The organism is Martinezella miluonensis (assembly GCF_900094545.1).
In the GTDB taxonomy this organism is placed as follows: Bacteria; Pseudomonadota; Alphaproteobacteria; order Rhizobiales; family Rhizobiaceae; genus Rhizobium; species Rhizobium miluonense.
The window spans coordinates 55696-102709 of record NZ_FMAH01000024.1; the positions used below are offsets into that span (position 1 = coordinate 55696).

A 47014-nucleotide genomic window follows, 5' to 3' on the forward strand; every position below is an offset into this window, starting at 1 on the left:
AATGCCAGCGATTACCGGGCGTGATTAGACGGTAAGTTCCCTGGATTGCCGAAAGGCCGTCGATCTCAACCCAGTCAACGAATTTCGTTCGAACGGAGATGCCGTCATGCGACCCGAAACGCGGACAAATCCGCTTCCCTTCAAACATGGCGTTTGCGATTGCCACGTTCACGTGTTTGACGACCCGGAGACGTTTCCGTTCGAAAATACCCCGGCCTACGCGCCGCCATTTTCGCCGGCGAGCAGCCTTGTGGCGGAAGCCACTCGAGTGGGCGTGTCGCATGTCGTCCTCGTCCAGCCGACCCCCTATGGGCGAAATCTTGATCTGTTGAGGGCAACGCTTAAGAAACTGGGTGCGCAGGCCAGAGGCATCGGCGTGGCCGACGCATCGATCGGTGCCGATGGTTTTACGGCTCTCAAAGGGGAGGGCATCGCCGGGCTGCGGTTCGTCGAAAACTTGCTGCCTGACGGCAGCCGCATGCCTGGGACCGTGCCGCTCGACACTCTGTTCCAGAAACTCGCGCCCGATTTGGCGGAGGCTGGTATGCATGCGGAGATCTGGGCGCCATTATCGACGACGCTCGAACGGTGGCCGGAACTGGAAAAGACGCGGGTTCCGATCGTGCTCGACCATATGGGCGGCTTTGATCCGCAACTCGGACTAGAGCACCCACATTTCCAGCGCCTCCTCGCATTGGTGCGGGACGATGCCGTCTGGGTCAAGCTCGCCGTCTGCCGGCGCGCGATCGGTGTCGGTTACGATGCCATCAGGCCCTTCCACGATGCCTTGGTGGAGGCCAACAGCCACCGCCTGTTGTGGGCAACCGATTTTCCTTTCGTGCGGTTTCCCGGAACACCACCGACGATCCCCTATCTGCTGGATCTCTTCAAAATGTGGGTTTCGGATAGCGTCTTGATAGAGCGAATTCTCTCTGGTAACCCGACCAAACGATACGGTTTTCAACCGTCCTTGCGCGATCAATGATCTGGTGGTGCTTCATGAAGCCTGCAACTGCGCTTCGATGGCCGCGACATTCTCGCGCAACGCTTCGATAATGGCTTTCCGGTTTTGATTTCCGCGCAAGGCGGACCTGAAGTAAGTGACGCCGAATGTCGCAAGGACCCGCTCGCCTGAGCGGATCGGAAATGCGATCGTGCCGGAGCTTTTCGGCTCAAGCTCGGGGTTTCGTTCCGCAAACCCCTTCGCTCTCGTGCGAGTGACCATTCTTTCGAACGTACCCTCGCTCATCTGATTGTTTTCCGGGTCCTGGGAGGCCCGCATGACATCCCGCAAAATTCGCTGTTCCTCGGGCGGGCAAAAGCAGACATAGGCTCGGCCCAGCGCACGGCCGCCCAAACTCAGGCGTCGCCCGAGCGACGCATGAAAGGGCGAAATCGGACTGTCGGGGATCGTGCTGTAGTTGATGACGACCGCATCGATATCCAACGTGCATATCGCGCAAGGCCACAATATCTCCTTCGTCAGCTTATCGGCGAAGGACCGCGCCACCTCGATGACTTTCGGAGCGCCATGAAATCCGGAACTCAGGTTGGCGATTGCCGAAGTGACATGGTAGCCGCGTGTTTTCTCATCTTGATTGACATATCCGGCGGCGATCAGCGTCTGCAGAAACCGCACGACCGTCGGCTTCGGAATGCCGGTACGCGAATGTATTTCCCTCACCGTCACGAGGCCACCCTGGTTCACGGCGGCAAGGACCGCAAGAGCCTTGGTCACCGCTTGAACAGGCGCGAATGTCATCAGAAACCTCCAACAGCCGAAAACACCGGGCCGCACCGGACGCAAACCAGGCGGGATCGGTCTCCCACTTCCGATTAGATCGTTATGCCAATCCCGCGCAAGAGCAGTGTCTGCAGGTCCGCAGTTCGTTTCATCCAATGAAACGGGCTGATTATGGTGTTGTTCGCAGACGTTGAATGCCCTACCCATCGACCACGATAGCGCATGAGATCAGTCTCGGCTGCGCAGAGCGGGTCGAAAGTCCCACACACATCATTTTTCGGTAGGCCAGGCGGACCGCTCCAGATGCAATCATCGCAGCAACATGTCGTCGAGATCACCGGTCAAAGCCTGAGCATCGAACAGGCTGTTTCCGTGTCCCGGCGTGGCGCCAAAGTGGCCCTAAGCTCCGATGCCATCGAACGCATGTCGCGCGGCCGCCGCATATTGGAAGAGGCGATCAGCCGCGGCGAGCGGATCTATGGCGCGACCACAAGCGTGGGTCCGAAGACCACGGCCAGCATCAGCCAGGCAAACACTGCCGAATTCAGCCGGCGTCTGCTGCGGACGCACAATGCCGGACATGGACCGGTCGCCGGCAAGGATGTGACGCGCGCTACCGTTCTGCACCTTCTCAATTCGCTGGCAAGCGGCACCACCGGCGCACGGCCGGTCCTGGCGGAACGGCTGGTGGATGCCCTGAATGCGGATCGACCGATCGCTATGCATCTCTGGGGCTCTATGGGACAGAGCGACATGTCTGCTATGGCCGATGTCGCATTGGCGCTGTTCGATGATATCGAGCTCGAGGCCGGCGAAGCCCTTGCCCTCTTGAATTCCAGCGCCATGTCGACGGCCGTCGCGGTTCTGTCCTTCGTCGATCTTCATCGCCTGCTGCAGTTTTCGACGCTGGTCGGCGCGCTCAGCATGGAAGGCTACGCCGCCAATCCTTCAATCGTTTCCGATATCGCGCTCCAGTCCCGGCCCTTTAGCGGCCTCCACCGGCATGGCGTGGCGATCCAAAAATATATCGAGGGTAGTTATATCCTTTCGCAAGGCGGTCCGAGAAATCTGCAGGACCCGCTCTGCTTTCGCTCCATGGCGCTGATCCATGGTGCGGCTGAGGACGGTCTTTCCTTTTCGAGACAACAAATCGAGCGTGAGCTGAACGCAAGCCAGGGCAACCCTGTAATATCGCTGGAGCATGGCGGTCTCGCTGCGGTAGCGAACTTCGATATGGTCACGCTCTGCATGGCGCTCGACGTGATGCGGCTTGCTTTCGCGCCGGTCGTCACCAGCTCGACCGAGCGGCTTGCGAAACTCGTCGATACGACGTGGTCCGGCCTTGCGATCGGCCTGATCGAAGAGGACGGCATTGGCGCCCCGGGCTTCAATGGCGTTGCGCTGTTCCACAAGTCGATCACATCGGAAGCGCGGCTACTGACTGCTCCCCTGGCCGGCGAGTTGGCAAGCTCGAGCCATTCCAACGGGGTCATGGATCGAGCATCGCTTGCCGCGCTCGGCGGCCGGCGCGGTCTGGAACTAGCCGATATAGGCAAGTCGATCGTTGCCATGGAGTTGATGGTCGCGGCGCAGGCCGCGGAACTTCGAGCAAGAAAGCCACTCGGCAAAGTCACCAGTCAATTATTCGCCTTTGCACGGCAAGCAATAGCCTTCGCTGCCGCAGGGGAAAGGCCGCCCAATGTGCAGCCTCTGCTGGAGCAGCTCGAACGCAACCGGGACGCTGTCGACAGCATGATTGCATCACAAAACTAGGCGGATACATCCGTGCGACCGGAGGGAGCGCACGCTCAGCAAGGTTGCGCGGGAAACGATCCGGAACGAACAAAATGAGGAGGAACTTATGTTGAAAATAGGCAGCTCCATACTGGCCGTCATGATCAGCGCCACGAGCGCTTTGGTGGCCGTTGGCCAGGCACGGTCGGAGGAAAAGTCGCTAACTTTCGTCTCCTATCAGGGCACCCTGCAGGATTCGCAGATCAAGGCCTGGCAGCAGCCCTATACGGCCAGCCAGAATGTCCAGTTCGAAAACGATTCACCGCCCGACGGCGCCAAGCTGAAGGCGATGGTCGAGGCTGGAGCCGCCTCCTGGGACGTTGTTGACCAGGGAGCCGCCTTCGCCGAGCAGAATTGCGGCAAGCTCCTTGAAAAGCTGGATTTTTCCAAGATTGACACCTCGCAGTTTCCCGAGGGTTCCGTCAGCGATTGCGGCATGCCTGTCTATTTCTTCGCCCTGACCTTCGTATACAATACCGAGAAATATAAGGATCATCCGCCGACGAAACTTGCGGATTTCTTTGATCTCAAGAATTTCCCGGGAACGCGCGTTTTGCCGCCGGATATCAGCCTCGGCACGCTGGAATACGCCCTCATGGCGGATGGCGTCGACGCCAAGAGCCTCTATCCGATCGATGTCGATCGTGCCCTCAAGAAGCTCGATACGATCAAATCATCGATCATTTTCACCAAGACGAACGGCGCGCTTCAGCAGGCGCTCGTCGATGGTCAGGCCGACATGGGCTTTGCCGTGACCGGGCGCGTGATCGCATCGGCCAAGGCCGGCGCTCCGATCGCTCCGGTTTGGGACAAGACGATCCTCGGCTGGGACGCGCTGATGATCCCGAAGGGCACGGCAAACCTGACGACGGCGATGGATTTCGTTCAGTTCGTCTCCCATCCCGATCAGAACAAGCGTTTTGCCGAGCTTGCGGGCGTCATCGCCGCAACGAACAAGGCGGCGCCGGACTATTCAGACCTGAACAAGACGTTCAATCCGCGCCTGCATGATGAGACCGGAAACAAGGTCCTGCTTTCCAACGTGAAATGGTGGGCGGCAAACCTCAATACCGTCATCGCCAAGGTTACTCCCTGGATGTCTCGATAGGCCCAATGATGGAAGCAGTTATCAACAACCGCGCCTCCGAAGGGCGGAAAACCAAAACGGCGCCAATCAACATCGCGGTCTGGCTGCTGCTTCCATCGACCGTTCTATTGCTCGGCACCTTTCTCTATCCACTGCTTTCCATCGCGATGCGAAGTTTCACCGATCCCGAGTTCGGATTGCAGAATTACGCATCGCTTCTGACCGATGACATCTCGATCGTCATTATTCTGCGTACTCTCCGTATCGCTGCGATCGTCGCAGTCGTGACGCTGATCATAGGTTTCCCCTATGCCTATACGCTGACGCTCGTCACGCCACGGATGCGCGCCGTGCTCATGACGATAGCCCTTTTGCCGTTCTGGACCTCGGCTATTGCTCGAAGCTTCGCCTGGACATTGCTGATGCAGCGCGGCGGCTTAATCGAAACGGCCTTCTCCTGGATCGGCTTGCCGGGTGTGGTGCTGGTGCGCACGTCGACCGGCGTGACGATCGCGATGGCGCAAGTCCTGTTGCCCTACATGATCCTGCCGCTCTACAGCAATATGCGCGGGATCGACCAGCGCCTGCTGGACGCGGCAGCTTCCATGGGGTCCCCGAGATGGCGAGCCTTTCTGGAAATCTATCTGCCGCTTTCGTTACCCGGCATGCTGGCTGGCCTGTCTCTCGTTTTTGTCATCTCTCTCGGTTTCTACGTCACCCCGGCAATCCTCGGCTCGCCGCAGGAGGCACTCGTTTCGCAACTGATCGCTACACGCGTCGACACATTGCTCGATTTTGGTGGGGCCGGTGCGCTTGCCGTCATCGTTCTGCTGGTCGCCGCGGCCTTGATGGCGCTGATCGGCAGGCTGAATGCTCGCCTCGATCTGCAATCCAATATGGCTGGAAAATGAGGTGAGCGCGATGTCCTTTTTCTCGACGCGCCGTGAAGGCGGACCTGGCGCCCTTTTGCGGCTAATGACCCTGCTGACGGCGATCCTGATTGTTCTGCCCACTTTCGTCGTGATCCCGGCAAGCTTCACCGCCGGAGAGACATTTCAATTCCCGCCACGGGAATGGTCCTTGCGTTGGTATGAGAATTTTTTCACGTCGCGTATGTGGCTTTCGTCTCTGCTGCAGTCGCTGCAGATTGCGTCGCTCACCGCCGTCCTTGCCACCGTTCTCGGTATCAGCACGGCCATTGGGCTCACCCGCATTCCGCGCAGGACGGGCGCGGTGTTGAGGCTCTTCTTCTCGCTCCCGCTGACCGTTCCGAGCGTGGTGATCGGAATCGCGGTGTATGCCGTATTCCTCAAATGGCATCTTGCCGGCACCTTGTCCGGCCTCGTTCTCGCGCATACGGCGCTTGCCATCCCCTTTGTGATTACGACCGTCGCCGCCAGCCTCACGGGCTATGACAACACGCTCGATCTCGCCTCATCGAGCCTGGGTGCCGGTGGCATCACGACGCTTTTGCGGATCAAGATTCCGCTGCTTGCGCCCGGCGTTATCTCAGGGTTCCTTTTCGCCTTCGTCAGTTCGTTTGACGAGTTCGTCGTCGCGCTCTTTCTGCAGACGCCAAAACTCAGGACGCTGCCGGTCCAGATGTACAACTCGATCGTTCTGGACATGGATCCCACCATATCGGCGGCCTCCAGTGTCATTGTTGTCGCCACAACGATCGTCTTCCTGCTCGTCTCGCTCAGAGCCGGCAACAAGATTTAGAAAACGCGGTTCCGCAAGAATGATGAAAAAGCACTCGATCAAAATCTCGAACGCAACCCGCTACTATCCGGGCGCCACACGGCCGGCAATCGACGATATTTCGCTGGATATCGCACCGGGCGAATTCATGACGTTTCTCGGTCCGAGTGGTTCCGGCAAGACAACCCTGCTGTCCATCATCGCCGGCTTTGTCACGCTCAACACCGGCTCGGTGGAAATCGACGGCAAGGATATCACCAATCTCAAACCGCATAAGCGCGACCTCGGCGTGGTCTTCCAGCAATATGCGCTTTTCCCGCACATGACAGTGCTCCAGAACATCGCCTATCCGCTTCGGCAAAGAGGCATCCCGAAGGCGGAGATCGAAGCGAAGGTGAGGCATGTTCTCGACCTCGTGCAGCTCGGCGATTTCGCGCATCGATTGCCCCGGCAGCTTTCGGGCGGCCAGCAGCAGCGCGTCGCGCTCGCCCGCGCCGTCGTCTACGAACCCAGGGCGCTGCTGCTCGACGAGCCGCTCGGAGCGCTCGACAAGCGCCTGCGTGACCGGCTGCAGCTCGAGATCGCCCGCATGCATCGCGAGCTCGGAATGACATTCGTTTTCGTGACGCATGATCAGGAGGAAGCCCTAACGCTGTCTGATCGTATCGCCGTTTTTAACAGCGGGAAGATCGTGCAGGTCGGAACGCCGACGGAACTGTACCGCAACCCGAATTCGCTGTTCGTTGCAAAGTTCCTTGGAGAGTCCAACATCATGGAAGGATCAAGTCGGGGAACAAATATCGTTGTTCGTCCTGAGCATGTTCATCTGAAGATGCCGGCCAATAAGTGCTGCGAAGATGAGGTTTCGAAGGCCGCAAGAATAACCGATGTCGCCTTCGCTGGCGCCCACCTCAAGGTGGGACTGGCGTTCTCTGACGGCGTCACCGGTTCATCCTTGATCACGGCTGGCAACCCATTGCATTTCCAGCGTGGCGAAGAAGTCCTCGCTGTGTGGAACAAGGCAAACCAGCACATCGTTGCGAACGAAGACCTCACCGCCGATTCCACTGATAGCCTTCGAAATCATCTTAGTGAAGTTCGGTAGGTCTATGCTGTCGCTTGACCCTTAATATGAGAACGCGGCAGTTTTGGCTCGTTTTAGCAGTTAATTTGAGAATTCCGCGACGACGACAGGAGTTCGTTGGTGTGGAGAGCCAGTGTTACCGGCAATTGCTGTAGGGACGTGCCTCGGAGCGTTGGCTTGGATCACGTCATGGCGACGATCGCAATAAGCCGTATAGGTCGACCTCAGTCCCAAGCTGGAGCAAGGCCGGGAGGATTTACAATTCGGCTTCCGGGTGTCGCTAATTTTGCGATCTCGCTCATTTCAGCGCTGGTGAGTTCGAAATCAAATACTTCCACGTTGTCGCGGATTCGATCTGCCCTCGACGACCTGGATAGGGCCACGACGCCTTGCTGTACAAGCCACCGCAGGACGATTTGCGATATGGAGCGCCCATGAGATTCAGCAATTCGCATGAGCGTCGGGTCATGAAAGACCCGCCCGACGGCCATTGCGCAATAGGCGATGATGGTCATGCCGACGCCTCTGGTTGCGGTCATCAGAAGGTCTTGATCAAGAAAAGGATGAAATTCGAACTGGTTTGCCACAAGCGGCCGGTCAGACAGTGTGACGGCCTGTGCTATCAGGGAGCGATTGAAGTTGCTGACGCCGATGTGCCGGGCTTTTCCCTGCTTCACCGTTTCGTTCAGCAGTCCGATCTGATCGGCCAGGGGAGTGGCGGCGTTCGGCCAATGCAACAAAAGCAAGTCGACATAGTCGGTGTTCAGCTTTTTCAGGCTTTCATCGACCGATTGGGCGAAGTTGTCGTTGGAATAGTTTGCGACCCAGACTTTGGTGGTAACGAAGACATCAGCGCGCCGCAAACCGGAGCGAAGGATCCCTTCTCCCACCTCCGTCTCGTTGCCATAGATCTGAGCGGTGTCTACGTGGCGGAAACCGGCGCGGAGCGCTTCACTGATGAGCTGGACAAGCGCCGTTCCGCGCATGCCATAGGTGCCGAAGCCTAGCGCCGGAATCTTGGCTTCGTTTGCGATAACATATTGCATTTGATAGCCCTCCCTCGGGGATTGATACAAATTGGCCGCAACCCCCGGGGTGGATAGGGTCGCGGCCTCTTTGCTTCGATTGCGTGGCTTAAGCGTTGAGCACCAGTTGAGGATCTGTCGCGGGAGCGGCTCCGCGCAGACGGCGATTGTCGAGGCTAAAGGCACCCGCTCCGAAGTAGGTAATCTGCAGAAGGCCGCCGGCCATCATGACGTTCTTCAGGAAGTGGATCATCTGGTTCTGGTCGGCGAAGTTGCTGTGGAAGAACACGGCTGTCGCCAATGCGAACAAGGACATGACGGCGGCAACGGGCTTGACCCGATAACCCAAGACCAGGAGCAGGCCGCCACCGAGCTCGACCGCGATCGAGCAAGCATAGGCGAGGGGCGGTATCGGCAGGCCGACCGCCTGGATCAAGGCAATCGTCGGTCCGTATGCGGCAATCTTGCCGAGGCCGCTCATCATGAAGGGAAGGCCGATCATAAGGCGACCGAGCAAGGGAAGAACGCGTGTATTGTCCATGATATATCTCCTTGATTTCGATATTGGGTGGAAGGTTCCGATAGGTTGGCGTGGCTTGTTTTCAGGCTGCATCGACGAGGATGAACTCCGCGTCTTCGGTGGCTTCAATCGTCAGATTGTTCTCGGCAATGGCTGCGATGCCATCGCCCGTCGCGACTCGCTGGCCGTTCACTGTGACGGCGCCTCGCGATGGGGCAAGATATGCATTGCGGGACGGATGGATCCGATATTCGACGACCTGTCCCGAAAGAAGCGTTGCAGCGAGGACCCGGGCGTCGGCGCCGATCGACAGTGCCTCGCCATCACCCACGATCCCGCTTGCCAGAGTGACGAGGCGGCCGGCGCGTTCGCGCTTCGGGAAACGCTTGGTACCCCAGCGCGGGGTGCCCCCGGGTCGGCGTGGGCGCAGCCAGATTTGAAAAAGCTTGAGCGGTTCGTCGCCGTCGTTGCGCTCGGCATGCGTTATTCCGGTTCCAGCGCTCATCACTTGGACGTCGCCGGCTTCCGTGCGCCCGACATTGCCCACGCTATCCTCATGGGTGACGGCACCTTCGCGAACATAGGTGATGATTTCCATGTCCGAATGCGGGTGCCGCCCGAACCCCTTGCCGGGAGCGATTTCATCGTCGTTCCAGACGATCAGGGCGCCAAGCGAATGATTGGCCGGATTGCCGTTGTGCGACACGATGAAATGGTGCCGGGCTTTCAGCCAGCCGCGGTCGCCGCCATCCAATGTGTGGCTCGGTCTGAGTTGCAGCATTTTCGTCTCCTGAAACTATGTGGTCCGTGTGGCCACCGCTTATGGAGCTAACATGCCGCGTTTCGCTGATGCTGATAATCTACCTATTTCATAACGTCTCGTTCCATCAGTGGAACGAAGAAGGCGTCAATCGACCGCTTCCTTCAACACATCGCAAACAAAGTCCACGACGGCACGCACGCCGGGAAGCATTCCGCGACGCGATGTAAAGATGATGTGCAAAATACCGTCTGTCCCCGACCAGTGCGGCAGCACGCGCGTGAGACGACCGGCGGTAAGTTCAGTTTCGCAATTGGCAGCGGGAAGAAGAGCAACGCCGATGCCCGCGCACGCGGCGGCGAGGAGCAGTTCGAAGCCTCCTGTCGCAAGCTTGGGTTCGAAGCTGACGATGTTCGAAGAACCGTCGTCGCCAGCAAGAAGGTTCCAGGTGCAGACGCCGGCGTGTTCCTGCTGGCTCAGCAGCGGTATACGCGCCAAGTCAGCGAGACTTTCCAACGGACCGTGTTGCCGGATGAAATGAGGGGAGGCGACGAGTATGCGCCGGCTCATGCCGATCTTCCTCACCTGCAGATCGGCATCCGTGTCCAGACGCTCGCGGACACGAATGGCAACATCCACCCCTTCATGCACGAGGTCGATGCGACGGTCGCTTACGGTGATCAGCATGCGCAGCTTGGGATGCTTGGCAAGGAAGGCCGGAAGCCGAGCGGCAATGAGATGCTGAAGGCCAAGCGGACAGCTCACCCGGACGAGACCACGCGGTTCCGAATGCGTGCGCAGGGCCGTCTCCTCGATGGCCTCGCTCTCGATGACGGCTGCCCGCGCATGCTCATATACTTGGCGCCCCACTTCGGTCAGGACCAAATGTCGCGTACTGCGCTCCAGCAGCCGCACGCCAAGATGATCCTCCAAGATCGTAATGCGTCTGCTCAGCCTTGATTTCGGCAGTCGGAGACTTCGTGCCGCGGCCGAGAATCCACCATTGTCGACCACGGCGGCGAAGAAACGAAGGTCGTTCAAGTCAAGCATCGATCACCGCGCTAGCTGCCGGCCAGGAGACGGCTTTCGATCCAGTCGACCATCAGCTTTCGCTGCTCGAAATACCAACGGCCATCCGCTTTTACGAAGCGATCAAGATATCGGATTGAAGCGACCATCAGGCTGCGATTGATACCATCGACCTTGACATGATGTGCGAGGCAATAGGTAACCCCTGTAGCCGAAACCGGCGTCCATGCCACGGTGCTCTGGCCGTTGAAGTGTGTCGTCGCTTCATATGCGTTCAGGGCCTCGAATACGGGCCGCAAGCCGTCGCGGCCGCGAATTTCCTGTGTCGGAGCAGAGTTTCGGCTGTCCATGAAAACGAGAAACTCGGTATCCGGCGTGAAGAGAGACATCTGGCCTTCGGCGTCCCGCCGATCGGCGCAATGGGCGTAGGCGTCGACAAGTTCGCGAATTGCAAGTCGATCGCCAATTTCCTGCTGGGTCATGTCGTCATGGTTGGATCGTTGCACGGGATGGGTCATAGGCTGGTCCTCCGCTTGGTGGTCGCTCCGGATTACCATATAGGATGTGATCTACGGTTTCTGGAAGTCTTCTTAGACATTGCTGTGCGCGACGAACCACGGAAATAGCTCGAGCGCGTTGCCCGCAAGGACTGCGCGGCCCTTCGGGCTGGCACGCTCCGAGCTCGTCTCAACTTGATGGCGGCGTGTGACCACGCACTATGTATGAGCTGCCGCTTTCGAAGTTGCGGCTCTCCAGAAAGTGCGCCGGCCGCCAATCCAGATAACCGGTGCGATCGGATCGCAGCTTCCGGCCAGCTTCTACGGTGTGACAGACATTTCCGCGGCACCTGATCTGGAGGCGTCGGAAGTGGCTATCGGTATTTCCTGGAGGCGCTCGATGAACCACCGTCCGGCAGGACCAGGAGGTGATTTCGTTTGCCAAACCGCAGACATCGGCACATTCAGACCACCGGGCGGTATATCTTCGATGGTGAGCGCCATAAGACGTCCTTCTTCCAGATCCTTACGCACTGCATGCAGCGGCATGCCACCCCATCCCAGGCCATTGAGGATGAACTGATGTTTTGCAAACAAATCGGCAAGACGCCATGTGGCCGGCGACATCACGCCGACTTCCCGACCAGCCGATAGATCCGATCTGTCGGTAAGCACGATTTGAGTGTGTTTACCGAGCACCTCCTTTGGAATCTTCCCCTTGTATGAGGCGAGTGGATGCTCGAGCGCCGCCACCATTAGAAACGAAACATTGGACAAGCGTTCGCTGGTCAGCGTGGCAGGGATGACAGGCAGAGAGCCGACGATGCCGACGCTGCACTTTCCATCCAGCACCGGTTGAATAGCGGCGCCGAGCGCCTCGACATAGATGCGCAGCGCAACACCCGGATATTGCCGCCGAAACTCCTGGGCAGCCTGGGTTATCGCATCGATGGGATAAAAGACGTCGACCACGACGGAGAGCTCGGGCTCCAGGCCCGCCGACATGCCTTTCGCTCGCGCTTTCATATTATCGACGCTGGCGACAATACCACGAGCGTCCGCCAGCAATACAACGCCCTCCGGCGTGAGCTTTGGATAGCGACCGGATCGATCAAAAAGGACGACGCCGATCTGAGCCTCGAGGTTGCCGACCAATTCACTGACGACGGATTGCGCCCGTCGAACCTTGCGCGCGGCAGCTGAGAAGCTGCCCTCGTCGACGGCAGCGATGAAGCTTCGCAGTTGATCCAGAGAGACGCCGTCCAACATCGTAAGTCACCCGATCTATCGGAATATCAGATGGATAATTCCGGAATATAACGGCTATTCAAGGATAAGCCAAGGGTGAATGATGATGACATCATGTTTGACCATCTCAAGAAACTTCTGTCACGCCAAATATCAACACCATCCGCGCAGTCCTCGGAGGGCGCCCTCATGACGATCTTACATATCGATTCCAGCATTCTTGGCGGGTATTCCGTCAGTCGTTCATTGTCCGCCGAAATTGCTGCAAAGCAGCAGGCGCTTCATCCAGGTACGAAAGTTATCTATCGCGATCTGGTCGCCGATGCGGCCCTGCATCTTTCCGACCGCCACATGGCGGTCTTCCAAGGGAGCGCCGTTACCGATCCGGCACTGGGCGCCGATCTTGCGACCGGAAGCGCCTACATAGACGATTTCTTCGCAGCCGATATCATTGTCATCGGCGTACCGATGTATAATTTCTCGATCCCCTCGCAGCTCAAGGGCTGGATCGATCGCGTCGTCGTTGCCGGCCGGACGTTCCGGTACGGTGCGAATGGCCCCGAAAGTCTGCTTCCCAAGGGCAAGAAGGTCTTCATCGCCTCGTCTCGCGGCGGGGTCTACACGGACGGCGGCCCGGCGTCAGCTCTTGAACATCACGAAACCTACCTGCGAGGCGTGCTGGCTTTCATCGGCCTTACGGACGTTACCGTCATTCGCGCCGAGGGCCTGAACCTCGGGGATGAAACCAAAGCAGCTTCGATCACCAAGGCGAAAGCCGAGATTGCCGCCCTAGTTGCCTGACCGAGACGCAATCGATCCAAGGCGTCGGGCGCACAACAAGCGCTCGATGCCCCTATCAAAATCAAAAGGTGTTCCATGCCTATGAAAATTGACTTGCCTACCACGGTGGCCGTGGTCGCTCTCCTGGCAATGACCACAACAACATTTCCTGCGGCCGCGCAGCAGATCTCATCGCCCGATCCCAAGGCGGTGAAAGCAGGAACCTATCAGATCGAGCCCTACCACACCCAGGTCAGCTTCTCGCTCTCCCATTTCGGCTTTACAAATTTCTCCGGTTTCTTGTCCGGCGCATCCGGCACCTTGAAGCTTGATCCCATGGCTGTTTCGGCGTCCAAGCTTGACGTCTCGATTCCCGTAAGCTCGATCCTGACGACGGCTCAGCCCCTGGACGATCAACTTAAGCAGGGCCAATGGTTTGACGTGGCGAAATATCCCAACGCCACTTTCACATCGACGAAGGTCACCCCAGCCGGGAAAGACGGCGCGACCATCACCGGCAACCTCACGCTTCACGGGGTCACGAAACCGGTTACGTTGAAGACCCATCTCGTAGGCTCGGGTACCGACCCGCTCAGCAAATCGTTCAACGTCGGCTTCGAGGCGGTCGGAACGATCAAGCGCGGCGATTTCGGCATCAAGCAATATCTGCCACTCGTAGGCGACGACGTCACTCTCAAGATCGCCGGCGCCTTCGTTCTTCAGCAGTAGCACCATGCGCCCGGATCGCTCCGCCCATCGCTATACACTGGTCGCCATCATCCTTCATTGGATGATGGCACTGGGGATCGCCGCGCTCGCGTTGATTGGTCTTGCGATGACGCATCTCAAGCTGGCACCGATGCAATTGTTCGAGCTTTATCAGCTCCATAAGTCGATCGGTATCACCGTCTTCCTCGCGGCTTTCCTGCGTCTCGCCTGGCGGTTGACCCATCGCCCTCCGAATTTGCCCGAGGCGATGCCCTCGGTCGAAAAGGCAGCTGCTACGGGCGGTCATCTCTTGCTCTACGCATTCCTGTTTGCCCTGCCGATCACCGGCTGGGCATTGGTCTCGGTGTCGGTGCTCAACATTCCTACGGTTCTCTACGGAGTTCTGCCATGGCCCGATCTGCCGCTGCTATCAATGCTTGACGACAAGGCGCCCGCAGAAGCTCTCGCAAAGCTCGTCCATGCCTATGGCGCATATGTCCTGATTGGCCTTGTCGCGGTCCATGCCGCGGCTGCGCTTCGCCACCACTTCATCATCCGTGATGACGTCTTGAAGCGGATGCTTCCCATTTCCCGTCCGCTGCCAGTCGCTTCACCTTCTACAAAGGAACATTCGTCATGACGCCATTCCGAATGGCGGCGGGTCGGCTCGCCGCATCTGCTCTCCTGATGACGGCATTCGTATCGACCTCTTCGGCGGCCGGCGCCCCAAGCTGGAAGCTCGATCCCGGCAAAAGCAAATTGGGCTTTTCAGGCATGCAGACCGGAGCGAAATTTCAAGGCGGCTTCAGCCGCTACGACGCGGCCATCGAATTCGATCCGGATCATCTTGAAGCCTCCCATATCACTGTCTCGATCGATCTTGCGAGCGCCACAACAAACGACAAGCAACGCGACACGGCGCTGCCGGGCAAGGATTGGTTCGACGTCCCGCAATTTCCTGCAGCGAAGTTCGAGACTAGCGCCATCCGCCGGAAGGACGCAGGCACCTATGAAGCAGTGGGTAATCTGACGCTTCGCGGCGTCACCAAGCCAATCACGCTCCCGTTCACGTTGGAAATGAACGGACCATCCGCCCACGTGACGGGGCACGCCGAGTTGGACCGCAGTGCTTTCGGCATCGGTCAGGGCTCCTGGAGCACCGACCAGTGGGTGTCCTTCGCCGTCGCCGTCGACATCGACCTCACCGCAACACGAGGGAACTGAGGCGCTGAACCACAAGGCAGCAGCGCGATCATCCCGACATCGGAACGAATATCGCTATCGCAAAGGAAAGGAGACCGGTCATGAGTGATAAACTTACTGTCGTCGTCACGGGTGCCACAGGTAAACAGGGCAGCGCTGTCGTGACAAATCTGCTTGAGCGCGGTCACAAGGTTCGCGCCGTCACGCGCAATCCCGAGTCCGCGAAGGCGCAGGGACTCGCCAAGGCAGGCGTCACGCTGGTCCGTGCCTCGCTCGAGGACACGGCCGCGCTGACGAAGGCGCTTGAGGGCGCGACCTCTCTCTTCGCGATGACAACACCATTCGAAGGCGGGCCGAAAGCCGAGACGCAACAGGGTATCTCGGCCGCGAACGCGGCCAATGCGGCAGGCGTGCACCTCGTCTTCAACTCGGCGGGTTCCGGCAATCGACAGACTGGCATCCCGCACTTCGACAGCAAGTACGAGGTCGAAAAGCACATCGGCAAGATCGGCGTACGCGCCACGATCCTGGCGCCCGTCTATTTCATGGAGAACCTCTATTTTGGCATGGAGCAGCTCGCCAAGGGTGTTTTCGCGACGCCGCTTCCGCCGACAAGGCAGCTAGCCCAAATCACCGTTGCAGACATTGGCGCCGTTGCCGTTCGCGTCCTTGAGGAGCCGGGCCGTTTCGCAGGTAAGCGCTTCGATCTCGGGGGCGACGAGCTCACGAGCAACGATGCCATTGCCATCCTGTCGCGTGTCACCGGTCGCCCATTCACCTATTTCCAGGTGCCGCTGGACGTCATTCGCCAACGCATGGGTGAGGACGGCGCCAAGATGTACGAGTGGTTCGATCGCGTTGGCTTCACCTTCGACCGCGCAGAGCTCCGCCGCGAGTTTCCGGACGTCACTTTTCACGACTTCGAGTCCTGGGCGAAGGCACAGAACTGGGACGCGCTTCTCAAAGACGCATAGGCCGTCCGTGGGGCCGATGCATTCAACAACACACGGATGAGGTGATACCAATGAGCAGAATACCTACCCATACGGTCGATGACGCTCCCGCTGCATCGCGCCCGCTCCTGCAAAAGATCGTCCAATCCACCCCGATGGGACGGCCCGCAAACCTGCACGCCCAGATGGCGCATTCTCCCGCGGTCCTGACGGCATATACCTCGCTGCGTGCGGTGCTTGCCGAGCACACTCGCTTCGACCCGAAGGTAGGTGCGGCACTGACCCTTGCTGCTGCGGCTGGGGTCGGCAACGACTATATGATCCGCATCGCAGGCCGGCTCGCCCAAATGAACGGCTGGACCGAAGCGGAGGTCGCAGCGCTACAGAGGGGCACGCCGACAAGCGACGCCAAGTGCGACACGCTGGTCGGACTCGTCAGGGAGGCGGCTGCCAATTCTGCAAACGTCCCCGACGTCACCTGGACGGCTGCCCGGCAAGCTGGCTGGAATGATGAGCAACTTGCTGACGCGTTTGCCTATCTGGGAGCGACCGTGTTCACCGCGTACTTCCTCAATTACGCGCAAACCGACATGGACATTTGACTCCATCCACTGCTCCGCGCCGCCGTCGAATCGCGTGCCGCAAACCACCGAAGTGAATGAAATGACAGGTCAAACTTTGTCGACGCTGGTTGACACACAGGAACGCCAGGCCGGCTTTTCGCGGCATCAGTTGCTCCTAATTGCATTGCTGGCGTTCACGCAGTTCGCGATCATTATGGATTTCACCATCATGTTGCCGCTCGGCGCCGCGGTTTCGGCCTACGCCTTTAGCGCGGGAATTGCGGGCATCCTTGCTGCCGGTTTTGCCGATCGTTTCGATCGTAAGCACCTGCTCCTGTTCTTCTACGTTGGCTTCGTGCTCGGAACCATGCTTTGCGCGACGGCGCAGGACTACCACGCTCTGCTGCTCGGCCGAATTTTGACGGGGCTGTTTGGCGGCGTGATCGGCTCGGTCGTGCTCGCCATTATCACCGACTTGTTCCAGGTGCATATGCGTGCCAGCTCCAATGGTTGGTGAGAAACAAGCCCGCCGGAAATGCCGCGTTTTTCCCATTGGAGAGTCCGCGCATTCGGCCGCAGCGAGGCGGCATGTGCCACCACGGGAGCGCTTCTTGGAGGGTACGTCCGTGTCGGTTTCGAGAACAATCCTTACGGCGCGGACGGAGTTTGGCGTCATCAAACGCGGATCTGGTGCGTAACGTCGAGTTCGCGCTTCGACATCTGGGGATGAACAACCAACAATAGACTGTCTCTAGTCCTGGAGCTTCACCGAGATCGTCAAGTACAGGTTCCGGGAAGCCACCCATGTCCGCGACTCGCTGCCCGCATGGGCGATAGAGGCGACCGTCCGTGAAACGCGCCTTGACATGTAAGTACTATATATTATATGAAATTGTATAATGTTGTTGTGCGGGAGGTATCATGATGGCGATCGAAGTCACTGACTGCATATGGATCGGGCCGCAATTGGACTTGAGGGAGTTTGACGAACTCAAGCGAGGCGGATTCGATACGATAATCAACGTGCGGCGCGATAACGAAGACGCTACCCAGCCGGGTAGTCAGGCGGAAGCCGAAGCGGCGAAACGCGCGGGTCTCCATTATCAGTTCATCCCCGTCGGCATGGATGCAATCACTGTCGCCGACGTTGAAGCTTTCGCCACTGCAATTGGAAAATCGAACGGAAAGGTATTTGCGCATTGCAAATCAGGCATTCGCGCGATGCTACTCCACGCTCTTGCGCTGGTGGAAGCGGGGCGGATGCAGGCCTTCGAACTGGCAGCCTTCGGCAGGAAATACGGCTTTGATCTCTCTGCCGGTGAGGCGTGGCTTGCCAGGCACAATGCGCAGCGGCCGCAGGTGAAGGGCTTCTTCGATCCCCGCAGCTCGAGCGTGCAATATGTCGTCTCCGACCCCGCGACCGGCCGTTGCGCGATCATCGATCCGGTGCTGGATTTCGATGAGAAATCCGGCGCGACGGCGACAACGAATGCCGATACCATCCTCAAATATATCGAGGACAACGAGCTGACGGTGGAATGGATCCTCGATACCCATCCGCATGCCGATCATTTCTCCGCCGCGCATTATTTGAAATCGAAGACCGGTGCACCGACAGTGATCGGCGAGAAGGTGGTCGATGTCCAAAAACTCTGGAAGGGCATCTACAACTGGCCCGCGCTGCCGGCCGACGGTTCGCAATGGGACAGGTTGTTTGCCGATGGCGAGACGTTTTCCGTCGGCTCGATCGAGGGCAGCGTGATGTTTTCGCCCGGTCATACGCTCGCCTCGATCACCTATGTGATCGGTGATGCCGCCTTCGTGCATGATACGCTCTTCCAGCCCGACAGCGGGACGGCGCGCGCCGATTTTCCCGGCGGCGATGCGCATATGCTGTGGCGCTCGATCCAGGCGATCCTGTCGCTGCCCGACGACGTCAGGCTGTTCACCGGCCACGACTATCAGCCGGGCGGCCGGGCACCGCAATGGGAGAGTACGGTTGGCGAGCAGAAGCGCCGTAACGCCCATATCGTCGATACCGACGAGGAGAAATTCGTCACCCTCCGCACCGGACGCGACAAGACGCTAGCGATGCCAAAGCTGATCCTGCATGCGCTGCAGGTCAATGTCCGCGGCGGGCGGCTACCGGAGCCTGAAGACAATGGCAGGCGCTATCTCAAGATTCCTCTCGACGCGTTGGACGGTGCGGCATGGTGAAGAGCCAGGATATCCTGGATCTGATACGGGTTGACGCCGATCCCGCGGCCTTGCACGAAAAGGCGGGCGAAGTTTCGGAACTCCTGAGAACGCTTGCGCATCCCATACGACTGATGCTCGTCTGTACGCTGGTCAAGGGCGAATATTCCGTCAGCGAACTCGAAGAGAAGCTCGACATCCACCAGCCCAGCCTATCCCAGCAACTGAGCGTGCTGCGGGAGGCGGAGATCGTCGAAACGCGCCGCGACGGCAAGCAGATCTATTACCGCCTGACGGAGGAGAAGGCGGCCAAACTGGTCGGTGCCCTCTACACTATCTTCTGTGCCTAGGCAGAGGTGAAATGATGGCCTATCTCCCATCGCTGGTCGGTGGTCTGTTGATCGGGCTCTCGGGAACCATGCGTTGCGCGACAAGGGATTCACCTATAGCGAGATTACACACCGGACCGGCTACGAACGCCGCACCATGGCCAATGGCTCACATTCAAGACGCCGCCGGATAGGCGTCGAGCGGCCTTGAATCCGACATCGCTTTGGTATTTCGAGGCGCTCCTCGCACAATGCTGGAAGGACGGAAATCGCGTCGGCCGTCATCTCTTCCATGATGTCAGACAGCGCGGATATACAGGCGGTTTCTCAAATGTGGAGAGGCTGCTTGGGGCACGGCGCAGGGCTGACGGGCCTGCAACGGATGAGCCGCAGTCCGGGCCGGTGATAATGGACTCCAGGATCACAGGGGATTTATGCATCGACGTGGCTGATCGCGAATAAGGTCAAGCTGGTCATAGTCAAAAAAGTTGCATTTCTTTTGCGCAAATAGCGCCGGCTTTTATTGACCTGTCCCGAAAAAGGCCAGTCGGGTCAGGGCTGTATAGTGCGATTCCGACACCATCAAAGCAGTGAAGACAAGCACGAGGACTGGAGGAAGCAGGATGGCGTAAATCAATGCCAGTCGCTCCCAGGCCATGTGCATAAAAATCGCAACGATCAGTCCCGCCTTCAGAACCATGAAGAGGAGGATCAAGGACCATCTGAGATAGCTCTGGATGCCGAGGTAATCGACGAGGTAGGAGAAGGTGCTAAGGACGAAAAGCAGTCCCCAGACCACCATATAGAGTCTTATCGGATGCTGTTTCTGTTGTCCGGAATGCGTCTGTTCTTGCGCCATGATGCCATCCTCACCACAAATAGAAGAATGCAAAGATGAATACCCAGACCAGGTCCACGAAGTGCCAGTAAAGCCCCGTTATCTCGACGATCTCGTAGTGGCCTTTTCGACTGGTGAAAAATCCACGTCTTTCCTCATCGAAGTCTCCCCGCCATACCTTGCGTGCCATGATCAGAAGGAACAGAACGCCGATCGAGACATGGGTGCCGTGAAAACCGGTGATCATGAAAAAGGAGGAGCCGAACTGCGCCGCACCCCACGGGTTTTCCCAGGGGCGGACTCCTTCCGTGATCAGTTTGGTCCATTCGAATGCCTGCATTCCGACGAATGTCGCGCCGAGGGCCGCCGTCGCCAACATCAGTGCGGCGGTCTTGCGGCGATCGCGGCGGTATCCGAAATTGACGGCCATGGCCATCGTGCCGCTGCTGCTGATGAGGGTGAAGGTCATAATGGCGATCAGGATCAGCGGAATCTCCTTGCCTCCGATTGTCAGGGCGAAAACCTCGCTCGGATTGGGCCATGCGACGGTGGTCGACATGCGCGCCGTCATATAGGCCAGCAGAAAACACCCGAAAATGAAGGTGTCGCTCAGGAGAAAGATCCACATCATCGCCTTGCCCCAGGAGACGTTCTTGAACGCCCGCTGGTCCGAGGACAGATCGGCCGCGACGCCGCGCAGTCCCACGGGCCGCAGAAGTGGATCAGTTGTCGGTCTTTCTATGGATTCGGTCATCATCGAAACTCCTCAGGTGACCAATTGACGGCAGAGATCGACGAAACTGTTTGCCCAGCCGGCGAAGAGCGCAAAAAGGATCAGCCAGACAACGAGCATGAAATGCCAGTAGATGGCGCAAAGATCCACGCTCAGGCAAACTCTTGCCGGCGCAAGGCCGATCCGCGCGCGGATTGCGGTCCGTCCAAGCACGAAAAGTCCGCCCAATATGTGCAGGCCATGCAGGCCGGTGATCATGTAGAAGAAGCTGTTTGATGGGTTATCCGCCAGCACATAGCCTGCTGACATCAGTTGCCGCCACGCAAGAACCTGCCCGGCAACAAAGAGAACGGCCATCGCAAACGCCAATGTAAGAGCCGTATTCAGCATGTCGCGGCGATCAAGACGGGCTTCGGTTTTCGCCCACTGCAGCGCCACGCTGCTGGCGGCGAGGGCCGCGGTATTCACCCATAGCAGCCGCGGGATTGGGATACCCCACCAGTCGGCGCCGCCCATGCGGCTGAGATAGGCGCTGATGAGCAGCGCGAACAGCGCGCCGACGACCGCAAGAAAAATACCGAGCCCGAGCTTCGCTATTGTCACCGATGATCCCCGCATCCCCGGTGCATCGCTTGCCAGACCCACTTCCAGCCAGGGTTTTGAGGTTAGTCGCTGCCTGGCCATCCACCAGGCAATGATGCTGGCGATCCCGCCCATGAAAATGAGAATGACGCTCATGACAGCGCCCTCTCGGACGGCCCGCCCGAAGCCGGCTGGTTCTGCGGCAGGAAGTCCTGGTCCGCTCCGGGAACGCTGTAATCATAGGGCCAACGATAGACGACCGGCAGCTCTTTGCCCCAATTTCCATGAACTGGCGGCGTTTGTGGCGTTTGCCATTCCAATGTCGTTGCCCGCCACGGGTTGCCGCCCGCTTGCCTGCCCCAACGAAGGCTCCAGGCGAGATTGAACAGGAACAGAATCTGAGCGGCGCCGACGACCAGCGCGGCGACGGAGATGAACATATTCAGCGTATGTGCCGACGGTGGAATGAAAGCGATTTCGCCCAGCTCGTAATAGCGGCGCGGCACGCCCATCAGGCCGAGATAGTGCATCGGGAAGAAGATGGCATAGGCACCGAGAAAGGTAATCCAGAAGTGGATATGACCCATCACCACATTCAGCATCCGACCTGTGACTTTCGGATACCAATGGTGGATCGCGCCGAAGATGACCAGGATCGGTGCGACTCCCATCACCATATGGAAATGGGCAACAACAAACATGGTATCCGAGAGCGGCACGTCGACAACGACATTGCCGAGAAAGAGGCCCGTCAATCCGCCGTTGATGAATGTAATGATGAAGGCCAGGGCAAACAGCATCGGCAATGTCAGGTGAATATCGCCCCGCCAAAGCGTCAGAACCCAATTATAGACCTTGATCGCCGTCGGGATGGCAATGATCAACGTCGTGGTCGCGAAAAAGAACCCGAAGTTCGGATTCATGCCGCTCACATACATATGGTGCGCCCATACAACGAAGCTTAGCGCTGCGATGATGACGATCGCCCAGACCATCATCCGGTAGCCGAAGATGTTTTTGCGCGCATGGGTGCTGATCAGATCCGAGACGATGCCGAAGGCGGGAAGTGCGACGATATAGACCTCCGGGTGACCGAAGAACCAGAACAGATGCTGGAACAGGATGGGGCTGCCGCCCCCTTGCTTCAGTTGCTCGCCCATCTCGACGATGGCGGGCATGAAGAAACTCGTGCCGAGCAACCGGTCAAACAGCATCATGACAGCGGCGACGAAGAGTGCCGGGAAGGCGAGCAGCGCCATGACGGTCGCAGTGAATATACCCCATACCGTCAAGGGCATTCGCATCAGCGTCATGCCGCGAGCGCGTCCCTGCAGCACGGTGACGACATAATTCAACCCACCCATCGTGAAGCCGATGATGAACAGAATCAGCGATGACAGCATCAGAATGATGCCCCAATCGCGCCCTCCCGGCGTGCCCGACAGAAGAGCCTGCGGCGGATATAGTGTCCAGCCGGCGCCCGTTGGCCCGCCAGGCGCGAAAAAGCCAAAGACCAGCACGATGACCGCGAGCAGATAGAGCCAGTAGCTCAGCATGTTCGCATAAGGGAATACCATATCACGGGCGCCGAGCATCAAGGGGATCAAATAGTTGCCAAAGCCGCCGAGGAACAGCGCCGTCAGCAGGTAGATCACCATAATCATGCCGTGCATGGTGATGAACTGATAGTAATGCTCCGCATCGATGAAGGAGAAGTAACCTGGAAATCCAAGCTGTAGGCGCATCAGCCAGGACAGTACCAGCGCCACCATCCCGATGGAGATGGCGGTTAGCGCATACTGAATGGCGATGATCTTGGCATCCTGGCTGAAGACATATCTCGTCCACCAGCTTTTCGGGTGATAAAGCTCCACATCCTCGACTTCAGCGGGCTGGATGACCTGCTCGGTGCCGGATCCAATGTCGACCATATCACATTCTCCCTATTCCCACCGATGTGGCTTTTCCCTTCAAGTACGCACGGCACTTACTTGGCCGCCGACTTTTCTGCCGACGCCAGCGGTTGCGAGAAAGTCGGCTGTTGCTGCAGCCAGGCTTGATAGGCGGTCTCGGTATCGACGACGACCGTGCCGCGCATCTGCGGATGACCGACGCCGCAAAGTTCCGAGCAGAGAACTTCGAATGTTCCTGTCCGCGTCGGCGTGAACCAATAGTAAGTGACCGTACCGGGGATCATGTCCATCTTGCCCCGGAATTCGGGCACGTAGAAATCGTGTACGACGTCGATCGAGCGCAGAAGCAATTTGACCGGCTTGCCGATGGGCAAGTGCAACTCGCCGCCTTGAACGATGACATCGTCCATTCCTGCGGGATCATTCTTGTCCAAACCGAGCGGGTTGTCCGCGGTAACATCGCGCGTGTCAGCCCGCCCGAGGCGCCCGTCCGCGCCCGGCAGCCGGAAACTCCATTGCCATTGCTGCCCGACGACTTCGACCGCGCTGGCATCGGCTGGGACCGTCACGAACTGTTTCCAAACGATTAGGCCAGGCGCTAGCATCGCAGCCACGCCGATCGCGGTTCCCCCCGCAAGCCACCATTCCAACCTCTTGTTTTCCGGCTGGTATGCCGCCTGGTTTCCGGCGCGGTGCCTGAAGCGGAGGACGCAATAAGCTATGAACAACACGACCGCCGTGAAAACGAAGCCGGTGATCCAGAACGTGATGACAATCGTGTTGTCGATATAGCTCCAATTGGAAGCGATCGGCGTCCACCACCAAGGGCTCAGCAGATGGAACGCAATCGATCCCACTACCAGTAGAACGAGAACCAATACGACAGCCATCGTCTCCTCCCTGACCGGCCGCGAACGTTTCCACAATCCCATCGCGAAACGTTTTAGTATTATCTCATGAACAAATCACACGGGCAATTGCAGCAACGGCAGGAGTTCATCCCGGCAAACCGCACGGGGCATCCCAACGCCGCAGACCGGACCAGCGGCGTCTATCATTGAACCGAACCCCAGCCGATCCGACCGGCGACACAAAGAGCATCTCGTCCACATCAGGCATCTCGCTATTTGGAGTATTGCTTCAGATAGGCGATCAGATTGGTAATCTCGGTATCGTCCTTCAGCCCGATGAAGGTCATCTTCGTGCCCTTCACCTTCGCCTTGGGGTCGTGCAAATAGTCGCGCAGCGACGTCTCGTTCCACACGAGGCCATCCTTGCCCGCCTGTTGCATGGCCGGCGAATAGGCGAAATTCGGGTGTGTTCCAGCTGTTCTGCCGAACAGGCCGTTCAGGGAAGGGCCGATCTTGTTCTGGTCCGTTTCGGCTATGTGGCAAATGGCGCATTTCTTGAAGACGGTAGCGCCTGCCGCGGCATCACCCTCCTGCGCGAGAGCGCCAAGTGGGAGAGCAATGGCGAAAAGCAGACAGACCGGAAGAAAACGGTAAGACATGGTACTCCTCATTCTCTTCATCGCTATCCGAACCAAGGCGACGGTCATCTGGCAGTTCGCAACGGCTTGGAGGATGATTCGGGGGTAAATTTCCTTTACGGATTCAAGGCGCACGGTTCGGGTAGGCGGGAACAATCAATTTTCGATACAAGTGCCAGGTCGAATGCCCGAGGATAGGCATGACGACTGCAAGGCCGGCGAAGATCGGGACCGTGCCGACGACTAGCAGCGCCGCGACGATCAATCCCCAAAGCGCAACTGGTCCCGGATTGGCAAGCGTGGCGCGTATGCTCGCATCCACTGCTGCGACTGCGCCGACATCCCGATCCAGCAGCAGCGGGAAGGTCACCAACGTCGTCGCAAGCACAATTATTGCGAAGACGAAACCGGCCAAGTTTCCCCAAAGCATAAGCGAGAGGCCTCGCTGGGTCGTCAGCACATCCGACAGAAAGGTCGAGATCGAGGTCAGACCGGCCTCGCCGAAAGTCATGGTATAGATGCGCTGTGCGACGATTAGCCAAGCGATGAAAAGCGCGAACAGCATGAAGCCCACTGCAATGATCGACGGCAGCGCCGGAGAGTGACGGATCTCCAGCGCGTGATGCCATGAGCTATCCAATCCCTGTTCACGGCGTCGACTGATTTCATAAAGGCCAAGAGCTGCGATCGGACCAATCAGCGCAAAGCCCGACATCAAGGGGTAAAGCAGCGGCAGCAGGTCAGCGCCGGAACTCCACATGACCAAAAAAATGCCCGCGATCGGATACATAAGACAGAGAAAAACGTAATGGGATGGTTTCTCTCCAAAGTCATCAAGCCCCGACCTCAGTGCATCCATAAGATCCGTGATGCCAATCTTGCGGACTTCGGGGCGCGCAAATTCGCCGCTTGCGCCCGTCATGACATGGAATACCACCATAGCATCTCTCCTCCTGCGCCGTATTCCGGCTGGCGGTGCAAAGACGCCCGGCAAGTTCTTATCTGAACGTCAAACCGCGACGGGCTTCCATAAATCTACCAAATCTTATCGCTTTTGTCGCCTATCCTTAAAATTAGAAAATTAGATAATATTCAATTTCATGTTGAGTTGGTCGGCGACTTCCAACGAGGCCATGACAGGCCGTTCACTCATTGCACCAGACGATGGTCAAAATCGTCGCGAATAAAAGCCAACCTTCGCGTGTTGTATGCAAAGGCTGGACCGCACGTCCGGCAGAGAAGCCGCATGGGCTTTAATGGTAGGAGGTTGCAATGTCCCGTATTTATCTTCCACTGATCGCGGGTGTTATTCTCGCTGTTGCTCCCGCTATGATCGCTTCTGCGGCCAACGTCCACGCAGTAACGGGGACGAAAGGTCAGCCTAGCCAAACAATTGGTACTCCTCAGACAGGGAACGTCACACCGGGCAACGCCAGAAATGCGCCGGGTTCTGCCTTCAACCCAAGCGGAAACGCAGGAACACATTATGCAGGTAACCAGCCGCAGAACTCTAAGAATCCGAAGAGTGTATCTCAGTACGACGTGGCGGGTTTCCAGCAGTCCCATTAGCCTAATTGAGCGAATCCTGCGTGGGAAAGTCATTCTTGGGTAATGGATCTGGCAGCCGGTACGGCCGGGCTGGCTGACAAACGGAACCGCAAGATCGGCTGTGAACTCGGCATCAGCGAGATTGCGGTCAAGGCTTACCGCGGCCAGGTTATGCGCAAGATGTCGGCCATTCCATCGCGGAGGTGGCCATGATGGCTGCGAGACTCGGCGTGGGTGGCCGTGCCTAGACATCGGGCGATGATGTTCTGCGGCCAGCTCAGGGATCGGTAATGTCGCCAGCCTTCTTCGGTGGTGGTATCGTCGGTGTATCCCGATGGGCCGGCGGAATCGTGCAACGAAGCCAACGCGATCCCGTAGTTCTGTGGAACGATCAATCGCGCCGGGCAATCGATGCGTCGGCGAGTTTTTGGCTCATCCGCCACAATTGGTCCGCCACATCGGGCGCCTGAATTACAGACGGTATCTCGCGATGCCTAGCGAGGACATTCACCCGCGCCCGCGGGTGCATGATCACGCCAAACAAATTGTAGGTCGACGATTCAATTCCGTCCAAGGTAGTCCGTCGTCCTATCTGCTGGCGCAGGGGACAATCAAACGATTGCAGTGAGTTGAAATGGAGTCGCTGGGGAAATAGGGTGCGTGGGACATGGCGCGGCTCGGATATCCTATTGCGAAAACGCATATTCCCATTGATTGAAACAGTAGAGACACCGGAATGGATTCGATGCGTCGTGGCGTTCTCGCGTTTTTGGGCGGTCTTATCTTGGGCAGACCGTCCTCCAGCATAGCATCGAGCAAATCTCCGGCATTTGCCAAGCCTCGTTCCAGTTATAAACCGCGTCACGTGCTTTGTTTTCTTGGCGGAGAAAATGGTCTTGCGGCGCTCCAGCAGAGCGCTCGCGCGGCCATCGGCATGTTTGGCGGCGGCTTTGTCGTTGATGAAGATTTCTCGCAGGATAAGCCTGACGATCGGATGGTACGATCCTTCAATATTTGTTGGGATCGCGTCGATCCCAATGCCTATGAGGAGACCGACGAAGATGCTGTCGCCGGGCACAGGTCGGTCCTGTACGTGCTCGGCCCGCTAATGACGGCGGAAACTGCCGTAACGACATCGGCAAAAGCCCTGATGTTCGTACAATACATGCTTGATCATGGCGCCGTCGCCGCAAAAGGGGAAAGTGCGGGTGTAGCCCACGGGGTGCGACGATGGAAGGAGCTTTCTGAGCAGGCGCGCAGTGCGGCGGACTCCCATGATTTGCTGGTACTTGCGAGGAGTTGCCGTCTCGCCTTCGCGCGCCGACCCATCGGCGACGATGCCGAGGGGATGGCGAGCGTCGGGTTTCATCTGGTTGGCTTGCCCGACGTGTTGATCCCTGTTGGTCGGAAAGATGATCGGCAACCGTCAACCAACACCGAACAGCTCAAAATCGCCGCCCTGATTGATGAGATCGCCGATCAAATGATACGGGACGGCGTCGAAGCGGCCCTGACGGATCGCCATGCCGCTCTATCCGACGACACGCGATACGAGGAGGATGAATACAAATTCAATCCGTTCGGGGTCGTGACTATGGCAAAGCCGCGGAGGTCTGAATGAAGACACGGCGCTTGTGAAGAAGCCCTGTCTCTGCAAGATCCATGGGGAAATCCTCGCAGCGTTGCGATTCTAAAACCAGCCTTTCACCTTGAACCAGATCAACGGTATGATGGCGCTGATCAGGATCACCGCCCAGCCATATTGATATCCCCACGCCCAATCATATTCCGGCATGTTTTTAAAGTTCATGCCATAGACACCCGCCATTAGGGTGGGCGGAATGCCGACGATCGAAACGATCGTCAAAACTTTGAAGACATCATTTTGAGCTATGCCGATAAGGCCGACCAGCGCGTCGAGAACGAATTGCACCTTGTTTGCGAGTTGTTCCTCATAATCGGAAAGGGAATGGATATCCTGGCGTAATCTGGCGACCTGCTGCGTGAGGGCTCCACCCGACCAATTGCAAGCATTCTCGTCGGCATAGGCTATGACGCGCCCCAATCCTTGAAGCCCGTCACGCAATTGGGAGAGGCGATCACCCAGGCGCCCTACTTGGCGCAACTGGATCCGCAGGATGCGGTTGGCTTTGGCAGCGTGACGACCACGAGTATCATCGGCATGAAATGTTTCCATCGACAGACCGTTCAATTCGGCCGCTATATGTTCGAGGGCGTCGGCGACACGATCGACGATCTCCTCGCAGAGCGTTACGAAGACCTCGACCCCCGATTTGGGAGCTTGATGATTGTCTGCAAATTGCTTGGCAACCGTATCGAACGCAGGCAGTTGCATGAATCGCACCGTGACCAGTCGATCAGCCGACAGGACAAACCCTAACGGAGGTGTCACGGGCGCACCCTCGGGCCGTCGTGCTGCCGATGGCGTGCTCAAATACATCACGCCGTTTTCGTTCTTCAGTCGGCTGGATGATTCGATTTCACTGAGCGCTCCCAAGGATGGCAGCTTGGCTCCGATGAGCGTCTCGACATCAATCACTTCGGCGGGCGTAGGATCCAGGAGATCTATCCAGATGATGCGGCTGGCGGCATCTTCGGGTTTTGTCGTCTGGTCGCCGCTCTGAACCGTAAATTCTTTCAGCATTGTATGAAGATGCTCCTCGATTGAACGCGGCTATAGTTATCAGTCTCTCCGAGAAAGCAAGCTTCGGCCGGTCAGCCATGTAGGTGTGGTCGCTTAAGACCTGGGTCCGCTTCTTTTGGCAAGCGCGGTGGATGAACTGCGTTTCGTCATTGCCTCAATCCCCTGAGACGAGAAACAAACCGACTTTCACGCGTCCTGCCATCAATCTACCCATTCGAGAACCCGAACTTCAGTCTTGACCGAATTGGCCAGGAAACACTGTTCATGCGCGGCATGGTGTAGGGCTGTCTGGGTCACGGCAGTGGGTTGTTCGCCGGCATAGATGACAAGCGGATTGAGTTCGACGCGGCTGACGATCATCCTTCCATCGACCTTTTCCATTATTCCGGTGGCCTTATCGGTGTAACTCTCAACCACAAGCCCTTTGGCAGCGGCGAGCGACAGGAAAAACAGCATATGGCAGCTCGACAGCGCTGCGATATAGGCCTCCTCCGGATCAACATTCGCCGCCACCGAATAGGGAAGCGGAACGATGTGCGGGGAAGAGGAGGCCGGCACCACAGCGCCGCCGTCGAAGCGCCAGCTGTGCCCTCGGCTGTAGCGCTTGTCGGTAAAGACGGCGCCTTGGCGCTGCCAGGCAATTTCCGCGGTCATCTTCATGACGGCTCCTTGGTTGGGGTCGATAGGAGTTTCGCCGTTGTTTCGGTCAGATGGCGGCGAAGGTGGTCGGCTGCGGCCTCGAAATCGCCCGCGGCGCACGCCGAAACGATGGCGGCGTGCTCGTTGAAGAAATCTACGCGCGCGCGAGTACCTTGCCCTTGAAGATGGTGGGCGCGGCGCGCCTCCCGCCGTAGCCCGTCCACGATTGTCAGAAGACGAACGTTTTCGCAGCCGCCGTAGAGCACGCGATGGAATTGGCGGTCGAGGTCTTCTATCCGAACGGGATCATCTTCCTCGCTTAGTTCCACATTCAGGCGTTCGGCTCTTCTGAGAGCCGCTGCCGTGAGTGTCGGTGCTGAGCGATGCAGCGCGGCAGTTTCCAGGATCGCGCGCAACTCGGATAGTTCGGCGGCCTCTCGTTCGGAGATGGCCGCAACTGCTACGCTTCGGTCCGGCCGCCGAACAACCAGACCACTCCCAAGCAACTGAGTGAGCGCATGCCGGACCGGCTGCCGGCTTACCTCGAAGCGTTCTGCGATGAGTTCCTGCTTCAGGACGGAGCCGGGGGCCAGAGTCCCCGATTCGATTTCGTCCCGCAGCGTGCTGAAAATGATGTTTGGATCCATGGATCCAAACTAATCACTCAAGTCCATCCGGTCAAGGCCGCATGACATGAAGATCGGTTCCTTTGCGTGGGCGATCGGACCAAGGATTGAAACAAAGTGCTGGCATTGCCCCACCCGACTTGAATCGCACCACTATGCGCTCTCCTTGTCGCGCAGCCAGATGGGAATTCTCTGCCCTATTGCTCAACCGCGTGCGCAATCGATGCTCGACGCCCGGCCCTGTCCAAAAACGGCAACGACAATCTTGCGAGCGCGCGTGACCTCATTCCGATGCGGCCACATTGGCATGCGCTCTCGTTCCGAAGGTGAGGAGGCTCAGGAAAGCGAGTGCCCAAACGCTCAGGGCGCCGTAGAGCATCACCCAATCAAAGCCTTGGGTCAGCGCTGCGCGCACGATTTCGCTTGATAGTTTTGTCATGGACCCGTCCACGACACTGGCATTGCCGGATGCGATCCGCTCCGCCAGCCGAGGCAAAGAGCCCGCATCGGGCGATACCGAAAGCACGGTCTGTAGGTTTGCGAGAATGCCGCTCACGAGAACGAACCCCATCACGGCTATGTTGATGGCAAGCGAGATCATTCGTGCGCTCATGTCGATGCCCGAGGCCATGCCGGCCCGGTCGCTCGAAACAGAGCCCGTCGTCGTGTTCGTGACAGTTGTGTTCGTCACTCCGAGGCCGACGCCCGCGATGAGCGCTCCGAACAATGTTATCGGCAGGATCGCCTCACCTGCAGCCGCACCGAATTTCATGACCAGAAAGCCGAGCCCGATTGTGAACAGACCGGCGGGAATGACGAGGCCGGGGCCACGGCGAAGCAGAAGTCGTTCGGCAAAAGGCGGCACGATCAATGTCGGCAGTGTATAGGCCAGCAACGCAATACCGGCGGCCACCCCGTTTAAGCCAAGGCCTGCTTCGAACCAGATGGGAATGTAGATCATGAAGGGCCAGAAGCTGAAATTCATCCCCATCGACCCGAAGATTGCGCCCGAGAAGCGCCTGATCCTGAAGACCGTAAAGTCGAACATGGGGTGGCTTTTGGACAGCTCGATGACGATGAAGACTGTGAAGCTGACGACCGCAATGGCAGCGACGGTGAGCGAAACAGGATTGATAAATCCGAGCTGCGAACTTTGCGTGATGTAAAAGACCAGGCAGAAGACTGCGGCGGATAGCGAAACGACGCCGGCAATGTCGAGATGCTGGGCGTTGGGATCTTGTGTTTCCCGCACGCCGGCAATTGCCAGCAAGACCGTCAGGATCGTGATCAGGACGTGCACGAGGAACACCCATTCCCAGCCCATGAGCGTGGAGATGCCGTTTCCGATGACCGGCCCGAAGCCGAGGCCAAAGCCGAAGACGATTCCCCACCAGCCAAAAGCCTTGGCGCGCTCGCCGGCATCGCCATATTGCTGAGATAATACGGCAATCTGGGAGATGAGCATTGCGCCTCCGGTCGCACCTTGTAGCGCGCGGCCGGCGATGAGGATTGTGATGTTGGGCGCGATACCGCAGACGAGCGAACTGACGCCGAAGGCAATCATGCTTGCTACGAAGAGCCGTTTGCGGCCATAACGGTCGGCGAGCGTACCAGCTGCCATCAACACGGTCGCAACTGCGAGCGTATAGGCATTCATGGTCCATTGAAGCTGCTGGAAGTCGGCATGCAGCGCCCGCTCCAGCCTCGGCAGTATTGCCGGGACGCTGGAGATTTCAAGACCGAACATCATCGATGAAAGACAGACAGCCGCCAGGGCAAGCCTTGTGTTTTGACGCCGGGTATTGCTCATAGTTTCGCCTTTCGACATGAAATCTTCGTCGATCGGCGTCGGCATGCCCTCAGGCGTCAGTGCCGCTACTCGTGCATTCTTGAACACGAAGCGCCGTCGATCCTCAAATCTGTATCCGGCGCTTGATCATGTTTGAATGGTATGACTATCTATATCAGTGATAACAAATTTGGATTTATGTGATGTCGCTCGATGTCGACGCCGTTCAGGTCTTTGTAGCCATTGCCGATTTCCAAAGCTTCACGCGCGCGGCGGAGGCGCTTGGCACCACGCAGGCCACAGTCAGCGTCAAGCTGAAACGCCTGGAGGAGCGGGTCGGCAAGAAGCTCATCGAGCGAACGCCGCGCCATGTCCGTCTGTCCGCCCAGGGCGAAACATTCCTTCCCTCCGCCCGGGAGTTTCTTGCCGCACATGAACGTGCCGTCGCAGGGCTTTCGGTAACGCGCAGGCGCTTCAGGCTGGGAATTGCCAGCCATGTCATGGGGCCTGAAGTGCCGACCTTGCTGGCGCGTCTGAAAGCGGTTGATCCGGTGCTCACCATAGAAGTGCGGCTGGACGTCTCCCGATCGCTGCTCGAGGCTTTCGAGGAGGGCAAGCTCGATGCCGTTATCATTCGCAGCGACGACGACAGACGTGATGGCGAGATCCTCGGGCCGGAGCATTTCGGCTGGTTTGCTTCACCGGATTTCGAGTATCGAACGGGGGAACCCCTGCCGTTGGCGGCCCTGTCTCCGACCTGCGCCGTGCGCGATATGGCAATCCGGCTGCTTGATCGATCCTCGATTCCGTGGACGGAGGTCTTCGTCGGCGGGACGGCGGCGATCGCGGCTGCCCTATCGGCCGGGCTCGCGGTTTCGCCGTTTCCGCGCCGCCTTGCCCCGAGCGATGTCATCGATGTCGGTGATACGCTCGGCTTGCCGCCGCTTCCATCCTTGTCGCTCGTGCTGCATTCCTCCTTGTCTGATCCGAAGTCCAGGGACAGCCGCGCGCCATCACTGCCGCCTTCCGTGAACATCGTAAGCCGAGCAAGAAACAGTTTCCGCTTGCCGAGTGCCGGCAGCTCTAGCATTGCGCAGCGCTGCCGAAGAATTGCCAGGTGGCAGCCATGTCCGGATTTGAGAAGAAACAGTAGCCAACGAACTTGCAGCGAACGAAAAATGAGGCGCTGTACAGACGGCAGCTGATATCGGATGCCATCCGCTTTTTCCATCATTGCTGAGATTGGTGCCTGCTTTGTCTCGAGAGCAGCCCAGAAAGGCGACATATTCAGCAACAATCAGTATCGCAGTGGTTGTCTGCGTCGCCTTCTCGGATGAATATCTCGCGGTTTGCCTTGTTTTACAGCCCTGGAACGCTAGTTGGGGTTGTTATCGAACCTTGTTAGCGACTATCGTCGGGCTGCCACGGCGGCTCTCCTGGATTTACTTTCATCGTCGATTGCTACCGGCATTTTTTGCCGGCTCCTCCAACGATTGAAAGGAAATCGGTATGAATATTGGCACCGTGCGGTGGTTCAATAGCACCAAGGCTTTTGGCTTCATCCAGCCCGATAACGGCAGCGACGACCTTTTGTCCATATTTCGGCCGTTGAGCGCGCCGGTCTGCGCAGCCTCGTAGAGGGTCAAAAGATCAGCTACGACATCGTCAAAGACAAGCGTTCAGGCAAAAGCTCGGCAGACAACCTGCAGGCTGCGTGAAACTTCGTCATCGCCTTGCGCGACCACGGATGAACTGGCGCGCAAAGACTGACGATGGTGGAAGGTCGGGCGTCAAACCCGGCCTTTTGTCTTTGGTCGCATGGAGGTTGCAATGCCCAAGCATCGCTATCACCATGGGGAAACGCTCGTTTTGAATGGCAGGGCCATCCGGAATGGTGAAAGGGACCAGCGTTGTCGTGTTGTATCCGCCCTGCCGGAAGCGGATATAGACCATGGTGCTTCCGAGGCGTAGGCGAAAGACAGCCCGCCACCGCCGCAAATGCTGGCAGTTCGTGGGTCCGCATTGGTGCCGTCAAGATTAGGAAATAGCGGCTTTGCCGCGTCAGGAGATATTTTGCAGGTATTTGTACGGGATAACAACATTGATCAAGCGCTTCGTGCTTTAAAGAAAAAGCTGCAGCGCGAAGGCATCTTCCGCGAGATGAAGGCCCGCACTGCCTATGAGAAGCCCTCGGAAAAACGTGCGCGTGAAAAGGCCGAGGCTATTCGTCGCGCACGTAAGCTTGCCCGTAAGCAGGCACAGCGGGAGGGACTTCTCCCCGCGGCCAAAAAGAAGGTGATCGGACGGGCGCGCTGAGCTCTCCGATTCGGCAAAGGTCTGTCCACGCGCCAGCCTGCCCACTACCTCTATTGCTAGACAAAGGTAGGGCATGCCAGCGACAAAAGACCATTTTTCAAGCCGGCCAGGACCACGACGGCTGGTGAACGAGTCGATCCGAAGGTTCGAGAGCAGTTTTCCTGGAATTGCGTAAAAACAATAAGTTGGAGCGGTTCTCAGATTCCGTGAAGAACAGAACCGCTCTAGATGGCACTGCCTTTCGGCTGGGCTGGTGGGCGTAGGGTTCGGACGTGACAAGATCAGCCGGTGGTCGTCGTCGTCAACGTCCGCCATTGTAGCGCAGATCGGAACCGGGGCGTTCGGATCATCGAGTTTGCGATTCCCACCGGAAAATTCGTCGGCTCATTGATTTCACGGGGTTGGAAGCTCAAATCCCTTTCAAGAGCAGCCATTTGCGGATCAGATACTAGAGGCTGTGTTCAGTACCTTACAAACATCCGCTAGCGAATGCGGGTTCGCACAATCCGTGCAAGATAAGATCGACGTGAGCCTTCAGGTACGTGTCCCTATCCAAAATTCGTCGATCTTCAAAAGTGAGCTTGAATACAAGAAACGCGATTGCAGGCGCGATTACCACATCCGCGAATGCAGCCGGTGCGGCTCGGAACTCGCCGCACTTTACACCGTCCTCGATGAGGGATGCCATTTGTTGCTCAAGAGGATAAATAAATGCGTCGTGGTGCCGATCGACGATCTGAGGAAACCGTGAGCCCTCGGCGATAACGAACCTCATCAATTCCCGCAATTTGCGATCGTTGATTATGAGATCGTAGATTTGCTCAATTTGTTTCTGAAGCCTCTCTGTGGCAGTCCCTTTCAGCTCGTTTACACTCGATAGAAGATCCTCGAAGGGCGCCGAAATGTGCCGGATCATTGCTTCAAAAAGCTGCTCTTTGGTTTCGAAGTAAACATAAATAGTTCCCTTCGTAACTCCGACCCTGCTGGCAATATCTTCAACACGTGTGGCGACATAGCCGCGCTCGACGAACTCTTCAAACGCAGCATCCAGGATCTGAACGGGTCGGCGGGCCTTTTGCTCTGCACGTGTGAGCTTTTTTTGATCATCCATGTCTTCACCTTGAGCGCTATCGGCGGGTTACCGTCAAGACAATTTCTATTGACTATCGGGTTAGTCAATAATATTCGTCTGCCAAACGGATGCAAGAGGTCAAATCATGAAAACTGTCCTTGTCGCGGCCTGGCTCGGCGTCAGTGTCGTCGCGCTTGCCTCATGCGAAAAGCAAAGCGCGAGTGAGGCAAAGCCAAAGAACGTGGAGACCGTCGTGGCTAAGGTCACACCGGTTGTCGAAAATAATGCCATCACCGGCGAGGTGAGTGCGCGCGTCGAAAGCGATCTCTCTTTCAGGGTGAGCGGACGTATCGTTGAACGCCTGGTTGACGTCGGGACATCTGTGAAGGCCGGGCAGGTGCTGGCGCGCATGGACGCCGAAGAACAGAAAGCCGATCTTGACGTTGCAACCGCAACTCTGCAGTCGGCGCTCGCGCAGCAAACACAGGCGCAGCTGGCCTTTGACCGGCAACAGAGCCTGTTCAAGACACAGGTTACGACACGCGCCGCACTCGACCAGGCCCAAGAAGCGCTGTTGACTGCCCAGGGAAGCGTGAAATCGGCGCAAGCTCAACTCGACACAGCCCAGGACGCGCTCTCCTATACGGAACTGCGCGCCGATGCCGACGGCGTCATCACCGCCAGAAGCGCCGAGGTAGGGCAGGTCGCGCAAGCGGCGCAACTGGTCTTTACGCTTGCGCATGATGGCCCTCGGGACGCTGTCTTCAACGTCTTCGAGTCGCTTTATCTGGGGCGCAACCTTGAAAACAAGGTTGCCGTCAGCCTCCTTTCGACGCCGTCTCACAAGATCGAGGCTTCGGTGCGCGAAATCTCGCCCACGATCGACTCGTCGACCGGGACGATCAGGGTCAAGGTGGGGCTCGAAGGGGCGCCGAACATGCAGCTTGGCGCTCCGGTCGTCGGCTTGTTTCGGTCAGTCGCGCGGGATGCAATCGAATTGCCCTGGTCGGCAATGACCTCAAAAAGCGGGAAGCCGGCCGTTTGGATCATCGATCCCGCTTCATCAAGCGTATCCCTCCGCCTGGTCGATGTGTCTGGCTATGAAACCGGCCGCTTTGCAGTACGGGCGGGGGTGTCGTCGGGCGAGATCGTCGTCGTCGACGGCACGAAATTCCTGCGGTCGGGCCAAGCCGTCACATACGACAAGGGAGCTGCGAAATGAATATCCGTACCACAGCCGGCCTTGCGATCCTTGGCTCATTGCTGCTGACGTCTTGCCAGAAGCAGGATGAAGCCCATGCGGAGCCCCCGCGCCCCGTGCTTTCCGTTGTCGTCAAGTCCACCGAGGATTCCGCGCTGACCCTGCCGGGGACGGTCGAGGCGAAGATCGAGACACAGCTTGCATTTCGAGTGCTGGGACGGATTACAGCGCGCAAGGTCAGCGTTGGCGACATCGTCAAGAAGGGTGATGTCGTTGCTGCCATCGATCCGCTGTCGCTGGAGCTTGCCGTTAAAAGTTCGCAGTCCGAGCTTTCGAATGCCCAGGCGCAGTTGACAAATGCCGCATCCACCGAGCAACGCCAACGGACCTTGCTTGAGAGCCGATCGGGAAGTGAAGCGGCCTACGAAGAGGCGGAACTTGGGCGCAGGAGTGCGAGTGCTTCGGTTGCCAAAGCGCAGGCCAATTTGGACAAGGCCGAAGAACAACTGGGCTACGCGCAGCTTCGTGCGGAATTCGACGGCGTCGTGACAGCGACTTCGGCCGAAGTGGGCCAGGTTGTAGCCGCGGGCCAAAGCATTGCCACCGTCGCCCGCCCTGACCAGCGCGATGCCATCATCGATATCCCCGTGGCAAGCTTCGACGGTCTCAAGGTGGGGTCGCCCTTTGAAATCGCTCTCCAGCTGGATCCGACCATCCGCGCGAGCGGTGTTGTCAGAGAGATCGCCCCCGAAGCAGAGGCTACGACCCGCACTCGACGCACGAAAATCACGCTCATCGATCCACCGGCAGTCTTTCGCCTGGGCTCTGTCGTCACCGCAACCGCGACCGTTGTTGCAGATCCGATGATCCTGCTGCCGTCCTCATCCGTCCTGATGAAGGACGGAAAGCCGAATGTTTGGGTAGTCGATACCGCAGCTCGCAAGGTCTTCATTCGCGCGATCAAGATCGATGGAGACCTCGTCGAGGGCGGTTCCGCGAAGATCACCGAAGGCATCAGCCCTGGCGAACGCATCGTCGTTGCCGGAGTTCACAAGCTTGCCGACGGCCAGGCCGTCAGGGTAGATTAAGGAAAGACCCCCGTGAAAAAATTCAACCTGTCCGACTGGGCGCTCGAACATCGTTCGCTCGTCTGGTACTTCATGATCGTCTTCATTCTGGCCGGCGCGTTTTCCTATATTGGTCTCGGTCGCGAGGAAGACCCCGCCTTCACCATCAAAACCATGATCATTCAGGCGCAGTGGCCTGGCGCGTCGGCCGAGGAAGTGACCAAGCAGGTCACCGACCGTATCGAAAAGAAGCTCGAGGAACTGGATTCGCTCGATCATACGAAGAGCGAGACGGTTGCCGGTCAGACGACCGTTTTTGTGGAGCTACTGCCGACGACCAAGGCCAAGGATGTCAATGCCATCTGGATGCGGGTCCGCAATATGATTGGCGACATCAAGGGAGATTTTCCAAGCGGTGTCGTCGGACCGTTTTTCAACGATAGCTTCGGTGACGTCTTCGGCAATATCTACGCATTTACCAGCGACGGACTGACACAGCGCCAGCTTCGTGATCTGGTCGAGGATGCGCGTGCGAAAGTGCTGACGGTTCCCAATGTCGGCAAGGTCGACATCATCGGGGCGCAGGATGAGGCCATCTATCTCGAATTCTCCACGCGAAAGATAGCAGCTCTCGGGCTTAACCAGCAATCCGTCATCAATACGCTTCAGGCACAGAATGCCGTGACTCAGTCCGGTTTTGTCGACGCCGGCCCTGAGCGCATCGCCTTGCGGGTGAGTGGCCAATTCACATCCGAGGAAAGCCTAAAATCGATCAATCTTCGCGTCAACGACCGCTTTTTTCCGTTGACCGACGTCGCAACGATCAAACGCGGCTACGTCGATCCTCCGTCATCCCTGTTCAGATATAATGGCCAGCCCGCCATCGGGCTCGCCATCGGCATGAAGACCGGGGCAAATCTGCTTGAATTCGGCAAAGCGCTCGACAAGGAAATTGAGCAGGTCACTGCCGATCTTCCCATCGGCGTGGATGTCCAGCGCGTTTCCGATCAGCCCGCCGTCGTCGACGACGCGGTATCTGGCTTCACGCGGGCGCTGTTCGAGGCGATCGTCATCGTGCTTGCGATCAGTTTCATCAGCCTCGGCGTTCGGGCAGGGCTCGTGGTTGCCATCTCTATTCCGCTCGTGCTGGCGATCACCTTCCTCGTCATGGCCTACAGCGGCATTTCCATGCAGCGTATTTCGCTTGGGGCATTGATCATCGCGCTTGGTCTTCTCGTTGACGACGCAATGATCGCCGTCGAAATGATGGTTGCCCGATTGGAGGTGGGCGATGACCTGAGAAAGGCTGCGACATACGTCTATACCTCGACGGCCTTCCCGATGTTGACAGGCACACTTGTGACGGTCGCGGGTTTTATCCCCGTCGGTCTCAACACCAGTGCGGCCGGCGAATTTACCTTCACTCTTTTCGTGGTGATTGCCGTTTCGCTGCTGGTTTCATGGATCGTCGCGGTGTTGTTCACGCCGCTGCTGGGCGTGACGATCCTTCCGAAGAGCATGAAATCCCATCATGATCAGAAAGGTCGCTTTGCGCGGGCCTTTGCATGGCTTTTGAACGTGGCCCTGCGTTGGCGCTGGATAACCATCGGTGCGACTGCGGCCGCGTTTGCCCTCTCCATCGGCGGGATGAGCCTGGTGCAGCAACAGTTTTTCCCTTCTTCCGACAGACCCGAGCTGATCGTCGACTGGAACCTGCCGCAGAACAGCTCGATTTCGGAGACGAACAAGCAAATGGCCAGGTTCGAACGCGAGATTCTGGCGAACAACAAGGACATCGATCACTGGACGAGCTATGTCGGACAAGGCGCTCCTCGCTTCATCCTATCCTTCGATGTCCAGACACCCGACGTCTCGTTCGGCCAGACCGTGATCGTCACCAAGGGGCTTGATGTCCGTGACAAGGTCAAAGCCGAGCTGCAGGATTATCTGACGAAGACCTTCCCCGGAACGGACGCATTCGTGAAGCTGCTCGACATCGGCCCCCCGGTCGGCAAGCCGGTGCAATACCGGATCAGTGGCCCCGATATCCAGAAGGTCCGGGACATCGCCCAGCAATTTGCGGGCATCGTCGGTCAGCATCCTTCGCTATCCAACATGACCTTCGACTGGAACGAACCTTCGCGCGTCGTCAAAGTTGACGTTCTTCAGGACAAGGCGCGGCAGCTGGGCGTCTCGTCGCAAGATATCGCAACGGCTCTCAATGGCATAGTCGAGGGAACGGCGGCGACAAATATTCGAGATGACATCTATCTGATCGATGTGATTGGCAGAGCCCAGACAGCCGAGCGTGGCTCGATCGAGACGCTGCAGAACCTTCAACTGGCAGGCTCCAACGGCAAGTCCGTGCCTCTTTCGGCGGTCGCCAATTTCCACTATGAGCTGGAACAGCCAACGATTTGGCGGCGGACACGTATACCGACGATCACCATCAAGGCTGCCGTCGTCGGATCGACGCAGCCGGCGACGATCGTCAACGAATTGCGGCCGAAGGTCGACGAGTTCAGCAAGGCTCTTCCTAGCGGCTACCATATCGTCGACGGCGGTTCGGTCGAGGAAAGCGCGAAAGCGCAGGGACCGATCGTGGCGGTAGCGCCGCTGATGCTGTTCATCATGGCAACGATCCTGATGATCCAGTTGCAGAGTTTCAGCAGGCTCTTTCTGGTCTTCGCCGTCGCTCCGCTGGCGCTGATCGGCGTTGTTGCAGCCCTGTTGCTCAGCAATGCGCCTCTGGGGTTTGTCGCCATCCTGGGTGTCTTGGCGCTGATCGGCATTCTGATCCGCAACTCGGTGATCCTCGTCGTGCAGATCGAGCACCTTCGAAGCGAGGGCATGCCGCCTTGGCAAGCCGTCATCGAAGCGACGGAGCATCGAATGCGGCCCATCATGCTGACGGCGGCGGCAGCAACGCTTGCGCTCATCCCGATCTCCAGGGAGATATTCTGGGGGCCGATGGCCTATGCGATGATGGGCGGCATTGTCGTCGGTACGGTTCTGACGCTGCTCTTCCTTCCCGCCTTGTATGTTGCCTGGTTTCGCATTCCCCGCGACGGCCTGCAACACTGACGAGGTGATCCGATGCCTCGGGTTGGAAAAACGGCCTTTGCCGATGGCGGTTACCTGATTGCCCGCTTGCCGCGCAGTTTGACTTCCCTCGCTCTCAAGCGATCGTGTCTTTCAGTCCTGATGGTTCTCTCGGTATTGGGAGGATGTGCGGGACGGCTGGAGAATGTTCTCCTGCCGCTCGCGGCGGCGGGACCAGGCACGAGCGCCGTGGACATGATGGTGGCGACGACCCGCCAGCCGACCAACAAACCCGGCGAACTTTACTCCGGCGAGCGGGGAACGGCGATTTCTCTCAACGATATCGTCGTTTCCATTCCTCCGGATCGAAATCGCAAAATCGGCGAAGTGCAATGGCCGTCGCATGTGCCGGCCAATCCCGAAAAGGAGTTCGCTGTCCTGAAGGTTGGAAGAGTGGCATCCGAGCGCGACATTTTCGAATGGTTCAGCAAGAACCGCAACGCCAAGCGGCAGGTCGTCATTTTCGTGCACGGCTTCAACAATACCTATTCCGACGCAGTCTTTCGCTTCGCGCAGATCATTCATGATTCGGGAACGGATGCTGCGCCGATCCTCTTTACCTGGCCTTCGCGCGGCAACGTCTTCGACTATCTCTACGATAAGGAGAGTACAAATTTCTCCCGGCGAGCGCTGGAGGATCTGATCCTGCAATCCGCCAAAAGCCCAGATGTCGGGGAGGTGACGATCCTCGCCCATTCCATGGGCTCCTGGCTGACCGCGGAAGCGTTGCGTGGCGTTGCCATGCGCAACAAGACAATTCCGGCGAAAGTGAAGAATGTCATTTTGGCATCGCCCGACATCGATATCGACGTATTTCGCCGACAGATGATCGAGATGGGGCCGCAACGTCCGCACTTCACGATCTTTTCGTCGACAAGGGATAAGGCGCTGCAGGTTTCGCGATGGCTCTCCGGTGGCGTCAATCGCGTCGGTGGTTTCGATTCGACGCCCTATGCCGCGGATTTGGCCAAGCTCGGGATCACGGTCATCGATACAAGTTCCGTCAAACCGGACGACGCGCTGGGTCACAATACGTTTGCGGATAATCGGGATATGGTCCAACTGCTAGGACAGCGGCTGGCAGGACAGTCGCTGGACACCAGACAAGTCTCGCTTGCGGATCGAGTGGGCATGGCTGCCGTGCGAACCGCGGACTTGGCGGGCTCCGCTGCGAAAGTCGCTGTCGCAGCTCCCATGTCGATTATCAGCGATGATGCGAGGCAGGTGCTGAAACAGCAGCTTTCCTCGGGCTCATCGCCTATCGTCGATGGACGTATTTCCTACTGAGCTGCCGGTCACGGTGGCTATCGGCGCGCGTTGCGCCCGCTTAGGTCCGATCATCCACCCGCTGTGCGCGGGTCACAACGGGGGTGGACAGCTCATATAGGCATGTTCTCGACAACAGAACGGGCGTCAAATTGAAGTATTGGGAAACGTTGTAAAGCGGATATCTCCCTCTTCAGGAGAAGACCTGTTCCGAGAGTGGGTACCTCAAAGAGCAGAATAGAGTCCTCCTGTCTGGATGACGTCCCAATCCAGGCCCGACTAGACTTTCGATCGTCCTTGCTGAACGGTCCGTTCGGCCATTATCCAGTTGTTAATGGTTCGGCGCCGCGAACCAGCCCGATGACGACATGACGCACGGCCTCATCATCGCTGACGAAGCTATCGGGATAGTAGAGGCTGTCACTTGCTTGGGTCATAGAAACCTTCGGTCACCCCATGTTGCTGCACGCTGCAAGCCACTCTTCGGCAGCTTCCTTGATGCGAATATTACCTATGCTGCCCGCAGCAGACGGCGGAGGCAGGGGAAGGTTCGATGCATGTGGACCTTCGCGGGCCCCGAGGTGATCGGCTAGTTTACATCTTTCGTGTCCTTTGAGGTATTAGGTCCAAAAGGAATGCGCCCAACTGCGACGATATCGGTTTTCAAGGTCCACGGGATGGCTGACGGACAAGGCGCGATGGTCGCGACCATCTTCCGTTCCATTGGCGCATTTATCTTTAGCGAGGGCGCAAGAAATTCTAATGCCTCCTCTGGGAGGACAAGTCTTGGGGAACTGCTTGCTTCTCCCTAATCTCTTGATAGACTTCAATTAAAGACATGAAATATAGGCCGCTGCAATCACGGCGCGAACAACAATTGGGGTTGGGATGGGGATTGTGACGCTGGAGCACTTCGCCCGTTGTGTCGGGGAAGGGTTCGAAATCGATATGGGGACAGGGTCCCTTGTTTTCACGCTGACCGAGGCGCGGCCTCTGCCCGAACGGGGTTTTGCAGGAATGATGAGGGCGCCATTTTCACTGCTGTTTCGCAGTGGCTCAAAGGTTCTGTTGCCACAACAGATTTACAGGCTGAACAACGCCAGGCTTGGTATTCTCGACATTTTCCTGGTACCCGTCGCCAGGGACAAGGACGGCATCGTCTATCAGGCTATCTTCAATTGACGCCTGAACGCCCGTCGACGGTTTTCGGCAAGACTTGGCGCGATAGCCATTGCATGCGTGTGTGTGTTTCGGTGGCGTCGATGACCTCAAATCCCGACGCCTGATAAAGCTTCTGTGCACGCCCATTGGCTTTGTCCACATGCAGGATAATGCCTAGGCTTTCCCGCGTAATTGCTGCAGCCTTTATTTCATTCAACATTTCCAGCCCTATTCCCCGATTGCGCCATTCGGGCAGCAGGCCAACATCGATGATGTGCCAGATATCAGCGCTAAGATCGATGTAAAGGCGGCCGATGCGAACGCCTTCCTTTTCGATGATCAGGAAGTCCGTTTGCGGGAACGCGGCGATGTAATATCGATGCTGGAGATCAAACTGCTGGTTCAAAAAGGCCTGCTTGTCTTGCGGAGGCCACGGCACCCGCGCCAGTTCATCGGCGCGAAACGAGTGATAAAGCTGGCGTAAAAACGCCAAGTCATCTAGCCCCGCCGGTCGCAGGATACATGTTGTAGCAAATAGCCTATTACCAACAGTTCGCGCAGGAAACTCCGGCAACTGGTCAGGCTGTGTCACGATCGTCAACCAAAGGACGGAAATGCGCCGGCCAGCGAGATGCTGAAGTTGACCGCCAGATAGGGCTGGCGGTTTTCATGCGGCAGATTGCTGCCTGTAATGCCGATGAGGTTCTGTGCAAACTGCGTGTTCGGCTGGGCATTGGGGAGAAACGGACTGCTCGAACTCGGCACGCTCAAGGCGTTACCTTCGCTGGGCGAGGCGGCGCGCTTGGAAGTATCGCTTTGACTATAGATGGTCAAAGAATGCGTGTGTGCCGGCATCTCCGCCTGGGTCAGCGTTATGCTGTTGTCGCCAAAGGGCTCCCCGATGGAGTGTTCCGTCAAGCCTATCCCCTGGCCTTGGTTGCAGCCCGCACGGTTGGTAAAGTTGGGGAGTTGGTATGTGCTGGTGCCGTTGCCGCCGTACTGGGTGCCAAGCAGGGAAAAAAGTGCCGTGTTCTGTTGGATCGGAAGCGTCGCACCGTTGCAGAATGCCCATTTATAGGGAGGAAAGTTGAAACCGAACAGTTGGATCTCGCCGATAAAAGGTTGTGTCATAGCAATGTCCTTGTTGGGTAATCCCTGGTTCAGTTCTGTGGGGGAAAGATACCGGCCCATGCGATGCAATACTGCGCCGTTAGCGTTGGCATTGTATTCTCATGCGTACCGTTCGATCCGCTTGTTTGAGTGGCCGCTGGTGATGTCTTGATTGGAGTGGCCCCGGTTACATCGGTGACATACATCGTGTCGCCGGCGATTGCTCCGAGCTCGGCCGTCGATCCGACCGACTTCGTATTCGCCAAACCGTTGGTGGCAAGATACGGATGCGAGTGTATTGGCATTTGTGTGGGCAGAAGCGTGACATTCTCGGTGCCTCCCATCTGACCAATGACATATGTCGATAAGCCCAGGCCGGTACCCTGATGTATTGGTACGCGCCCGGAAAGATTGGGCGTCGCAAACGTTGTCTGTCCATTGCCGCCATACGTCGTCCCGATCAGCGTGTACAGCGCTTCATAGTCGGAGATGGATTGCAGAGAGTTGTCGCAGGGCAGCCAGCCGGTTGGCACTCGGGAAAAACCAAAAAGCCGGATTTCTCCGACATAGGGAGTGCTCATCGTTGATCCTCCAAGCAATAGGTTGACAAGAGTTGATCAGTTGCGGGACGGAAATGTTCCCGACAGGGCAATGCAATAATTTATGACGTCGTAAGGCTGCCGATTATCGTGAGGCTGGCCATTACCGGCTGGCGTTACGGTCTGGCTCGACAGCGTAACCTGAGCACCGGAAGAAGGGCCGTAGATATTGGCCGTGTCAGTGCCATAGAGTGCATTGTTCGGATTGCGCAGGGTACCGGCGCTTGTCGTTCCGGTCGCTACGTGGACGTGCTGAGGCAGTTGCGACTGGAGCAAAGTCACACTTTCGGCGCCGCCAATTTCACCGATTTCGTAAGCTGTGGGCTGCCAAGCCGGATCGACAGATGGCCCAAATCCGACTGGCGTGCGGCCCTGCATATTGGGCAGGGCGAACGTCCTTACTCCATCGCCGCCGTAAAAAGTGCCCAATAGTGAGAACAAGGCCTGGTTCTGGTTGATGGCAATGAGCTGGCCGCTGCACTGGGCGAAGCCCTTAGGCGCAAACGGAAACCCTGCAAGCATAATCTGGCCGAGGAAGACATTTGACATACCATACCCCTGAATATTCTATTTATATTCGCCACCATCATCACTCAATCCATGCGATAAATGCAAGAATAATTTGACTATCTTAAGTGTAATATTTTGGTGCAGTTCTTTGTGTTTTTTATACTTATAGTTGTCTTCGGCGCGATGGAAATGAAAGACTATGATTATCATGCAGTTAAATGGTTGAAATAAATTAAGTATAGACTTGAGAGCTCTCCCAAAATCCTTCGATGTAATCGGGTAGTGCAATAAGAGATGGCCGGTCGCCTGCGGATCGACCGATTATTCCCATCGGGAAGAAGCGTATTCGATCGGAGCTGGCCGAACGCTTCCTCGGCGGGATACGATACTGCGATGGAACCAAAGGTTCCCCGATAGGATCCGCCAGGATTGATCGACCCTGGCGGAGCTCTGGGTCATCTTCTAAAACTTCTTGGCAGCGGCGACTTTTGCGCCGACGGATTTCTGGCCGTCGCCCTCGATGTTGAGGAGGATGCTGGTGTCGAGCATCCAGAAGTTGGCGGTCTGCAGCGTGAAGCCGGCGGTGAGGGCACCGAAGGCGCCGGAGCCGTCGAGGCCGGAGAAGCCGCCGGTGATGCCGAGCTTCGGCGTCAGCTTGGCGCCGCTTTCGAGCAGGAAGGACCGGGCGATCTCGGCGCCGAGGCTGACGCGGAACTGCTCCTCGTCGAAGCCGTTGATGGTGATGGCATCGCCGGCGCCGTTCTTGACCGTGTAATCCGCGACCGTTTCGGAGAAGTAGATCATCCGCAATTTCGGCGAGATCGTCGTGTCCTCGTCGAGGGTCCACTGCCCGTCGATCGAGGTATCGGCCATCCAGCGCGTCGTCTTGAAGCTGCCGTTCCAGAACTGGGTGTTGATCGTGTTGTTCGAGCCGCCATAGCGCAGGCTGCCGTTCCAGAACACGCCCTTGCCGATCTCGATCGAGGCATAGGGGCCGGCAAGCCAGCCATTGCCCGTCAGTTTGGCATCCTGATCGGCCGGATCCGTCATCCGGTCATAGTGGAACGACAGCCCGATCAAGGCCCGGTCGGAGAGCAGATAGTCCGCCCCCATGTTGATCATGGCAAAGCTGCCCCACTTGCTGGTGCTGTCGTTCCTGTTCTTGTCGTTATGGGTCAGGAAGGCGCCGCCGATCCAGACGTTGAAGGGAGCGGATGCCGCATCCGCATCGCCGCCGGCCGCCCGTATCTGCGACAGGCTGGTCGAGAAGCCGAGCGTCATGCCCTCTTGCGACGGCATCATGCGTGCGGTGATCGGATCGGTCGCCTTGAGCATCTGCCGGCGCTGCAGCAGGCCCGGCACCTCGATCGTGTTGGCGATCATGTTCTGCCGGGCCTGGACGAAGCCATGCACCAGCCCGTCGATATCCTCGGCAACCTTGCCGGCGTCATAGCTGATATTATAGGTGACCGTGCCGGTGTTGGAGGCTCCGAGCGCGCTGACGAGCTTGTAGCCGACGCGGACCTGGCCGGAATAGGCCGGGTTCGGCGTATAGTGCAGATACCAG

50 protein-coding genes and 3 pseudogenes (1 of these 53 cut by a window edge) are annotated in these 47014 nt (G+C 57.8%); 29 read left to right on the top strand and 24 right to left on the bottom strand.

Going from position 1 to position 47014, the window contains the following annotated elements; genetic code table 11:
• Together GA0061102_RS19020 and GA0061102_RS19025 are read left to right on the top strand one after the other, a co-directional pair.
• Positions 1 to 24, top strand: the 3' portion of a protein-coding gene (locus GA0061102_RS19020) for a cupin domain-containing protein (RefSeq protein ID WP_092852113.1). 786 nt of this gene lie to the left of the window's left edge; 24 of the gene's 810 nt are visible here — the last part of the coding sequence; its start codon lies beyond the left edge, outside the window; its stop codon occupies positions 22 to 24.
• A gap of 82 nt (positions 25 to 106) precedes the next feature.
• Positions 107 to 985: an amidohydrolase family protein gene (locus GA0061102_RS19025; protein ID WP_092852115.1), complete on the top strand. Its 879-nt coding sequence runs from the start codon at positions 107 to 109 to the stop codon at positions 983 to 985.
• A 12-nt stretch (positions 986 to 997) separates the two neighbouring features.
• On the opposite strand, the gene GA0061102_RS19030 is transcribed toward GA0061102_RS19025, so the two are convergent.
• Positions 998 to 1762, bottom strand: a complete 765-nt coding sequence (locus tag GA0061102_RS19030; protein WP_159432176.1) for a DNA-binding transcriptional regulator — start codon at positions 1760 to 1762, stop codon at positions 998 to 1000.
• A gap of 285 nt (positions 1763 to 2047) precedes the next feature.
• Between GA0061102_RS19030 and GA0061102_RS19035 the strand changes: the two genes are divergently transcribed.
• The 5 genes from GA0061102_RS19035 (at position 2048) to GA0061102_RS19055 (ending at position 7431) form a co-directional block, all read left to right on the top strand.
• Positions 2048 to 3517, top strand: coding sequence for an aromatic amino acid lyase (locus GA0061102_RS19035; RefSeq protein ID WP_159432177.1), 1470 nt, complete (start codon positions 2048 to 2050; stop codon positions 3515 to 3517).
• A gap of 88 nt (positions 3518 to 3605) precedes the next feature.
• Entirely contained in the window at positions 3606 to 4646 is a 1041-nt protein-coding gene (locus GA0061102_RS19040; RefSeq protein WP_092852121.1) for an ABC transporter substrate-binding protein, read from the top strand.
• Between the two features lie 5 nt (positions 4647 to 4651).
• The gene (locus GA0061102_RS19045) at positions 4652 to 5536 is read left to right on the top strand and encodes an ABC transporter permease (RefSeq protein ID WP_208858665.1); all 885 of its coding nucleotides are present in this window, start codon (positions 4652 to 4654) and stop codon (positions 5534 to 5536) included.
• Between the two features lie 10 nt (positions 5537 to 5546).
• Positions 5547 to 6347, top strand: a complete 801-nt coding sequence (locus tag GA0061102_RS19050; RefSeq protein WP_092852218.1) for an ABC transporter permease — start codon at positions 5547 to 5549, stop codon at positions 6345 to 6347.
• Between the two features lie 19 nt (positions 6348 to 6366).
• Positions 6367 to 7431 (top strand): ABC transporter ATP-binding protein, encoded by a 1065-nt coding sequence (locus GA0061102_RS19055; RefSeq protein ID WP_092852123.1) that lies wholly within the window; start codon positions 6367 to 6369, stop codon positions 7429 to 7431.
• Positions 7432 to 7634: 203 nt separating this feature from the next.
• Here GA0061102_RS19055 and GA0061102_RS19060 read toward each other — a convergent pair whose 3' ends face one another.
• From GA0061102_RS19060 to GA0061102_RS19085, 6 genes are all read right to left on the bottom strand, one after another.
• Positions 7635 to 8456, bottom strand: a complete 822-nt coding sequence (locus tag GA0061102_RS19060) for an aldo/keto reductase (protein ID WP_092852125.1) — start codon at positions 8454 to 8456, stop codon at positions 7635 to 7637.
• An 88-nt stretch (positions 8457 to 8544) separates the two neighbouring features.
• Positions 8545 to 8976, bottom strand: a complete 432-nt coding sequence (locus GA0061102_RS19065; protein ID WP_092852127.1) for a DoxX family protein — start codon at positions 8974 to 8976, stop codon at positions 8545 to 8547.
• A gap of 61 nt (positions 8977 to 9037) precedes the next feature.
• Positions 9038 to 9736 carry a pirin family protein gene (locus GA0061102_RS19070; protein ID WP_092852129.1) on the bottom strand — a complete coding sequence of 233 codons (699 nt, stop codon included), beginning with the start codon at positions 9734 to 9736 and terminating at the stop codon, positions 9038 to 9040.
• 126 nt (positions 9737 to 9862) lie between these two features.
• Positions 9863 to 10756: a LysR substrate-binding domain-containing protein gene (locus GA0061102_RS19075; RefSeq protein WP_208858666.1), complete on the bottom strand. Its 894-nt coding sequence runs from the start codon at positions 10754 to 10756 to the stop codon at positions 9863 to 9865.
• Between the two features lie 20 nt (positions 10757 to 10776).
• A complete protein-coding gene (locus GA0061102_RS19080) occupies positions 10777 to 11262 on the bottom strand; it encodes a nuclear transport factor 2 family protein (RefSeq protein ID WP_092852133.1) in 486 nt (161 codons plus the stop codon).
• Positions 11263 to 11562: 300 nt separating this feature from the next.
• Positions 11563 to 12510 (bottom strand): LysR family transcriptional regulator, encoded by a 948-nt coding sequence (locus GA0061102_RS19085; protein ID WP_092852135.1) that lies wholly within the window; start codon positions 12508 to 12510, stop codon positions 11563 to 11565.
• Positions 12511 to 12678: 168 nt separating this feature from the next.
• Here GA0061102_RS19085 and GA0061102_RS19090 point away from each other — a divergent pair, with 168 nt between their 5' ends.
• The 11 genes and pseudogenes from GA0061102_RS19090 to GA0061102_RS19140 all read left to right on the top strand — a co-directional run.
• Positions 12679 to 13290, top strand: coding sequence for an FMN-dependent NADH-azoreductase (locus tag GA0061102_RS19090; protein ID WP_092852220.1), 612 nt, complete (start codon positions 12679 to 12681; stop codon positions 13288 to 13290).
• Positions 13291 to 13365: 75 nt separating this feature from the next.
• Positions 13366 to 13998 carry a YceI family protein gene (locus tag GA0061102_RS19095; RefSeq protein ID WP_245298063.1) on the top strand — a complete coding sequence of 211 codons (633 nt, stop codon included), beginning with the start codon at positions 13366 to 13368 and terminating at the stop codon, positions 13996 to 13998.
• 4 nt (positions 13999 to 14002) lie between these two features.
• Positions 14003 to 14617, top strand: a complete 615-nt coding sequence (locus GA0061102_RS19100) for a cytochrome b (RefSeq protein WP_092852139.1) — start codon at positions 14003 to 14005, stop codon at positions 14615 to 14617.
• Positions 14614 to 15201 carry a YceI family protein gene (locus tag GA0061102_RS19105; RefSeq protein WP_092852141.1) on the top strand — a complete coding sequence of 196 codons (588 nt, stop codon included), beginning with the start codon at positions 14614 to 14616 and terminating at the stop codon, positions 15199 to 15201. Before GA0061102_RS19100 ends, GA0061102_RS19105 begins: the two co-directional genes overlap by 4 nt.
• An 80-nt stretch (positions 15202 to 15281) precedes the next feature.
• Positions 15282 to 16154 (top strand): NmrA/HSCARG family protein, encoded by an 873-nt coding sequence (locus tag GA0061102_RS19110; RefSeq protein ID WP_092852143.1) that lies wholly within the window; start codon positions 15282 to 15284, stop codon positions 16152 to 16154.
• 50 nt (positions 16155 to 16204) lie between these two features.
• Positions 16205 to 16735, top strand: a complete 531-nt coding sequence (locus GA0061102_RS19115; protein ID WP_092852145.1) for a carboxymuconolactone decarboxylase family protein — start codon at positions 16205 to 16207, stop codon at positions 16733 to 16735.
• Positions 16736 to 16769: 34 nt separating this feature from the next.
• The gene (locus GA0061102_RS19120; protein WP_245298064.1) at positions 16770 to 17213 is read left to right on the top strand and encodes an MFS transporter; all 444 of its coding nucleotides are present in this window, start codon (positions 16770 to 16772) and stop codon (positions 17211 to 17213) included.
• 18 nt (positions 17214 to 17231) lie between these two features.
• Complete coding sequence (locus GA0061102_RS19125) at positions 17232 to 17426, top strand: 3-keto-5-aminohexanoate cleavage protein (RefSeq protein ID WP_425348546.1); 195 nt, start codon at positions 17232 to 17234, stop codon at positions 17424 to 17426.
• Positions 17427 to 17617: 191 nt separating this feature from the next.
• Positions 17618 to 18913 carry a bifunctional sulfur transferase/dioxygenase Blh gene (gene blh / locus GA0061102_RS19130; RefSeq protein ID WP_092852149.1) on the top strand — a complete coding sequence of 432 codons (1296 nt, stop codon included), beginning with the start codon at positions 17618 to 17620 and terminating at the stop codon, positions 18911 to 18913.
• A complete protein-coding gene (gene bigR / locus GA0061102_RS19135; protein WP_092852151.1) occupies positions 18907 to 19242 on the top strand; it encodes a sulfite-sensing transcriptional repressor BigR in 336 nt (111 codons plus the stop codon). The genes blh and bigR overlap by 7 nt, the downstream gene beginning before the upstream one ends.
• A gap of 67 nt (positions 19243 to 19309) precedes the next feature.
• A pseudogene (locus GA0061102_RS19140) lies at positions 19310 to 19611 on the top strand (ISL3 family transposase); the annotation flags it as partial.
• A gap of 130 nt (positions 19612 to 19741) precedes the next feature.
• Here the strand turns inward: GA0061102_RS19140 and GA0061102_RS19145 are convergent.
• The 7 genes from GA0061102_RS19145 to GA0061102_RS19175 form a co-directional block, all read right to left on the bottom strand.
• Positions 19742 to 20080, bottom strand: coding sequence for a cytochrome C oxidase subunit IV family protein (locus tag GA0061102_RS19145; protein WP_092852153.1), 339 nt, complete (start codon positions 20078 to 20080; stop codon positions 19742 to 19744).
• Between the two features lie 10 nt (positions 20081 to 20090).
• Positions 20091 to 20813, bottom strand: coding sequence for a heme-copper oxidase subunit III family protein (locus GA0061102_RS19150; RefSeq protein WP_092852222.1), 723 nt, complete (start codon positions 20811 to 20813; stop codon positions 20091 to 20093).
• A gap of 12 nt (positions 20814 to 20825) precedes the next feature.
• Positions 20826 to 21530, bottom strand: coding sequence for a cytochrome c oxidase subunit 3 (locus GA0061102_RS19155; RefSeq protein WP_092852155.1), 705 nt, complete (start codon positions 21528 to 21530; stop codon positions 20826 to 20828).
• Entirely contained in the window at positions 21527 to 23305 is a 1779-nt protein-coding gene (locus GA0061102_RS19160; protein ID WP_092852157.1) for a cytochrome c oxidase subunit I, read from the bottom strand. Before GA0061102_RS19160 ends, GA0061102_RS19155 begins: the two co-directional genes overlap by 4 nt.
• 56 nt (positions 23306 to 23361) lie before the next feature.
• Positions 23362 to 24177 (bottom strand): cytochrome c oxidase subunit II, encoded by an 816-nt coding sequence (locus GA0061102_RS19165; protein ID WP_092852159.1) that lies wholly within the window; start codon positions 24175 to 24177, stop codon positions 23362 to 23364.
• Between the two features lie 233 nt (positions 24178 to 24410).
• The gene (locus GA0061102_RS19170) at positions 24411 to 24797 is read right to left on the bottom strand and encodes a c-type cytochrome (protein WP_092852161.1); all 387 of its coding nucleotides are present in this window, start codon (positions 24795 to 24797) and stop codon (positions 24411 to 24413) included.
• A 103-nt stretch (positions 24798 to 24900) separates the two neighbouring features.
• Entirely contained in the window at positions 24901 to 25716 is an 816-nt protein-coding gene (locus GA0061102_RS19175) for a DUF2189 domain-containing protein (RefSeq protein ID WP_092852163.1), read from the bottom strand.
• A gap of 332 nt (positions 25717 to 26048) precedes the next feature.
• On the opposite strand from GA0061102_RS19175, the gene GA0061102_RS19180 reads away from it, so the two are divergent.
• The 3 genes from GA0061102_RS19180 (at position 26049) to GA0061102_RS19190 (ending at position 27945) form a co-directional block, all read left to right on the top strand.
• Entirely contained in the window at positions 26049 to 26345 is a 297-nt protein-coding gene (locus GA0061102_RS19180; RefSeq protein WP_092852165.1) for an adenylate cyclase, read from the top strand.
• A gap of 42 nt (positions 26346 to 26387) precedes the next feature.
• Entirely contained in the window at positions 26388 to 26537 is a 150-nt protein-coding gene (locus GA0061102_RS19185; protein ID WP_092852167.1) for a LuxR C-terminal-related transcriptional regulator, read from the top strand.
• A 523-nt stretch (positions 26538 to 27060) separates the two neighbouring features.
• Positions 27061 to 27945 (top strand): hypothetical protein, encoded by an 885-nt coding sequence (locus tag GA0061102_RS19190; protein WP_092852169.1) that lies wholly within the window; start codon positions 27061 to 27063, stop codon positions 27943 to 27945.
• A 69-nt stretch (positions 27946 to 28014) separates the two neighbouring features.
• On the opposite strand, the gene GA0061102_RS19195 is transcribed toward GA0061102_RS19190, so the two are convergent.
• The 4 genes from GA0061102_RS19195 to GA0061102_RS19210 all read right to left on the bottom strand — a co-directional run bounded on the left by GA0061102_RS19195 (position 28015) and on the right by GA0061102_RS19210 (position 32082).
• Positions 28015 to 28989: a magnesium transporter CorA family protein gene (locus GA0061102_RS19195; RefSeq protein ID WP_092852171.1), complete on the bottom strand. Its 975-nt coding sequence runs from the start codon at positions 28987 to 28989 to the stop codon at positions 28015 to 28017.
• 201 nt (positions 28990 to 29190) lie between these two features.
• On the bottom strand, positions 29191 to 29649 hold the full coding sequence (locus tag GA0061102_RS19200) for an OsmC family protein (RefSeq protein WP_092852173.1): 459 nt from the start codon (positions 29647 to 29649) through the stop codon (positions 29191 to 29193).
• Positions 29646 to 30275: a GntR family transcriptional regulator gene (locus GA0061102_RS19205; protein ID WP_092852175.1), complete on the bottom strand. Its 630-nt coding sequence runs from the start codon at positions 30273 to 30275 to the stop codon at positions 29646 to 29648. Before GA0061102_RS19205 ends, GA0061102_RS19200 begins: the two co-directional genes overlap by 4 nt.
• Before the next feature lie 262 nt (positions 30276 to 30537).
• Positions 30538 to 32082, bottom strand: a complete 1545-nt coding sequence (locus GA0061102_RS19210; RefSeq protein ID WP_092852224.1) for an MFS transporter — start codon at positions 32080 to 32082, stop codon at positions 30538 to 30540.
• A 164-nt stretch (positions 32083 to 32246) separates the two neighbouring features.
• On the opposite strand from GA0061102_RS19210, the pseudogene GA0061102_RS19215 reads away from it, so the two are divergent.
• From GA0061102_RS19215 to rpsU, 3 genes and pseudogenes are all read left to right on the top strand, one after another.
• Positions 32247 to 33130, top strand: a pseudogene (locus GA0061102_RS19215) (LysR family transcriptional regulator).
• A 422-nt stretch (positions 33131 to 33552) separates the two neighbouring features.
• A pseudogene (locus GA0061102_RS19220) lies at positions 33553 to 33761 on the top strand (cold-shock protein).
• Positions 33762 to 34116: 355 nt separating this feature from the next.
• Positions 34117 to 34359: a 30S ribosomal protein S21 gene (gene rpsU / locus GA0061102_RS19230; RefSeq protein ID WP_092852179.1), complete on the top strand. Its 243-nt coding sequence runs from the start codon at positions 34117 to 34119 to the stop codon at positions 34357 to 34359.
• Between the two features lie 469 nt (positions 34360 to 34828).
• On the opposite strand, the gene GA0061102_RS19235 is transcribed toward rpsU, so the two are convergent.
• Positions 34829 to 35470 carry a TetR/AcrR family transcriptional regulator gene (locus tag GA0061102_RS19235; RefSeq protein WP_092852181.1) on the bottom strand — a complete coding sequence of 214 codons (642 nt, stop codon included), beginning with the start codon at positions 35468 to 35470 and terminating at the stop codon, positions 34829 to 34831.
• Between the two features lie 106 nt (positions 35471 to 35576).
• Here GA0061102_RS19235 and GA0061102_RS19240 point away from each other — a divergent pair, with 106 nt between their 5' ends.
• The 5 genes from GA0061102_RS19240 to GA0061102_RS19260 all read left to right on the top strand — a co-directional run bounded on the left by GA0061102_RS19240 (position 35577) and on the right by GA0061102_RS19260 (position 43249).
• A complete protein-coding gene (locus GA0061102_RS19240; RefSeq protein ID WP_092852183.1) occupies positions 35577 to 36653 on the top strand; it encodes an efflux RND transporter periplasmic adaptor subunit in 1077 nt (358 codons plus the stop codon).
• Positions 36650 to 37720 carry an efflux RND transporter periplasmic adaptor subunit gene (locus tag GA0061102_RS19245; RefSeq protein WP_092852185.1) on the top strand — a complete coding sequence of 357 codons (1071 nt, stop codon included), beginning with the start codon at positions 36650 to 36652 and terminating at the stop codon, positions 37718 to 37720. The genes GA0061102_RS19240 and GA0061102_RS19245 overlap by 4 nt, the downstream gene beginning before the upstream one ends.
• Before the next feature lie 12 nt (positions 37721 to 37732).
• Positions 37733 to 40783 (top strand): efflux RND transporter permease subunit, encoded by a 3051-nt coding sequence (locus GA0061102_RS19250; RefSeq protein ID WP_092852187.1) that lies wholly within the window; start codon positions 37733 to 37735, stop codon positions 40781 to 40783.
• Positions 40784 to 40903: 120 nt separating this feature from the next.
• Positions 40904 to 42088, top strand: a complete 1185-nt coding sequence (locus GA0061102_RS19255; protein ID WP_425348548.1) for an alpha/beta hydrolase — start codon at positions 40904 to 40906, stop codon at positions 42086 to 42088.
• 867 nt (positions 42089 to 42955) lie between these two features.
• Positions 42956 to 43249, top strand: coding sequence for a DUF6916 family protein (locus GA0061102_RS19260; RefSeq protein WP_092852191.1), 294 nt, complete (start codon positions 42956 to 42958; stop codon positions 43247 to 43249).
• Here the strand turns inward: GA0061102_RS19260 and GA0061102_RS19265 are convergent.
• The 5 genes from GA0061102_RS19265 to GA0061102_RS19285 form a co-directional block, all read right to left on the bottom strand.
• Positions 43242 to 43820: a GNAT family N-acetyltransferase gene (locus GA0061102_RS19265; RefSeq protein ID WP_280949831.1), complete on the bottom strand. Its 579-nt coding sequence runs from the start codon at positions 43818 to 43820 to the stop codon at positions 43242 to 43244. The two genes, GA0061102_RS19260 and GA0061102_RS19265, sit on opposite strands and share 8 nt — an antisense overlap.
• A gap of 5 nt (positions 43821 to 43825) precedes the next feature.
• A complete protein-coding gene (locus GA0061102_RS19270) occupies positions 43826 to 44359 on the bottom strand; it encodes a phage tail protein (protein WP_092852194.1) in 534 nt (177 codons plus the stop codon).
• A gap of 29 nt (positions 44360 to 44388) precedes the next feature.
• Positions 44389 to 44919, bottom strand: coding sequence for a phage tail protein (locus GA0061102_RS19275; RefSeq protein ID WP_092852196.1), 531 nt, complete (start codon positions 44917 to 44919; stop codon positions 44389 to 44391).
• A 36-nt stretch (positions 44920 to 44955) separates the two neighbouring features.
• Entirely contained in the window at positions 44956 to 45486 is a 531-nt protein-coding gene (locus tag GA0061102_RS19280; RefSeq protein WP_092852198.1) for a phage tail protein, read from the bottom strand.
• A 423-nt stretch (positions 45487 to 45909) separates the two neighbouring features.
• Positions 45910 to 47014 (bottom strand): autotransporter outer membrane beta-barrel domain-containing protein (locus GA0061102_RS19285; protein WP_139115074.1); only part of this gene is annotated, 1105 nt, incomplete at its 5' end.

What these genes read in the sequence shown, in the direction of transcription:
- GA0061102_RS19125 (WP_425348546.1), top strand. Translation starts at nt 17,232, where the DNA reads ATGCCGCGTTTTTCCCATTGGAGAGTCCGCGCATTCGGCCGCAGCGAG.
- GA0061102_RS19155 (WP_092852155.1), bottom strand. Translation starts at nt 21,530, where the DNA reads ATGAGCGTCATTCTCATTTTCATGGGCGGGATCGCCAGCATCATTGCC.
- GA0061102_RS19165 (WP_092852159.1), bottom strand. Translation starts at nt 24,177, where the DNA reads ATGGCTGTCGTATTGGTTCTCGTTCTACTGGTAGTGGGATCGATTGCG.
- GA0061102_RS19260 (WP_092852191.1), top strand. Translation starts at nt 42,956, where the DNA reads ATGGGGATTGTGACGCTGGAGCACTTCGCCCGTTGTGTCGGGGAAGGG.
- GA0061102_RS19195 (WP_092852171.1), bottom strand. Translation starts at nt 28,989, where the DNA reads ATGCTGAAAGAATTTACGGTTCAGAGCGGCGACCAGACGACAAAACCC.
- GA0061102_RS19110 (WP_092852143.1), top strand. Translation starts at nt 15,282, where the DNA reads ATGAGTGATAAACTTACTGTCGTCGTCACGGGTGCCACAGGTAAACAG.
- GA0061102_RS19235 (WP_092852181.1), bottom strand. Translation starts at nt 35,470, where the DNA reads ATGGATGATCAAAAAAAGCTCACACGTGCAGAGCAAAAGGCCCGCCGA.
- GA0061102_RS19170 (WP_092852161.1), bottom strand. Translation starts at nt 24,797, where the DNA reads ATGTCTTACCGTTTTCTTCCGGTCTGTCTGCTTTTCGCCATTGCTCTC.
- GA0061102_RS19160 (WP_092852157.1), bottom strand. Translation starts at nt 23,305, where the DNA reads ATGGTCGACATTGGATCCGGCACCGAGCAGGTCATCCAGCCCGCTGAA.
- GA0061102_RS19065 (WP_092852127.1), bottom strand. Translation starts at nt 8,976, where the DNA reads ATGGACAATACACGCGTTCTTCCCTTGCTCGGTCGCCTTATGATCGGC.
- GA0061102_RS19275 (WP_092852196.1), bottom strand. Translation starts at nt 44,919, where the DNA reads ATGAGCACTCCCTATGTCGGAGAAATCCGGCTTTTTGGTTTTTCCCGA.
- GA0061102_RS19240 (WP_092852183.1), top strand. Translation starts at nt 35,577, where the DNA reads ATGAAAACTGTCCTTGTCGCGGCCTGGCTCGGCGTCAGTGTCGTCGCG.
- bigR (WP_092852151.1), top strand. Translation starts at nt 18,907, where the DNA reads ATGGTGAAGAGCCAGGATATCCTGGATCTGATACGGGTTGACGCCGAT.
- GA0061102_RS19190 (WP_092852169.1), top strand. Translation starts at nt 27,061, where the DNA reads ATGGATTCGATGCGTCGTGGCGTTCTCGCGTTTTTGGGCGGTCTTATC.
- GA0061102_RS19115 (WP_092852145.1), top strand. Translation starts at nt 16,205, where the DNA reads ATGAGCAGAATACCTACCCATACGGTCGATGACGCTCCCGCTGCATCG.
- GA0061102_RS19255 (WP_425348548.1), top strand. Translation starts at nt 40,904, where the DNA reads ATGGTTCTCTCGGTATTGGGAGGATGTGCGGGACGGCTGGAGAATGTT.
- GA0061102_RS19150 (WP_092852222.1), bottom strand. Translation starts at nt 20,813, where the DNA reads ATGACCGAATCCATAGAAAGACCGACAACTGATCCACTTCTGCGGCCC.
- blh (WP_092852149.1), top strand. Translation starts at nt 17,618, where the DNA reads ATGATGGCGATCGAAGTCACTGACTGCATATGGATCGGGCCGCAATTG.
- GA0061102_RS19090 (WP_092852220.1), top strand. Translation starts at nt 12,679, where the DNA reads ATGACGATCTTACATATCGATTCCAGCATTCTTGGCGGGTATTCCGTC.
- GA0061102_RS19185 (WP_092852167.1), top strand. Translation starts at nt 26,388, where the DNA reads ATGGATCTGGCAGCCGGTACGGCCGGGCTGGCTGACAAACGGAACCGC.
- GA0061102_RS19060 (WP_092852125.1), bottom strand. Translation starts at nt 8,456, where the DNA reads ATGCAATATGTTATCGCAAACGAAGCCAAGATTCCGGCGCTAGGCTTC.
- GA0061102_RS19200 (WP_092852173.1), bottom strand. Translation starts at nt 29,649, where the DNA reads ATGAAGATGACCGCGGAAATTGCCTGGCAGCGCCAAGGCGCCGTCTTT.
- GA0061102_RS19095 (WP_245298063.1), top strand. Translation starts at nt 13,366, where the DNA reads ATGCCTATGAAAATTGACTTGCCTACCACGGTGGCCGTGGTCGCTCTC.
- GA0061102_RS19070 (WP_092852129.1), bottom strand. Translation starts at nt 9,736, where the DNA reads ATGCTGCAACTCAGACCGAGCCACACATTGGATGGCGGCGACCGCGGC.
- GA0061102_RS19105 (WP_092852141.1), top strand. Translation starts at nt 14,614, where the DNA reads ATGACGCCATTCCGAATGGCGGCGGGTCGGCTCGCCGCATCTGCTCTC.
- GA0061102_RS19205 (WP_092852175.1), bottom strand. Translation starts at nt 30,275, where the DNA reads ATGGATCCAAACATCATTTTCAGCACGCTGCGGGACGAAATCGAATCG.
- GA0061102_RS19145 (WP_092852153.1), bottom strand. Translation starts at nt 20,080, where the DNA reads ATGGCGCAAGAACAGACGCATTCCGGACAACAGAAACAGCATCCGATA.
- GA0061102_RS19035 (WP_159432177.1), top strand. Translation starts at nt 2,048, where the DNA reads ATGCAATCATCGCAGCAACATGTCGTCGAGATCACCGGTCAAAGCCTG.
- GA0061102_RS19245 (WP_092852185.1), top strand. Translation starts at nt 36,650, where the DNA reads ATGAATATCCGTACCACAGCCGGCCTTGCGATCCTTGGCTCATTGCTG.
- GA0061102_RS19270 (WP_092852194.1), bottom strand. Translation starts at nt 44,359, where the DNA reads ATGACACAACCTTTTATCGGCGAGATCCAACTGTTCGGTTTCAACTTT.
- GA0061102_RS19040 (WP_092852121.1), top strand. Translation starts at nt 3,606, where the DNA reads ATGTTGAAAATAGGCAGCTCCATACTGGCCGTCATGATCAGCGCCACG.
- GA0061102_RS19180 (WP_092852165.1), top strand. Translation starts at nt 26,049, where the DNA reads ATGTCCCGTATTTATCTTCCACTGATCGCGGGTGTTATTCTCGCTGTT.
- GA0061102_RS19080 (WP_092852133.1), bottom strand. Translation starts at nt 11,262, where the DNA reads ATGACCCATCCCGTGCAACGATCCAACCATGACGACATGACCCAGCAG.
- GA0061102_RS19030 (WP_159432176.1), bottom strand. Translation starts at nt 1,762, where the DNA reads ATGACATTCGCGCCTGTTCAAGCGGTGACCAAGGCTCTTGCGGTCCTT.
- GA0061102_RS19085 (WP_092852135.1), bottom strand. Translation starts at nt 12,510, where the DNA reads ATGTTGGACGGCGTCTCTCTGGATCAACTGCGAAGCTTCATCGCTGCC.
- GA0061102_RS19280 (WP_092852198.1), bottom strand. Translation starts at nt 45,486, where the DNA reads ATGTCAAATGTCTTCCTCGGCCAGATTATGCTTGCAGGGTTTCCGTTT.
- GA0061102_RS19175 (WP_092852163.1), bottom strand. Translation starts at nt 25,716, where the DNA reads ATGGTGGTATTCCATGTCATGACGGGCGCAAGCGGCGAATTTGCGCGC.
- GA0061102_RS19045 (WP_208858665.1), top strand. Translation starts at nt 4,652, where the DNA reads ATGATGGAAGCAGTTATCAACAACCGCGCCTCCGAAGGGCGGAAAACC.
- GA0061102_RS19025 (WP_092852115.1), top strand. Translation starts at nt 107, where the DNA reads ATGCGACCCGAAACGCGGACAAATCCGCTTCCCTTCAAACATGGCGTT.
- GA0061102_RS19100 (WP_092852139.1), top strand. Translation starts at nt 14,003, where the DNA reads ATGCGCCCGGATCGCTCCGCCCATCGCTATACACTGGTCGCCATCATC.
- GA0061102_RS19055 (WP_092852123.1), top strand. Translation starts at nt 6,367, where the DNA reads ATGATGAAAAAGCACTCGATCAAAATCTCGAACGCAACCCGCTACTAT.
- GA0061102_RS19050 (WP_092852218.1), top strand. Translation starts at nt 5,547, where the DNA reads ATGTCCTTTTTCTCGACGCGCCGTGAAGGCGGACCTGGCGCCCTTTTG.
- GA0061102_RS19210 (WP_092852224.1), bottom strand. Translation starts at nt 32,082, where the DNA reads ATGTCGAAAGGCGAAACTATGAGCAATACCCGGCGTCAAAACACAAGG.